The organism is Microbacterium sp. SD291 (genome assembly GCF_017355365.1).
Taxonomy (GTDB): domain Bacteria; phylum Actinomycetota; class Actinomycetes; order Actinomycetales; family Microbacteriaceae; genus Microbacterium.
The window spans coordinates 228,880-284,043 of record NZ_JADIJR010000001.1 but is presented as its reverse complement, the minus strand read 5'-3'; the positions used below and the strand labels follow the sequence as shown (position 1 = coordinate 284,043).

The following is a 55,164-nucleotide window of genomic DNA, read 5'->3' as shown; positions in this document are numbered from 1 at the left end:
CCAGAGACCGGGGATGAGGATGATGTCCATGCCACGAAGCTAGCCGCGGCCGCCGACATCCGCTACGGCAGCAGGGCGATGACCTCGGAGAGGTCCTGCGGGCCGACGACCAGGCTCGCCGCCGCGCGCACGGCGGGCTTCGCGTTGAACGCGAGGCCGAGGCCGGCGACGGCCATCATCTGCAGATCGTTGGCGCCGTCGCCGATCGCGATCGTCGCGTGCGGGGCGACGCCGAGGTCGGCGGCCCACTCCTGCAGCGACGCGGCCTTGGCCGCTGCGTCCACGATCTCGCCGTCGACCCGGCCGGTGAGGGCGCCGTCGGCGACCTCGAGTCGGTTGGCGCGCCAGCGGTCGACGCCGAGCCCCGGCGCCACATCGTCGAGGATCTCGTGGAACCCGCCGGACACGACGCCGACGACTCCGCCGCGGTCATGAACGGCCGCGGTGAGCTCGCGCACGCCGGCCGTCGGCTCGATGCGGGCGAGGACCCGCGCGAACGCGGTGACCGGCACGCCCTCGAGGGCCGCCACGCGGGTGCGCAGGCTGGCGGCGAAGTCGACCTCCCCGCGCATCGCCGCCTCTGTCGCGGCCTGCACCTCGTCGCGCCGCCCCGCCTCATCGGCGAGCAGCTCGATCACCTCATTGCGGATGAGGGTGGAATCGGCATCGAGGACGACGAGGAAGCGCGCAGAGGTCACGCGTTCGAGCCTAGCGATCGGCGCCGGGGACGCGACGCCGCGTGACGCGCTCAGCGCTCGACGTGCACGCCCTTGCCGACGACCGTGATGCCCGACTCCGTGACGGTGAAACCCCTGGCGAGGTCGCGCTCGCGGTCCACGCCCACCGTCGCGCCGTCGGCGAGGACGACGTTCTTGTCGAGGATGGCACGGTGCACGCGGGCGCCCGCGCCGACCCGGACGTGATCGAACAGCACCGAGTCGGTGATGGTCGAGCCGCCGCCGGCCAGCGTCCACGGACCCACGACGCTGCGCTCGACATGGGTGCCGGAGAGCACGCATCCGAGGGAGACGATCGAGTCGATCGCGTTGCCGATGCGGCCGACCGAGTCGCGCACGAACTTGGCGGGCGGCGAGTTCACGGCCTGCGAGTGGATCGGCCACTCCATGTTGTACAGGTTGAACACCGGCAGCGTGGAGATGAGATCCATGTGGGCGTCGAAGAAGGAGTCGATCGTACCGACGTCGCGCCAGTACGAGCGGTCACGCGGCGAGGAGCCGGGCACGTCGTTCTGCTTCATGTCGTAGTAGCCGGCCTCGCCTCGGTCCACGAAGTACGGCACGATGTCGCCGCCCATGTCGTGACCCGACGTCGGCGACTCGCCGTCCGACTCGACCGCCTCGATCAGGGCGTCGGCGTCGAAGATGTAATTGCCCATCGAGGCGAGCACCTCGTGAGGGGAGTCGTCGAGGCCTGCGGCATCCGTCGGCTTCTCCAGGAACTGCTTGATGCGACCAGACTCCGTGTCCGCGTCGATGACGCCGAACTGCGACGCGAGCGCGAGAGGCTGACGGATGCCGGCCACGGTCGCCTTCGCGCCGGACTCGATGTGGGCGTCGAGCATCTGCCGGAAGTCCATCCGGTACACGTGGTCGGCGCCGATCACGATGACGATGTCCGGCTTCTCGTCGTTGATCAGGTTCAGGCTCTGCAGGATGGCATCGGCGGATCCGGAGAACCAGCGCTTTCCGAGTCGCTGCTGAGCGGGCACCGAGGCGACGTACGAGTCGAGCAGGGCCGACATGCGCCAGGTCTGCGAGATGTGCCGGTCGAGGCTGTGGGACTTGTACTGGGTGAGCACCACGATCTGCCTCAGCCCCGAGTTGATGAGGTTGGAGATCGCGAAGTCGATCAATCGGTACTGCCCTCCGAAGGGCACGGCCGGTTTCGCCCGGTCCGCCGTCAGGGGCATGAGACGCTTGCCCTCGCCGCCGGCGAGGATGATGCCGAAGATCTTCTTTGGTGCGGACATGGCTCCACCCTAGAGGGCGAATCCCGGCGTGTACTAGCGTTTCGAGCATGCGAGTCGAAATGATCACGAAGGAGTACCCGCCGGAGGTCTACGGCGGTGCCGGTGTGCACGTCGCGGAGCTCGTCGCCGCGCTGCGGCAGAGCATCGAAGTGCGTGTCCGCGCCTTCGGCGCGCCCCGCGATGAGGCCGGAACCTTCGCCTACAGACCGCCGTCCGAGCTCGCGAACGCGAACGCCGCGCTGCAGACCCTCGGCACCGATCTCGAGATCGTCTCCGCGATCGCCGACGCCGACCTCGTGCACAGCCACACCTGGTACGCGAACTTCGCCGGGCACATCGCCTCGCAGCTGCACGGCATCCCGCACGTGCTCACCGCGCACAGCCTCGAGCCGCTGCGACCGTGGAAGGCCGAGCAGCTCGGCGGCGGCTATGCGGTCTCCAGCGGCATCGAGAAGCTCGCGTACGAGAACGCCGCCGCGGTCATCGCGGTGAGCGCCGGCATGCGCGCCGACATCCTGCGCAGCTACCCGAACGTCGACCCCTCGAGGGTCAGGGTGATCCACAACGGCATCGACGTCGAGCGCTGGCATCCCGTGCAGAACCCGGAGTTCCTGCAGTCGATCGGCATGGACCCGGAGCGTCCTTCGGTGGTCTTCGTCGGCCGCATCACGCGGCAGAAGGGGCTGCCGTACATGCTCCAGGCGGCGCGGCTGCTGCCGCCCGAGGTGCAGCTCGTGCTGTGCGCCGGCGCACCGGACACCCCGGAGATCATGGCGGAGGTGCAGGAGGGCGTGCGGCTGCTGCAGCAGACTCGCGAAGGCGTGATCTGGATCGAGAAGATGCTGCCTCGTGACGAGCTCTCCGCGATCCTCACGGCTGCCACGACGTTCGTCTGCCCCTCCGTCTACGAGCCGCTCGGCATCGTGAACCTCGAGGCGATGGCCTGCGGCGCCGCAGTGGTCGGCACGGCCACCGGGGGCATCCCCGAAGTCGTCGACGACGGCGTGACGGGGCGGCTGGTGCCGATCGAGCAGGTGCAGGACGGAACCGGCACTCCGGTCGACCCTGAGCGCTACGTCGCAGACCTCGCGGCAGTGCTGACGGAGGTGACCTCCGACCCGGCCCGCGCGAAGGCCTACGGCGAGGCAGGACGCGAGCGGGCGAGGGACGAGTTCAGCTGGGGCGCGATCGCCGACACCACCCGCGCGCTGTACGCGGAGCTGACCGCCTGAGCCGATAGGCTGGTTCGCATGTCGATCGCCCTGGAATTCACCGACGTCGTCGTGCGCCGCGAGGGGCGCAACATCATCGATCACGTGACCTGGCAGGTCGCGGATGATCAGCGCTGGGTGATCCTCGGCCCGAACGGCGCCGGCAAGACGACGCTGCTGCAGCTCGCTGACACGCTGATGCATCCGACGTCCGGCACGGTCACCGTGCTGGGGGAGACGCTCGGCCGGACCGACGTGTTCGAGGTGCGTCCCCGCATCGGATTCGCCTCATCGGCCATGGCCAAGCGCGTGCCGCGCGACGAGACCGTGCTGAACGCCGTGCTGACCGCCGCGTACTCGGTCCTCGGCCGCTGGAACGAGAGCTACGAGGACATCGACGAGCGCCGGGCGCTTCGCGTGCTCGGCGACTGGCGCCTCGACCACCTGGCCGACCGCACCTTCGGCACGCTGAGCGACGGCGAGCAGAAGCGCGTGCAGATCGCCCGCGCGGTGATGACCGACCCCGAGCTGCTGCTCCTGGACGAGCCGACGGCGTCGCTGGACCTCGGCTCGCGCGAGGAGCTGCTCGCGCTGCTCAGCGGATACGCCTCCTCGCCGACGACCCCGGCGATGCTGATGGTGACGCACCACGTCGAGGAGATCCCCGTCGGCTTCACCCACGTGATGCTGATCCGCGACGGCCGGATCGTGGCGGCCGGCCCCATCGCGGAGGCCCTGACGGCCGAAGCCCTCACCGAGGCGTTCGGCATGCCGATCTCGCTCAGCACCGAGGACGGACGCCACGCCGCGCGCGCGGCGTCCTGAACCGGGTCACTGATCCTTTCGAAGTCCTGTTAGAATCGATCCTTGGTGCTCTCAGCACCGCAGACTTCCCTCGCCCCTGGCACAATCCAGGGCACTGATTAAGGAATCCCATGAAGACTGACATTCACCCCGATTACCAGGCTGTCGTGTTCCGCGACCTCGGCTCGGGCGAGACGTTCCTCACCCGCTCCACCGTGACCAGCGACAAGACCGTCGAGCTGGACGGTGTGGAGTACCCCGTCATCGACGTCGAGATCTCCTCGGCCTCGCACCCGTTCTACACGGGCAAGCAGCGCATCATGGACTCGGCCGGTCGCGTCGAGAAGTTCAACCAGCGCTTCAAGGGCTTCGGCGGCTCGTCCAAGTAAGGACCCTCGCCGCGAAGGCCCCGCGCTCCTCGGAGCGCGGGGCCTTTCTCGTCCCCTTCAGAGGTCGAGGATGATGCGGTCGCCCTGAATCCTGCTCGAAGGATCGCCGGACGACGGCGCCGGCGCTGTCCGCTCGGACTGACGATCGCGCTCCATGCCGGCTTCGTGCGCCGACGGCATCCAGATCGCATCGAAGGCGCCTCCCAGCCCGCCGCCTGCGCCCCTGTACTTCACCTCGACCGGCTTCGTCGACATGCTCCGCACGATGGCGAAGACGATCAGGCAGGGACCGAGCGTGACCGCGAGCATCACCTGCAGCCAGCCGATCACGTCGTCCATGCGCTCAGCGTACGCGGACATCCTCCGCACGGCATCCGCCTGCAGGGGGATGCTCAGCGGATGCGGCGGCCCTGGGCGAGATCGATCAGGCGCGTCAGCACGGGGCCGGAGCGCAGGCCGTTGTGCTCATGCTCGCTGGTCACCCAGAGCTTCACGCCCGGCAGGAGCCGCGCCGTCTCCAGGGAGAACTCCATCGGCACGTACACGTCGTTGACGTAGACGGCTGCGGCGCCGGTCGCTCCGGATGCCGCGATCGCATCGGCGTCGTAGATGCGGGGCCACTCGAACTCGGCCAGCTCCAGTGCGACCTCCCGCCACGGGCGGAACGCCGGCACCGTCTCGGTCCATTCCCGTCTGATGTGCTCGCCGGTGAACAGCGTCACATCCTCGCGGAAGTCCGCGGGCTCCGTCCGCTCGGCCGACCACCGCGTGGCCTGGCCGCTCGCGTAGCTCGATTCGTGGAAGGCGAAGTACATCGGATTGCGGCCGTCGAACGGCATCGCGTGCATGAGGTCGTGACGGAACGCGTTGGAGGCGGGGTCGCGCTCCAGCAGTGACCACAGGGTCTGCCAGCCGTCGTCGGTGCCGAGCGCCGACCCGGCCGAGCGCAGCCGGGACGGCGTGACGACCTCGCCGTCCGGGAGGACGATCCCGCCGGCATCCGCGAGGTCGACGAGCCGCCGCATCGCGTCGCGGTGCTCCGGGAATCGCCGGTAGTACGCCTCGGATGCCGTGCGCATCTTGTCATAGCAGAGCGCGTACACGTCATCGGGGTGGCGTCCGACGGTGCTGAGACCGCCCGTGATGAACACGTCGTCCAGGGACGCGGCGTCGGTCGACAGGTACGCGAGCGTGGTGAAGCCGCCGAACGACTGGCCGAGCACGCTCCAGGTCTCCACCCCGAGGTGCGTGCGCACCGCCTCGCAGTCGCGAACGATCGAGTCGGCGCGCAGGTGCGTGAGGTGCTCGGCGACCGCGGAGGCGCCCCGCTGCAGATCGGCATCCCCGACAGGCGTGGACAGGCCGGTGCCGCGCTGGTCGAGCAGCACGAGGCGGTAACGGGCGAGGGCCTCGTCGAGCCATGCTGGCGCGGTCGTGGCGTGGAACGGCCGCGGAGCCTCATGCCCCGGTCCGCCCTGCAGGAAGACCAGGTAGGGGAGGGCCTCGCCGCCCTCGCGCGTCACGACCCTGGCGAAGATGTCGATCGTGCGGGTGTCGGACGGATCCGACCACACCAGCGGCACGGTCAGGGTGTGCTCTTCGACGGTCAGATCCAGCAGGCGACGGACTACGGTGCTCACCCCTCGAGCCTAGCCGCCGGCTGCGCCCGTTCCTCGTGGGCTCGACCTACATCACGTTGCCGATGTAGGAGTACTTGACGAAGACCTCGGACGCGAGGCCCGACTCCTCCAGCACCCCCTGAACGGCGCTCATCATGTAGTTCGAGTCCCAGCCCATGTAGAGGAAGTGGCTCTCGTCGAGCTCGTCCCACTGGCCCTTCCATGCCATCTCGTCATAGATGGGGCCGCCGTGCTCGGCGCAGTAGGTCAGCGCGGCCTCCCGCGTGTCGGTCCATGCCCGCCGCATCACGCGGTTGAACAGGTACCTGACGTCCGGCACCTCCCACCGCTCGCCGCGGTACTCGACGTATTCGAACTCGCGCTCCCAGCCGGCCGGCCAGCCACGGCGGCGCACGGCGTCGAGGATCGGGGTGAGACCGTCGTCGTCGATCTCCGGCATCGCGGGGCGCGCCCAGATGCGCAGCAGATCCGAGGTCAGCCGCACGGTCCGCTCGGTCATCGCGGCCGTGCCCCAGGTCGCAGTGTCCCCGAGCTCCCGCGTCGCCGGCACGCCGCTCCGCGAGTAGGCATCCGCTCGCTTCACGGGGTACGACGCTCCGAACACGCGCTCGGCGAGGTGCGGTTCGAGCAGCGTGAGGTTGCCCAACGTCGGCGCGAGAGCACGATGACTGTTCTGCTCGTCCTCGGAGTACTCGCTCCACAGCCGCACGCCGTCACCCGACCACACGTCGCTCGGCACGGGCGGCACGATGTGCTCGACATCGAGGCCGGAGGGATCCTCGACGCCTTCCAGCCGCCCGAGCACGTACGCGGCGTGGGGGAGCTCGCTGTACTTCAGCACGGCGCTGACCCGCTCGTCGGACGGCGTGATCCGCGCGAACGCCCGCGTCAGGGAGTCGCGGCCCTCGCCTCGTGCACGGCAGAGCCGCGCGATCAGACGCTCCGTCGGCAGGTTCACCAGCGTGCGGCGCAGGTACAGCGCCTGGATCCGCTCCAGGGTCTCGATGAGCTCCTCGCGCTCGATGAGCCCGCGGACGTGGTCGCTGTAGACGCTCAGCACGAGCGGATAGGCGGCGCGGCCGAACGTGTTCACGAACCTCAGCTGACTGGCGATCTCCGGATCGCCCTCCCGAGAGGGATCCAGCAGGATGCCGTAGATCTCGGCGTAGTGCCGCCAGATCTCGGCATCCGCCTGCAGATGCGCGACGTCGACCCGCGGGAACGAGCGACGGAACGCGCTGTACACCCCGTGCTCGCCGTTCGCGGCGACCTCTCGCCCCGTGGTCATCACCAGATAATGCCGCCAGAAGGCGCCGATCGTCTCGCCGGTGTGGCGCTCGATCGGAAGCCAGAACCGGGCCTCGACGTCGAGCTGCTCGGCGTGGGTGAGGCCCATCAGGATGTAGTTGTGGATCAGCTCGTGGTCGCGCAGCGGCTCACCCGTCGAGTTCAGGCTCTCGAAGATCTGCTGCGCGTTCGCCTCGGCGCCGAGAGTGATCGAGACGTGCTCGAGCCGCTGCAGTCCGCGCCAGATCCGGGGCGCCTCCTCGACGTGCACCTGGCTGCGGAAGAAGGCGTAGTTGTCGTCGAACCGCGACTCGCGGTCGGCGTCGTCCCGGCGATCCAGCACCACCGACTCGTAGAGTTCGGCCCAGGCTTCGTGCGGGCGCAGCTTCGTGCGGGAAGGCTCGTCGTGACGCACCAGCACGCGCTCGAGCTCGCCCGCCATCGCCGGGTCGCTCGCCCGCACCGAGTGGTGCAGCGCCGCGACGAGCAGCATGAGCGTGGTGATGCGCTGCTGACCGTCGATGAGCACGAGGTCGCTGTCGGCGGCGGCGTCGTGGGCCGACAGGATCGAGCCGATGAAGTGGCGGTGGCCGTCTGCTTCGTCCGCGACCGCGCGGATGTCGGCGAGCAGCCGCTCGCATCCGCCGATGTCCCACCGGTACTGGCGCTGGTACACGGGAACGACGATGGCGGTGGACCCGGCCGCGAGCCACTCGATCGTGTTGACTGCTGTCGCCTCGACGTTGGTGGCTGCGCTCATGCTGGTGTCTCGTCCTCCTCTGACGCCGGCGAGGAGGCCGCCCGCGCGCCCGGATCAGTCTATTCGCTTATTCACGGGGCCCCTCCGCGGCGCTCCGGGGTGGACTGTTAGGCTCGCCTTATCAGGGCCTGTTAAAACGTGCTGGCCCCCGATGAAGGGAACATGTCTCAGATCATGGGATACATCAAATCCGCTGCACTCGAGGAAAAGGGCTTCGTCGTCCTCGACAGCTACGACCAGGAGCTCGACCCCAAGGAATGGCTCGACATCGAGTACAACGACTGGAAGTCATCCGGTGACACGCGTTTCGCGCCGCTCGCGAGTGCCAAGGGCGAGATCGAATGCAACGGCTTCTGGAACCACAAGCCGCCGCGCACCGACAAGGACGGCGTCTGGATCGATTCGCAGACCGCCAAGGCGCCCAATCTCACGCGCCGCGCCCAGGAGCCGGGTGCGAACGTCGGTCGCTGCCGCGTCATCGAGCTGCAGCCGACCCCGTACGGCGAGTGCCTCTACAACCTGCACCAGGACGACAACAACCGCCTGAACCCCGACGGCACCGGCTGGGTCGTCCGCGGCTTCTTCAACCTCAGCGACGACAAGGACAGCTTCTTCGTCCTGCGCGAGAACCGCACCGATCCGAGCATCGAGTACCGCATCGCGCTTCCGGCGGGCGCCCAGCTCATCGTCGACACGCAGCGCCTGTGGCACGCCGCCACGCATGTCGGCACCGACCCGCGCTACTGCCTCATCACGTCGTGGACCTCGGGCCCCGAGCTCGACGCGTACATCGAGAAGTACAACGGCACCGATGACGTCCCGAACGTCGACGTCCCGCAGGACGTGCTCGAGGCCGGCTACGCCGAGCAGGCGCGCCGTGACGCGGCGCGGGCCGCGTACTATGCGGCCAAGGGCCAGCAGGTCAAGCAGGCCATGAGCGAGGCCTGACCCTCGATCCGCATGAGCGAAGGCCCCGGTCGCGAGACCGGGGCCTTCGTCGTGTCGAATGACATGCTTGTCATTTCCGCGGTTCTGGGTCATAATCACCTCATAACCGCATATTCTCGCCACTTCGTGGTTCAGGTCGTTGGGGAAGACGCACCTGATGAAACGGAGAGATCATGGCGACGGCTTACGCACGCGGAGTGGTGTTCATCCACTCTGCGCCTCGCGCGCTCTGCCCGCACCTGGAATGGGCGGTGGGACGCGCCATCGGGCGTGCGGTGAACTTCGACTGGACCGAGCAGCCGGTGCTCGACGGCGCGCGTCGCGCCGAGTTCTACTGGGACGGCCCTGTCGGTACCGGCGCCGCTCTCGCGACCGCCATCCGCGGCTGGGAGCACCTCCGCTTCGAGGTCACCGAGGATCCGACTCCGCGCAGCGACGGCGGCCGCTGGCTGCACACACCGGATCTCGGCATCCATTTCGCCCAGACGGACGCCGCCGGCAACATCGTCATCGGCGAGGATCGCATCCGCTACGCGATGGAGATCGCGGCGGGCAGCGCGGCCGAGCTGCAGCGCGAGCTCGACATCGCGCTCGGCTCGGCCTGGGACGAGGAACTGGAGCCGTTCAGGCACGCGAGCGATGATGCCCGCGTCGTCTGGCTCCACAAGGTCGGATAGCCGAGTGATCCGGTCAGACCTGGAGCCGGGAGGCGTGAGTATCGGATGCCGGTGAATCATCCCGGACGCTGAGAATACGTATCCCGCTCCGCACCACGAGGACCCCGCCCCCGCTCGACGGAGGCGGGGTCCTCGTCGTCGCGGGTCTGGTCGCGGATCAGATCACGGCGGCGTGCGGCAGCTCGCCCGGTCGTCGCGCTCCGCTCCTGACATCGACCCAGGCCAGGCGGAGCCGCTCCATGGCGTCGGCAGTGCGCTCGGGCGGGAGTGTGATGGGGATCCGCACATGACGCTCGAGCACCCCGCCGGTGGAGAAGCGGGGTCCCGGCGGCAGGATCAGTCCGTGCTCGCGTGCCGCCAGGGACAGCATCGTCGACACCGGCATCCCGAGGTCGATCCAGGCGGACAGGCCGCCGCTCGTCGACGGCATCCGGATGCCGTCCATCCCATGCAGCCCCGCCTCGACGGCTGAGCGCCCTGCGCGGAGCCGGTCGCGCACGTGGGCGGTGAGAGCCGGCATCTCGGCGAGCAGCTCGACGGCGATGCACTGCTCGAGCAGCGCCGTGCCGAGTTCGAACGACGGCCGGGTCGCCAGCAGTCGCGACACGATCGAGCGATCGGCGCGGATCCAGCCGATCCTCATCCCGCCCCACGCGATCTTCGACATCGAGCCGACCGTGATCACGTGAGGTCCGAAGGCCGCCATCGGGACCGGAGCCCAGCCGCGGTCGATGTCGAGCTCGGCCGTGGTCTCGTCGACGATGAGGTGGGTTCCGGTGCTGCGGGCCGTGGCCGCGATCCGCGACCGGTCGTGATCGGAGAGCGTCGCGCCCGTGGGGTTATGGAAGTCGGGGATCAGGTAGGCGAGGTGCGGCCGGCTTCCGAGCAGCAGCTCGGCGAGGTGACCCGTGTCCCAGCCGTCTGCATCCACCGGCGTCGGGAGCATCCGGTAGCCGTGCCGGTGCAGGGCCTCGAGCGCATGCGGGAACGTGGGCTGCTCGACCACGGCCTGCGACCCGCGTCTGCCCATGGTCGCCAGGATGAGGTTGACGGCGTTGAGCGCCCCCGACGTGATGATGATCTCGTCGAGAGAGGTGGGGGCGCCGCGCTGCGTGAATCGCCGTGCGACGGCTTCCCGGAGCTCGGGCAGCCCCCGCAGGGAGTACCCGCTGGTGCCGCGCATCGCGGCGAGGCGGGGCAGGGAGCGCACCGTGGCGTCGTACAGGCCGGGGGTCGAGTCCATCGACGCGATGGAGAGGTCGATCGCGTCCTCGTCCTCGGTGGCCGCCGGTGCGATGTAGTCCTGAGGCAGGGCGACGCGGGTGCTCCCGCCGTGCAGGCGCGTCACGTAGCCCTCGCCCTCCAGCAGGCCGTACGCGCGCGTCATCGTGGAACGCGAGCGATGCAGCTCGAGCGCCAGGGCTCGCTCGCTCGGCAGTCGCTCGCCCACCGTCAGCCGCCCGTCGAGGATCAGAGCCCTGATGCGCTCCGCGAGCGCCGCAGCGGTCGCGCCGGCGACGTTCGCGGCACCGAGCTGTTCAACCAGTCGTGAGGCCATACCCCCAGCATGCCCGAAAGTGGTCTGGTATGTGCAGGCCACTATTCGCAGAGTGGTCTGCCCGGTGCCACGTGCGGCCAGGCCACCATGGAGGGATGCACCTGCGTTCCCTCTTCCTCCCCATCGTCGCCGCCGGCCGGCGGGATATCACCGAGCGCGTCATCCAGCTCCTCGTCGGCCTGTTCCTCTACGGCGTCGCGCTCGGCCTGATGGTCCGCGGCGGGATCGGGGTCGCGCCGTGGGACGTGCTCTCCCTCGGGGTCTCCGGCACCACCGGGATCGGATACGGGATGGTGACGAATCTCGTCGCGGTCGTGGTGCTGCTGCTGTGGATCCCGCTGCGTCAGCGACTCGGCCTCGGCACCGTCCTCAACGCGATGCTGATCGGGCCGAGCGCGGATCTGACGCTGTGGCTGCTGCCGCCGGCGCCTTCCGTCTGGCTCGGCGCGCCGCTGTTCCTGCTCGGCCTGGTGCTGCTCGCGTTCGCCACCGGGCTGTACATCGCGGCCGACTTCGGCCCAGGGCCGCGTGACGGGCTGATGACCGGTCTTGTGGCGCGGACGGGATGGCCGGTGTGGATCGTCCGCACCCTCATCGAGGGAAGCGTGCTCGTGATCGGCTTCCTTCTCGGCGGGCCGGTCGGCGTCGGCACCGTGCTCTTCGCCTTCGGCGTCGGACCGCTCATCGGCTGGTTCCTGCCCGCCGTGACGCGGATCCGCACCCGGCGCAGCGCGCAGCTCGCGGCGCGGCGCTGACTTCCCGCCCGACGCAGAGAGCGGGCCCCCGCCTGACGGCGAGGGCCCGCTCTCTGCGTGCGAGTGTCAGTCGTCGACGCTCGCGATGGCGACGACGGCGTTGTGACCGCCGAAGCCGAACGAGTTGCTGATCGCGAGCTGCGGCTCGTCGCCCAGCGGCTGCGGGTCGCCGGAGACGCGCAGCGGGATCTCAGGGTCCTGCGTCGTCAGGTTGATGGTCGGCGGTGCGACGCGGTTCTGCACGGCGAGGACCGTGAAGATCGCCTCGAGCGCCCCGGTGCCGCCGAGCAGGTGCCCGGTCGATGCCTTGGTGGCGGAGACGGGGATGTCGTGCACGCGGTCGCCGATGACGCTCCGCAGTGCGGTGTACTCGTTGGGATCGCCCACCGGCGTCGAGGTGGCGTGTGCGTTGACGTGCGTGATCTCGTCCGGCGTGCGGCCGGCGGCCTCGAGCGCGAGCTTCACCGCACGGGCGGCGCCCTCCGGCGCGTTCGCCGTGATGTGGTACGCGTCGGCGGTGACGCCGCCGCCGACCACCTCGGCGTAGATCTTGGCGCCGCGGGCCTTCGCATGCTCCTCGGTCTCGAGGATGAGCACGGCGGCGCCCTCGCCCATCACGAAGCCGTCTCGGTCGGCGGAGTACGGACGGGAGGCGTGAGCCGGGTCGTCGTTGCGACGCGACAGCGCCTGCATGGAGGCGAAGGACGCGATCGTGATCGGGTGGATCGCGGATTCGGTGCCGCCGGCGATCACGACGTCGGCGAGCCCCGACTGCAGGTGCTCGTAGGCGTTGACCAGCGACTCGGTGCTGGAGGCGCACGCGGAGGCAACGGTGCGCGCGAACGCGCGGGCGCCGAAGTGGAGCGACAGATTGCCTGCCGCCGAGTTCGGCATCAGCATCGGCACGGTCATCGGCATGACGCGTCGGGGGCCCTTCTCGCGCAGCGTGTCCCACGCGTCGAGCAGGGTCCACACGCCGCCGATGCCGGTCGCGAAGTCCACGCCCAGACGGTCGGGGTCGACATCGGGGGTGCCGGCATCCGCCCACGCCTCCATCGCCGCGATCAGCGCGAACTGGGAGGACGGGTCGAGGCGCTTGGCCACCGGGCGGGCGAGAACCTCCTCCGGACGGACGATCGCCTCTGCGGCGAACGTGACCGGAAGCTCGAGCTCGGCGACCCATTCGTGCTCGAGGCTGCGTCCTCCGGACATTCCTGCGAGCAGGTTGGTCCAGTTCTCCGGTGCCGTGCCGCCGATGGCGGAGGTGGCGCCGATGCCGGTGACGACGATGCGCTTGGTCATGGTTGGTTCCTTGTCGAACGGTTCTCGCGCGAGGTACGGGCAGGCGGAGGATGCCACGCCCCGCGGTCGCGGGGGTGGCATCCCGGCGCGGATTACTCCTGGCCTGCGACGATGAAGCTGACGGCGTCGCCGACGGTCTTCAGGTTCTTGACCTCGTCGTCGGGGATCGTGACGCCGAACTTCTCCTCGGCGTTGACGACGATCGTCATCATCGAGATCGAGTCGATGTCGAGGTCGTCGGTGAACGACTTCTCGAGTGCGACCTCGTCTGCCGAGATGCCGGTCTCGTCGGTGATCAGCTCTGCGAGGCCGGCGAGGACCTCATCGTTGGTGAAAGCCATGTGGTCTTCCTCTTTCTTGCGGGTTTGTTATCGGAACCGTGGAACAGTCTAGAGAAGGTCAGGTCGTTCTCAGGGGAGGACGACGACCTGGGCTGCGAACACGAGGCCCGCGCCGAAGCCGATCTGCAGTGCCAGACCGCCGGACAGCTCCGGGTGCTCCGCCATCAGCCGGTGGCTGGCGAGCGGGATCGAGGCCGCGGAGGTGTTCCCCGTCGTCTCGATGTCACGGGCGATCACGGTGGTCTCCGGCAGCTTCAACTGCTTGGCGAACTCGTCGATGATGCGCATGTTCGCCTGGTGGGGGATGAACGCGGCGAGATCGGATGCCTCGACGCCTGCCTTCTCGAGCGCCTCGCGGGCGACCTTGGCCATCTCCCACACCGCCCAGCGGAACACCGTCTGGCCCTCCTGGCGGAGCGTCGGCCAGGCGGCCTCGCCGTCACGGAACTCGGTCAGCGTGCTGTTCATGCCGACGGCGTCCGCCTTCGACCCGTCCGAACCCCACACCGCCGGAGCGATGCCGGGGGTGTCGCTCGGGCCGATGAGCGCGGCTCCGGCGCCGTCGCCGAGGAGGAACGAGATGCTGCGGTCCGTCGGGTCGACGATGTCGGACAGCTTCTCGGTGCCGATGACGAGCGCGTAGCGCGCCGCACCCGCCTTGATCAGGGCGTCCGCCTGGGTGATCGCGTACGCGTAGCCGGCGCAGGCGGCGTTGACGTCGTACGCCGCGGCCGGGTTCGCACCGACGCGGTCGGCGACGATCGCCGAGACCGACGGCGACTGCTTCGGGTTGCTGATGGTGGCGACGATCACCAGGTCCACCTGGTCGGCGGGGACGCCGGCCTTCTCGATCGCCTCGGCCGCAGCCGTGGTCGCGAGATCGATGGCGTCGGTGCCCTTGTCGGCACGGACTCGGGTGATGATGCCGGTGCGCTGGCGGATCCACTCGTCGCTGGAGTCGATCGGGCCGATGAGATCGTCGTTGGGCACCGCGTTCTCGCCGCGGGCGGCTCCGTAGGAGTAGATGCGCGTGTACGCGGGCCCGGTGACCTGGTTCAGGGTGGCGCTCATGCGGCTTCTCCGTTCAGCAGCGCTGCCGCTGCATCGAGATCTTCGGGTGTCTTCACGGCGACGGCGGGAACGCCGCGCAGTCCGCGCTTCGCGAGGCCGGTGAGTGCGCCGGCGGGTGCGAGCTCGATGAGTCCGGTGATGCCCTGATCGGCGAACGACGCCATGCAGAGGTCCCAGCGCACCGGCGAGGAGACCTGGTCGACGAGGTACGACAGCGCGGTGGCGCCGTCCGGCACGACGGACCCGTCGCGGTTCGTCCAGAGGCTGAGATCGGGATCCGACGGCGTGACCGTGGAGACGGCATCGCGGAGGGCGGCGACGGCCGACTCCATGTATGCCGTGTGGAACGCGCCGGCCACCTGCAGCGGGATGACGCGGGTGCCCTTCAGGGGCTCCTCCGCGAGTGCGGCCAGCGCGGGAAGCGCTCCGGCGACCACGAGCTGTCCGCCGCCGTTGTAGTTGGCAGGGGAGAGGCCCAGCTCGGCGAGACGCGCGAGAACCGCGTCCTCATCGCCGCCGAGGACGGCGCTCATCCCGGTCGGCGTCTGCGCTGCGGCATCCGCCATCGCGCGTCCTCGGATGCCGACCAGACGCATGCCCGTCTCGGCATCGATCACGCGGCTCTCCACGAGGGCCGCGATCTCACCGACCGAGTGGCCGGCGACGCCGTCGGCACGCCGTCCCGCGCGGGCCGTCAGCGCATCGGCGGCGATCAGCGAGGCCGCGACGATCAGAGGCTGGGCGATGCGCGTGTCGCGGATCGTGTCGGCATCCGACACCGTCCCGTGCTCCTGCAGGTCGACCTGCGCCGCCTCGGAGAAACCGGCGAGGCGTTCGGACACGCCATCCAGCTCGAGCCAGGGGGAGAGGAAACCGGGGGTCTGCGAGCCCTGTCCAGGGCATACGACGACAATCACATCACTCAGTCTGCCAACGATCCGCCGCGAGCGGTGGATGAACCATCACAAGATTGCGAGAAACCCTTGTGTGTGGCGCACAGCAGGTCGGCGTCAGCGCTGCTGCGGACGGCGCAGGGGAGGGCGGCGGCGCACCTGGTCGGCGGCGCCGATGGAGCCGAGGATCAGCGCCGTCTGCAGGATGAGCGCCTCGCGCGGGCCAGTGGCGTCCCAGCCGATCACCTCGCTGACGCGCTTGAGGCGGTAGCGCACCGTGTTGGGATGCACGAAGAGCTCGCGGGCCGTCGCCTCTAGCGACCGGCCGTTGTCGAGGTAGCTCCAGAGCGTCGTCACGAGGTCGGTCGAATGCGACTGCAGCGGCCGGAAGATGCGCTCGATGAGGGTCTGCTTGGCGAGCGGATCGCCGGCGAGGGCGCGCTCGGGGAGCAGGTCGTCGGCCTCCACCGGCCGGGGCGCGCCGCGCCAGGCGCGTGCGACGGCGAAACCGGCCAGCGCGGCGCGAGCGCTCTGGCTCGCGTCGACGAGCGCCGCGACGGGGGGACCGAGCACGACGTAGCCGGGGCCGAACGAGGGCTCAAGGCGCGTGGCGATCTCGTGGAAGCCGAGCTCCTCGTCCTCGCCCTCCTGCCCGGAGATGCGCGCACGGCCGAGTACGAGCACGAGCCTCGAGCCCTGGACTCCGATGAGGACGTCGACCGCGAGCTTGCGCGCGGTCCTGCGCACCAGGTCGACGTCGAACTGCGGCGGCGTCGTGCCGACGAGCACGGCGACCTCGCCGTGGCCGTGCCAGCCCAGCGCCGCGATGCGGCTCGGGAGCTCCTCGTCGGCCTCGCCCGTGAGGATCGAGTCGACGACGAGCGCTTCGAGGCGCGCATCCCAGAGACCACGCGCCTCGGCGGCTCTGGCGTAGACGTCGGCCGCGGCGAAGGCGACATCGCGCGAGTACAGGAGGATCGCCTCCCGCAGCCCGCCGTCCTTGCCCGCGACGCGCTCCTCGGTGACCTCAACGGTCACGCGGATCAGCTGCAGGGTCTGCTGCAGGCTGACGCTCCGCAGCAGCTCACGCGGAGCGGCCGCGAAGATGTCGGCCGCGATCCACGGAGTGGAGGTCGGGTCGTCGTACCACTGGATGAACGAGGTGATGCCGGCCTGCGCCACCAGCCCGACCGCTGAGCGGCGGGCCGGTGGCATGTCGGCATACCACGGGAGGGTGTCCTCCAGGCGCTTGATCGTCACCGAGGCGATGTCGCCGGAGATCCGGCGCAGCCAGGTGAGGGTCGCGGCCTTGTCCATGCCGCGCGGAGACGAACCGGTCACAGAGGACTCAGCTTTCGCCGCCCGCGTTGCCGCTGGTGCCCGCGTTCACATCGTGCAGCCGGTACTTCTCGATCGCCTGTGCGGCGAGCGAGCGGTCGACGACGCCATCTTCGGCGAGCGACTGCAGCGTGCGGACGACGATCGACGGTCCGTCGATCTTGAAGAAGCGACGGGCGGCGGCGCGCGTGTCGGAGAAGCCGAAGTCGTCTGCACCGAGCGTGGCGAAGCGGTTCGGCACCCACGGGCGGATCTGGTCCTGCACGGCGTGCATGAAGTCGCTCACCGCGACCACGGGGCCCTCGGCTCCCTGGAGCTTCTGCGTGAGGTACGCCGTGCGCGGCTCCTGCTCGGGGTGCAGGAAGTTGTGCTGGTCGGCGGCGAGGCCGTCGCGGCGCAGCTCGGTCCACGAGGTGACCGACCACACGTCGGCGACGACGCCCCAGTCGCTCTTGAGGAGCTGCTGCGCCTCCAGAGCCCACGGCAGGCCGACGCCCGACGCGAACAGCTGGGCGCGGGGCCCCTCGCCTTCGCCCGCGGAGACGCGGTGGATGCCGCGGACGATGCCGTCGACGTCGACGCCCTCCGGCTCGGCCGGCTGCACGTAGGGCTCGTTGTACAGGGTGATGTAGTACATCACGTTGGGGTCGGGGTGGTTGCCGCCGTACATCCGCTCCAGACCGCTGCGCATGATGTGCGCGATCTCGTAGCCGTAGGCGGGGTCGTACGACACCGTCGCGGGGTTCGTCGATGCGAGCAGGTGCGAGTGACCGTCGGCGTGCTGCAGGCCCTCACCGGTGAGCGTGGTGCGACCGGCGGTGGCTCCCATGATGAATCCGCGGGCCATCTGGTCACCGGCGGCCCACTGGGCGTCGCCCGTGCGCTGGAAGCCGAACATCGAGTAGAAGATGTAGATCGGGATGAGCGGTTCGCCGTGCGTCGCATATGCGGTGCCGATGCCGGTGAACGCCGCGAGGGCGCCCGCCTCGTTGATGCCGACGTGCACGATCTGGCCCTGCGGGCTCTCCTTGTACGCGAGGAGCAGCTCCCGGTCGACCGAGGTGTAGTGCTGGCCGTTCGGGTTGTAGATCTTCGCGGTCGGGAAGTACGCGTCCATGCCGAACGTGCGCGCCTCGTCGGGGATGATCGGCACGATGCGGTGGCCGAAGTCCTTCGAGCGGAGCAGGTCCTTCAGCAGGCGGACGAAGGCCATCGTCGTCGCGATCTCCTGCGTGCCGGAGCCCTTCTTGGGCAGGGCGTACGCCGTGTCGTCCGGCAGCGAGAGGCCGACGTGCGTCGACCGGCGCTCCGGCAGGAATCCGCCGAGGTCGCGCCGGCGCTCCAGCATGTACTGGATCGTCTCGTCCTGCGGCCCTGGGTTGTAGTACGGCGGCAGGTACGGGTTCTCCTCGAGCTGCGCGTCGGCGATCGGGATGTGCATGGTGTCGCGGAACGTCTTGAGGTTGTCCAGCGTCATCTTCTTCATCTGGTGGGTGGCGTTGCGGCCCTCGAAGTGCGGGCCGAGGCCGTAGCCCTTGACCGTCTTCGCGAGGATGACGGTCGGCTGGCCCTTGTGCTCGGCCGCCGCCTTGAACGCCGCGTACACCTTGCGGTAGTCGTGGCCGCCGCGCTTGAGGCCCCAGATCTGGTCGTCGGTGTAGTCCTTGACCAGGGCTGCCGCCCGCTCGTCGCGACCGAAGAAGTGCTCGCGGATGTACGAGCCGGATTCGGCCTTGTACGTCTGGTAGTCGCCATCGGGAGTGGCGTTCATGATGTTGAGCAGGGCGCCGTCGGTGTCGCGGGCGAGCAGGTCGTCCCACTCACGCCCCCAGATCACCTTGATGACGTTCCAGCCGGCGCCGCGGAAGTACGACTCCAGCTCCTGGATGATCTTGCCGTTGCCGCGCACGGGGCCGTCGAGGCGCTGCAGGTTGCAGTTGATCACGAAGTTGAGGTTGTCCAGGCCCTCGTTGGCCGCGACCTGGAGCTGACCACGGCTCTCGATCTCGTCCATCTCGCCGTCGCCGAGGAACGCCCAGACCTGCGAGGCCGAGGTGTCCTTGATGCCGCGGTTCTCGATGTAGCGGTTGGACATGGCCTGATAGATCGCGTTGATCGGGCCGAGACCCATCGACACGGTCGGGAACTGCCAGTAGTCCTGCATCTGCCGCGGGTGCGGGTACGACGGGATGCCGACCGGCGCCTGCGACTGCTCCTGGCGGAAGCCGTCGAGGTTCTGCTCGGTCAGGCGCCCCTCGAGGAACGAGCGGGCGTAGATGCCGGGGGAGGCGTGGCCCTGGATGAAGATCTGGTCGCCGCCGCCGGGGTTGTCGGCGCCGCGGAAGAAGTGGTTGAAGCCGACTTCGTAGAGCGCCGCGGAGGAGGCGTAGGTGGAGATGTGTCCGCCGACGCCGATGCCGGGGCGCTGCGCGCGGTGCACCATGACAGCGGCGTTCCAGCGCATCCAGGCGCGGTAGCGGCGCTCGACGTCTTCGTCGCCGGGGAAGTCCGGCTCGTTCTCCGAGGCGATCGTGTTGATGTAGTCGGTGGTCGGGACCATCGGCACGCCCAGGTGCAGCTCCTTGGAGCGCTTGAGCAGGCTGAGCATGATCTCGCGGCCACGGCCGTGGCCCTTGGCATCCACCAGCTCATCGAGCGACTGCTGCCACTCACCGGTCTCTTCCGGATCGCTGTCGAGGGGGCCCTGGGAGTACGGATCCTGGTCGTGCACGGTCACGGGGGAGCCTTTCGTCAAGCTGGCAGGTCATGCCAATGAAACGGGATGCGGCACGGGCAGCCTTGTCGGCTGTGCACAACGCGCGCTGATGATTACCTTATCCCCGATCACGGATGGCGGATGCCGGGTGACGTCTCGTGTGCGACGAGCACGCCCGGCGTCCGCGTGGCTAGGATGATCTGGAGGGGCCTTTAGCTCAGCTGGTAGAGCGCCACGTTTACACCGTGGATGTCGTCGGTTCGATCCCGGCAGGGCCCACCATCAGTCATGTTCTCCGCGCCGCGGTCGGGAGTTCTTCCCGACCGATCGGGGAGCTTCACCGTCGCGGTCGATGGCAGCATCCGCGGATCGTGGTGTCAGGGGCCCGTCCGGGTCCTGGATCGCACTTGAGGAGACGCGTCATGACTCATCCATCCCTGGACCGCACCGACCGAGGCCTGCGACGATCAGCCGGAGCAGGAGCCCTGATCTACGTGGCCTCCTTCGTGGCAGCCACGTTCCTGACCGGCCAGCCGACCGTCCATGACGGTCAAGAGTCGATCGAACACACTCTCGTCGAGACCGAGCTGGGGTTCGCGTACGCCGGTATGTACGTGCTGACGCTCGGCTTCCTGGTTCTCCTGCCGGTCATGATCTTCCTCTCGGCAGCGCTCGGACGCCGATCCGCGCTCAGCTCGTGGGCGGCGCGGACGGCCGCGGCGGTCGGCATCGCGTACATCGTGATCATCGTCGGCGTCGGCTTCTCCGCCGGTGCCGCGGCGTTGTGGGGGCTCGAGCACGGTCTCGACCTTCCTTCGGTGCTGTCGCTCAACAACGTGCGCAATTTCGCGTACTTCGTGGCCACGCCGTTCATGGGCATGTACGCGATCGCAATCGGTGTCGCCGCGCTCGGCGACCGCGTGCTGGTCCGGTGGATGGGATGGGGAGGTGTCGTCGTCGGTGCGGCATTCCTCCTGGCGATCCCCGCAGCGGCGATCGGAGTGCAGTACGCGATGCCGATCTGGCTTCTGTGGTGGATCGGGAACGGCATCGTGCTGCTCCGCCGTCGGCCCGTCGCGGCAGAAGCTTCCACCGAAAGGTCCCCGATCGAGCCGTCGGTGCGCCACCATTGATTCGAGGTGACGAGATGAGCGCACTGAGGCTGCTTTCGGTCGTGGCGACAGCCGCGTGCGGCATCCTCGGTGCGCTCGTCGCCGTCGGAGTCGCCCGCACGGCTCGCCCGGATCAGGTCCCCGTCGACGAACTCGCCATCGCGCTCACGGTCTGCGCATACGCCGGTGTGGGACTTCTGATCGCCGCGGCGCAGCCCCGTCATCGGGTCGGTCGGCTGATGCTGATCGGCGTCGCCGTCTGGGGCATCGGCGAGGGGTTGCTTGCGGTCGGGCTGCTCGGGTATCTGCACGTGCCGGGGAGCGTCACCGGGGCGGAGTGGCACGCGGTCGCGGGTACGGCGATGAGGGCGGCGGGCTGGTTGGTCCTGGTGCTCGCGGTGCCGCTCTTCTTCCCTGATGGACGACTCCCTTGGCAGGGCCGCCGTGCTCCTGTCGTGGTCGTCGTCGCGACTGTGGTGCTCTTCACGGTCTCGACTCTTCTCGCTCCGACCCCCCCTGGATTCCCGGCTCACCGGAATGGACAGCCCGACAGGACTGCCCTTGTCGATGAAGCTCTCCGCCGATCTGCTCGCCCTCAGCGCCCTCGCGGGCTGCGCCCTCGCCCTGGTCGTGTCGATCGCGAGCCTGGTCCACCGTTGGCGTTCGGGTGACCGGTTGCGACATCAGCAGCTGCTTTGGCTGGGCCTGGCGTTCGCGATGCCGGTGCTCTTCATTCCGGTCGTCGCGACTCCGTGGGCGAGGCCGTGGATGTTCGCACTCGTCGTCGTGCCGGTTCCGATCGCGATCGCGGTGGCGATCTTCCAGCGTCGGCTGTACGACGTGCAGCTGGTCGCGTCGCGGACGCTGACCTACGTCGCGCTCTCGGCGGCCGTCGCCGCGCTCTACGCGCTGACCGTCGCCGGTGTCGGCGCTGTCCTCGACCAGCCCGGCGCCGATTGGCTGCCGTGGCTCGCCACCGGCGTCGTCGCGGTGAGCTTCACTCCGCTTCGCAACGTCCTGCAGGAGGGCGTGAATCGCCTCGCCAACGGCCAGTGGTCACAGCCCGCCGAGGTGCTGGGCGCGACGGCGCGTCGCCTCGCGGATGCCGTGGACGTCACCGCCCTCCTGGAGGTGCTCGTCGTGCAGATCGGCGAGAGCCTCAAGCTCGGACGCGTCGAGATCGGCGACGAGAAGGACCGTGTCCTCGCTGAATACGGGCACTCGGCATCGCCACTCGACGAGCGGCCGTTGAGCGCCTTCGGCATGCCGGTCGGGATGCTGCGTTGGAGCAGCGACCGGCCATTGCGCGATGCCGACCGCCGGCTGCTCGACGATGTGGCGCATCAACTGGGAGGCGCCGTGCACGCTGCCGGTCTGGTGAGCACGCTGCAAGACGCCCGACACCGGCTGGTCGTCTCTCGCGAGGAGGAACGCAGACGGCTCCGACGCGATCTCCACGACAGCCTCGGCCCGGCGCTCGCCAGTCTCACCCTCCGTGTCGACGTGCTCCGCAATACCTGGCCCGGTCTCGTCGATCCGGATCCGCAGCTCATCGAGCTTCGCTCGGCGATCCAGGCGACGATCTTCGACGTCCGCCGGATCGTCGAGGGACTGCGGCCGCCCCCGCTCGACGAGCTGGGCCTCGCGGGGGCGCTCGAACAACTCGCTGCGCGCTCGGAGCACGCGGACGACGCCATGGTCGAGGTCAGGGTGGATCCGCTCCCGCGGCTGGATGCCGCTGTCGAGGTCGCGGTGTTCCGCGTCGTCCAGGAGGCACAGGGAAACGCTCGCCGGCATTCCGGCGCCGCGCGGGTGACGATCGAGGTGGGCTCGATCGGCGACCGGCTCTGTGTGCGGGTCCGTGATGACGGCGTCGGCACCGTGCGCCCGCGTCGAGGAGGCGTCGGATTGACCAGCATGCGCGAACGCGCGATCGAGCTCGGCGGCAGCCTGGACATCGACAGCAGCCAGGGGTACGGCACTGTCGTCGAGTTGCAGCTTCCGCTCGGCAGACAGCCGTCGGCGACGGAGATGCACCGATGATCAGAGTGGTGGTGGTCGATGATCACCCGCTGTTCAGGGACGGGCTGAACGCATTGCTCGCGACGCTTCCCGATGTCGAGGTCGTCGGCTCGGTCGCTGACGGAGGGAGCGCTGTTCGGCTGTGCGCGGATCAGCGGCCGGACGTGGTGCTGATGGACCTGAACCTGCCCGGAATCTCGGGGTTCGAGGCCACTCGCCTTCTCACCGCCATCGCACCGGAGGTCGCGGTGCTGGTGCTCACCATGGTCGATGACGACGACAGCGTGCTGGCAGCTCTCCGCGTCGGCGCCCGCGGGTACGTGCTCAAAGGCGCAGCGCAGGAGGAGGTGCTCGCCGCGGTGCGGACGGTGGCGGCCGGCGGCGCGGTCTTCGGCGTCGGAGTGGCGGAGCAGGTGCTCGGCAGGGGCCGCTCGCGCGGAAGATATCCGGGTCACGACCTCACCGAACGGGAGGCGGATGTCCTGGCGGGGATCGCGGCGGGAAAGAGCAATGCGGAGATCGCCGGCGATCTCCACCTCAGCATCAAGACCGTCCAGAACCATGTCTCGCACGTGCTCACCAAGCTGCAGGTCCGTGACCGCACCCAGGCAGCGCTGCGTACTCGCGGCCTCTGAATCCGGCTGAGGAACCGTGGCGATCGCCGCGGCACGGACCTAGGCTCGCCTCATGGGACTCCTGACCTTCAGCCTCAACGTCACCCTCGACGGATGCGTCGATCATCAGGAGGGGATCGCGGACGACGAGACGCACGCTTATTACACCCGCCTCCTGGACGAGGCAGGTGCCATGCTCTGGGGCCGCACCACCTATGAGTTGATGGAGGCGTACTGGCCGGCCGTCGCCCGCGGCGACGAGGATGCACCACCCGCACTGCGCGAGTGGGCCGTCAAGCTCGACGCCAAGCCGAAGCACGTGGTGTCGTCCACGCGCAGCGACTTCCCGTGGAGCAACAGTCATCGCATCGACGGCGACCTCGGCACGGCCGTGCAGGAGCTCAAGGATGCGACCCCTGCCGGCGTGCTCCTCGGCAGCGGGAGGCTCGCGACCGAGCTGGATCGGCTGGACCTGATCGACGAGTACCGGTTCCTCGTCCACCCGCGGATCGCCGGCCACGGCCCGACCCTCTACCAGGGCGGGCTGCCCAGCACCAGACGGCTCGAGCTGGTCTCGGTCGAGCCGCTCCGCTGCGGCGCGGTGGCGATGCACCACCGGCGGGGGCGCTGATAATGGGACGCCGGATCGTCATCAGCGGTGCCTCCGGCCTGATCGGCTCCGCGCTCACGGCGTCGCTGCGCTCCGACGGCGTCGGGGTCACGACGCTCGTGCGTCGCCCGCCGAGGAGCTCAGACGAGGTCGAGTGGATGCCGGGGGAGCGCGAGCTCGACCCGGATGTGCTCGCGGGCGCCGATGCCGTCGTCGCCCTCGGCGGTGCGAGCGTCGGCCGGATGCCGTGGACGCCCCGATATCGCGCCGAGCTCGTGGCGTCGCGGATGCGGACCACTCGAACGATCGCGACGGCCGTGCGAGAGCTCCGGGACGACGCGCCGGCACTCGTGTCCGCGTCGGCCGTCGGCTACTACGGATCAGCCCCGGGCCGCGTGCTCACGGAGGCCTCGCCGGCGGGGACGACGTTCCTCGCCCGGCTCTGCGCCGACTGGGAGGAGGAAGCCCGGCGCGCGGGTGACCACGCGCCGGTGGCGCTGCTCCGCACCGCGCCGGTCATCCACCCGCGTGGCGTCCTCAAGCCGCTCATGCTGCTCACCCGGTTCGGGGTCGCCGGCCCCATCGGGTCAGGTACGCAGATCTGGCCGTGGATCTCCCTGGACGACGAGGTGCGGGCGATCCGGCACATCGTCGACTCACGGATGCACGGAGCGGCGAACCTCAGTGGTCCGACGCCCGCGTCGGCGAACACCATCGGGCGGGCTCTCGCCCGGCGCATGCGCCGGGCGTTCTGGCTTCCGGCGCCGACCTGGGCGCTGCGACTGGCGCTGAGCCGGGACGCGACCGACTCGCTGCTGGTCGCAGACGCGGATGTGCGTCCTTCCGCCCTCGAGGCGTCCGGATTCGCCTTCACCCACCGGACCGCCGAGGAAGCCGTCGCCGCGGCGCTCTGAGCGTACGACCGTCGCACCGCGTTCAGCAGCGCGGGTTGCGAGTCACACGATGCGTTCGAAGACCATTGTCGCCTGGATCCGATCGCCACCGCCGAAGCCGGTGCTCCCGGAAGAAGCCGTCGTGATGGTGTGCAGGCGGTAGCCGAGGGCAGCCTGCGTGTTGATGGCGCGTTCGAGCTCGGTCAGATTGCCCGAGCCGGAGCCCCACATCTTCTCCTTGAGGACTACCTGGAGAACGACGTAGCTCATGCCCTGAGCTGCCGGACGTGGCTGAGCACCCGAAACGGCGTCGGCCTGGATCCGGTTGATCACTCCGTTCAGGCCCGGCTCCTGAGGAGGCGCTTGCTGAACCGTGTCGGTCCAGTTCTGGCCGTCCCACCACCGCATGGTCCCGGTGCCATCGTCGTACCAACCCGCCTGAGTCGAAGTCACTTGCCGCTCTTCCCGCATTGATGGCTCTTCCCGAGCGTGCTCGCTCAGAATCGATCGATTGTACGGCTCGGAAGGCCGGCGGGGGTCACGACTCCTCGTGGCTCGCCGGATCGCCTCCGAACAGGCGTCCGTCGGACCGGCCCAGCGCGCTGATCGCGGCGACCTCGTCGGCTTCGAGTACGACCTCGACAGCGGCGAGGTTCGAGAGCTGGTGCTCCGGCGACGACGCCTTCGGGATCGCGATCGTGCCGCGCGCGACGTGCCAGGCGAGCACCGCCTGCGCGGGGCTGATGCCGTGCGCGGCGGCGACCTCCACGACGACGGGCTCCTGCAGCAGTCCGGATCCCTTGCCCAGCGGGCTCCACGCCTCGGTCAGGATCCCCAGCTCGCGATGCCGCGCCAGCTGCTCCTCCTGCGGGAAATACGGGTGGACCTCGATCTGGTTCACGACAGGTCGCACGCCCGTCTCATGCTCGATGCGCTCCAGGTGCTCCGGGAGGAAGTTCGACACGCCGATCTGCCGCACGACGCCGTGCTGCTGCGCCTGGACGAGGGCCTCCCATGCCTGCACGTACTCGTCCTGGCTCGGATTCGGCCAGTGGATCAGGTGGAGGTCGGTCACCTCGACGCCGAGGCGCGAGCGGCTCTCCTCGATGCTCGTACGCGCCTTCGCGGTGCCGTGGTGGCGACCTGGGAGCTTCGTCGTCACGATGATCTCGTCACGATCGACGCCCGACGCGGCGAGGCCGCGGCCGACGGCGCCCTCGTTCTCGTAGTTGAACGCCGAGTCGACGAGCCGGTACCCCGACCGGATGGCGGAGGCGATGGCATCCGCCCCGGCGTCGCCCCACAGCCCGTAGGTGCCGAGCCCGATAGCCGGAAGCGAGAAGCCGTTGTGCGCGGTGACGGTGGGAACGGTGGGCATCTGATCTCCTCCAGTGGCCGGTCCTCTCCAGCGTAGGACGATGCGACCCTGAGATGGGCGATCTTGCCTCTTATATATCTAAGGGGTATATATAGGAGTGTGCAGTTTCTCATCCTCGGCATCCTCCTCGGCGGGCCGCTCTCGCTCTACGACGTGCACAAGCACTTCACCGGCGGGATATCGCTGTTCTACTCGGCGAGCTTCGGCAGCATCCAGCGGGCTCTGCGCCAGCTCGAGACAGAGGGATGGGCTGACTCGGCCGACGCCGACGACACCCGTCGACGCAAGAAGCTCTACCTGATCACGGATGCCGGCCGAGCGGCGTGGCGGGCCTGGATGCTCGCGCCCGTCACCGGGTCGGATGCCGAGCCCACGATCCTGGCCAGGGTCTATCTCCTCGGGCATCTGCCGAGAGGAGAGCGAGCAGCATGCCTCGACGCGGTGCGCCTGCGGCTGGCGGGCGACCTCGCCGCACTGCGAACACTCGCAGAGGACGTCGATTCGGCGCAGATCCCAGAGGCTGCCGCGCAAGGGCACAGATACCGGCGCGCGACCCTCGACTACGGCATCCGCTCGCATTCGCTGGCGCTGGACTGGCTGGAAGATCTGAGGAAGAGCGCATGACACCGCCGCTGATCATCCTCCTGTCGCTCCTCGGCGCCCTCGCGGTCTTCCAGGTGGCACTCGCCTGCGGTGCGCCCTGGGGGCGACTCGCGTGGGGCGGCACCCATCGGGTGCTGCCTCGTCACCTGCGGATCGGGAGCCTCGTCTCGGTCATCCTGTACGGCGGCTTCGCCGCGCTGCTGCTCAGCCGCGCCGGCGCGCTGCCCGGCGGCGACACCCACGTGATCGTCGTGCTCACGTGGATCCTGTTCGGCTACTTCATGCTGGGCATCGCTCTCAACGCGGTCTCCCGCAGCCGGCCCGAGCGCTGGACGATGACGCCGGTGTGCGCGATCATGGCCGTCATGACCCTCCTCGTCGCACTGACATGACCGCGGACGAACGCACGATCGTGAACGAGGACTCAAGGTGCCCCTGCTTCTCGGGCGACGCATTCTCCTCGTGCTGCGGACCTCTGCTGCAGGGTGCGCCCGCGCCCACGGCCGAGCGGCTCATGCGCTCCCGCTACACGGCCTTCGGGCTTCACGACGCCGAGTACCTCCGCGCGAGCTGGCACCCCACCACGAGACCGGCCGCGATCGACTTCGAGCAGGACCTGCGCTGGCGCAGGCTGCTGATCCTCGATCGCGTCGCCGGCGGTCCGTTCGACACCGAGGGGGTTGTCGAGTTCGAGGCCTTCTGGCAGCAGGGCGCGGAGCGGGGATCCCTGTGCGAGCGCAGCCGCTTCGTGCGGGAGGACCGGCGCTGGCTGTACCTCGACGGCGAGGTGCGCTGACGGATGAGGCGCAGTGATGAGCCGGACCGCGCAGCGACTAGATTTGATAGCGTGAACGCCAGCCCTGAACACCAGCGCATCCTGCTCGACGTCGCCGACCTGGACCGGCGCATCGCGCAGGCAGAGCGTGCCCGGACCAAGCCGGCGCAGGCCGCCCGGATCACCGAGCTCGTCGCGATCCGTCAGGAGCAGCTCCGTGAGCTGACGAACCTGACCGGCGCCCGCGACGACGTCCGCACCGAGCTGACGCGTCTCGAGTCCGATGTGAAGCTCGTCGAGCAGCGCCGCGCCCGTGATGCCGAGCGTCTCGCCGCCGCCACGAACTCCAAGGAGGCGCAGGCGCTCGAGCACGAGCTCGCCAGCCTCGCCAAGCGTCAGAGCGACCTCGAGGACATCGAGCTCGACGTGATGGGCCGTCTCGAAGACGCTGAGGCCGCGGTCGCCGCGCAGCAGGCGCTACTCGGCACCACAACCGCCGAGGGGTCGGCCCTCACCGCGCAGGGCAAGGCCGATGTCGCCGCGGCGACCGATCTCGGCGCGCAGCTCGCGCGAGACCGTGCGGCCATCACCGCGAACCTGCCGGCAGGACTGCTCGCCGACTACGACCGGCGCGCGACCAACAGCGCAGGTGCCGCACTCCTCATCCGCGGCACCTGCGAGGGCTGCCGGATCGTGCTTCCCAGCACCGACCTGAACGACATCCGCCGCGCTGCCGAGGATGCCGTCGTCTCCTGCCCCGAGTGCGGGTGCATCCTCGTGCGCACCGAGGAATCGGGGCTGTGACGGGTACGCCGCCCCCGCGACGGAGGTGAGCTCGCGGCAGGCCGCTGAGCGCCGGGTGCTGCTCGTCGCGACCGAGCCGGGCGTGTTCGCTGCCGTCGAACTCGACGAGACCGGGGCCGAGGTCCGGCGAAAGGACCTGACGGCGTCCGAGATGCACGGGTGGGTGGCCGTGCAGGAGCGCGAAGACGCGCCGCGCTGGGTCATCCGCAGCGCCAGAGAGCTGTATCCCGCGCTGCTCGACGCCGGCATCCGCCTCGGACGGACCCACGACCTGCTGCTGTGCCACGCGATCCTCCGCGACACCGACACGGTCGCGCGCCCCCTGCCGCCCTCGGCCGCGTGGGTGCGGCGGGAACCCGCAGCCGAGGCCCCGGCGCTCTTCGACGTCGTCGAGCAGGACGCTCCCGATGATCCGGTGGCCGACGCGCTCGAGCAGTTCCGCGCTCAGCGGCGTGTGATCGGCGACGGCAAGGACGGGCGGCTCTCGCTGCTGTGCGCCGCCGAGTCCGCGGGCGGACTCATCGCGGAGGAGATGCGCGCCGCGGGACTCCCGTGGAACGAGGTCGTGCACGATGAGATCCTCACTGAGATCCTCGGTACCCGCCCCGTTGCAGGGGGTCTGCCCGGTCGCATGGTGTCGCAGGGGGAGCGGGTGCGGTCGATCCTCGGCGACCCGACTCTGAACCTCGAGAGCCAGCCGAAACTGCTGCGAGCCCTGCACCGGGTCGGCGTGCAGGTCGAATCCACCGGCAGGTGGGAGCTCGCGCAGCACAGTCATGCCGTCGTCGAGCCGCTCCTGGCCTACAAGAAGCTCTCGCGGCTGCTGAGCGCCAACGGCTGGGCGTGGCTCGCGGAGTGGGTGCACGACGGGCGGTTCCGCCCGATCTACATCCCCGGCGGGGTCGTCACGGGCCGGTGGGCGTCGGCGGGCGGGGGAGCGCTGCAGCTGCCGCGGAACCTGCGGATGGCCGTCCGCGCGGACGACGGCTGGACCCTCGTGGTCGCTGACGTGGCACAGCTGGAGCCCCGGATGCTCGCCGCGATGGCGGGCGACAGGGCGATGGCGCGCGCCGCACAGGGGAGCGACCTTTACGCCGGCGTCGTCGACTCCGGAGCAGTCGCCACCCGCGAGGAGGCCAAGTACGCGGTGCTCGGCGCGATGTACGGTGCGACCACCGGCGACAGCGGGAGGCTCGTGCCGCGCCTGCGCAAGGTCTACCCCCGCGCGATGGCGCACGTCGACAAGGCCGCACGCATCGGGGAGGACGGCGGCGTCGTCTCGACGTGGCTGGGGCGCTCCTCGCCGCGGCCCTCGGAGGAGTGGTCGCGCATGCAGTCGCACGCGACCGACGCGGATGCCGACCCTGCCGAGGTCGCCGTCGCCCGGCGCCGCGCGCGGGACTGGGGCCGATTCACCCGCAACTTCGTCGTCCAGGGGACGGCGGCTGAATGGTCGCTGATCTGGCTCGCCGAGATCAGGCACCGCCTGCAGCAGCTCCCGGATGCGGCGGTGCCGGCACCGGCATCCGCGCTGTTCCGCACGAGGGCGCACCTGGCGTTCTTCCTGCACGACGAGGTGATCCTGCACGTCCCGCAGGAGCAGGCGGATGCCGCGGCCGACGCCGTGCGCGAGGCCGCCGCGGTCGCGACTCGGCGCCTGTTCGGCGGTTTCCCCATCGACGTGCCCCTGGATCTGCGGATCGCGGAGTCTGCCGAGAAGTAGTCGCGAGTAGAATGGAAGGGCGAATGGGTCGACTGGACGGTCGCGTGGCGGGCAACCGCACCGAGGAACGTCCGGGCTCCTCAGGGCAGGACGGTGGGTAACGCCCACCCGGAGCAATCCGCGAGAAAGTGCCACAGAGAGCAGACCGCCCCGCAAGGGGTAAGGGTGAAAGGGTGGTGTAAGAGACCACCGGGGGCCATGGTGACATGGCCCGCCAGGTAAACCTCGTCCGGAGCAAGGTCAGACAGAGGATGATGACGCGGCTCGCCGAGTCCTCGGGTAGACCGCTGGAGCGCCACGGCAACGTGTCGCCGAGAGAGATGGCCGTCGAAGGGGCGAAGAACCCCGGAACAGAACCCGGCGTACAGGTCGGCCCATTCGCCTCGACGTGACGAAGGCCCCCGCTGGATCAGCGGGGGCCTTCGTGCGTGCGGTGACGGGAGCGGGGATCAGTCGCCGGCGAGGGAGGCCGCGCCGATGATGCCCGAGTTGTTGCGGTGGATCGCGGGGACGATCGGGGTCTTCAGCTCCAGCAGCGGGAGGAAGTCGCCGGCGTTCTTCGAGACGCCGCCGCCGACCACGAACAGGTCGGGGCTGAACAGGAACTCGATGTGCGAGTAGAAGGCCTGCAGCCGCTCGGCCCACTCAGTCCAGCTGAGGCCCTCGCGTTCGCGCGCCGACGTCGCCGCCCATTTCTCGACGGACTCGTGCTCGCCGAAGTGCAGGTGCCCGAGCTCGGTGTTCGGAACCAGCACGCCTTCGTAGAGGAAGGCCGAGCCGATGCCGGTGCCGAGGGTCGTCATGAGGGTGAGGCCGCGGACGTCCCTGGCCGCGCCGTGGCGGGCTTCGGCCACACCGGCGGCGTCGGCGTCGTTCACGAAGACGATGTTGCGCTCGAGCCCGTCACGGAAGAACCGCTCCGCATCGAAGTCGACCCACTCCTTCGAGACGTTCGCCGCGGACAGGGTCTTCCCGCGCTTGACGATGGCCGGGAAGGCGACGCCGAGCGGCAGGGTCGAATCGTGCACGTCCAGAGCCTTCAGGACGGTCTGAACCGCCACGAGGACGTCCTGCGGCGATGCGCCCTCAGGTGTGGGGACGCGCACCCTGTCAGAGGCCATGGTGCCGTGCTCGAGGTCGACGATGCCTGCCTTGATACCCGTACCGCCGATGTCGACGCCGATCGCTTTTGCCATGGGCGATAGCTTAGCGACAGCCGTCACCGCCAGTAGGATCGATGACACCACGTGAAGAAGGGGATCGACGATGTCCAACGGCGATGACAAGTACTGGTACAACCTCGAGACCGGTCAGGTCGAATTCGGCATGATCTCCCCGTCCGTCGACCGTGTGGGACCGTTCGACACCGAGGCCGACGCCGCGCGTGCACCGGAGACCCTCAAGGAGCGCGCACGTGCGTGGGCCGAGGAGGAAGCAGCCGACGAGAGCTGGGACTCCGGCACGAGCAAGGGCGCCGAGTGACCATGGACAAGCAGAGGGATTTCGTGCTCCGCACGATCGAGGAGCGCGGCGTCAAGTTCGTGCGGCTCTGGTTCACCGACGTGATCGGCACGCTCAAGTCCGTCGCGATCGCGCCGGCCGAGGTCGAGGGAGCCTTCGCCGAGGGCATCGGCTTCGACGGCTCCGCCATCGAGGGCCTCACCCGCAGCTACGAGTCCGACCTGCTCGCGCAGCCGGACCCCACCACCTTCCAGACCCTGCCGTGGCGCGGCGAGATCGACCCCACCGCGCGCATGTTCTGCGACATCACGACGCCCGACGGGCGTCCGGCCGTCTCCGATCCGCGGCACGTGCTCAAGCGCACGCTCGCGAGGGCGGCGGACGCCGGCTTCACGTTCTACACCCACCCCGAGATCGAGTTCTACCTGCTGAAGTCGTCGTCGTTCGGGCCGGACGGCCCGATCCCCGTCGACTCCGCCGGCTACTTCGACAACGTCCCCGGCGGGACGGCGCACGACTTCCGCCGCCGCTCGGTGCGGATGCTCGAGGACCTCGGCATCTCCGTGGAGTTCAGCCACCACGAGGGCGGACCGGGGCAGAACGAGATCGATCTGCGATACGCCGACGCGCTCACCATGGCCGACAACGTGATGACCTTCCGCACCGTCATCAAAGAGGTGGCGATCGAGCAGGGCGTCTACGCGACGTTCATGCCGAAGCCGCTCAGCGGACAGCCCGGAAGCGGCATGCACACGCACATGTCGCTGTTCGAGGGGGAGCGCAACGCCTTCTACGAGGAGGGCGCGAAGTACCAGCTCTCCAAGACCGGCCGGCACTTCATCGCGGGTCTGCTCAAGCACGCGAACGAGATCGCCGCGGTGACCAACCAGTTCGTGAACTCCTACAAGCGGCTGTGGGGCGGGGATGAGGCGCCCAGCTTCATCACCTGGGGGCACAACAACCGCTCTGCGCTCGTGCGGGTGCCGATGTACAAGCCGAACAAGGGCGGCTCGACGCGCGTCGAGTACCGTGCCCTCGATTCGGCCGCCAACCCGTACCTCGCCTACGCGCTGATGCTCTCTGCCGGCCTCAAGGGCATCGAGGAGGAGTACGAGCTCCCGCCGGAGGCCGAGGACAACGTGTGGTCGCTGAGCGACGCTGAGCGCCGCGCTCTCGGCTACTCCGCGATGCCGGCGAGCCTCGACCACGCCCTGGAGTTCATGGAGAACTCCGAGCTCGTCGCCGAGACGCTGGGGGAGTCGGTCTTCAACTACGTGCTGCTCAACAAGCGCAAGGAGTGGGAGTCGTACCGCGGCCAGGTCACTCCGCTGGAGCTGAAGAACAACCTCGAACTCCTCTGAGTCGCCCATGGCACGCTCGGACGATTCGGTCTCGCTCTCCGCGCTGGCCAGGCTCGGCTTCGCAGAGCTCACCGAGGCGGCGGCGGGCCTCGCCGAACTCGCGACCCTGCTCGGGATCGAGCGGGCGACGCTGCTCGACGGCGCGGACGCGGCCGATCCGGATGCCGCGGTCGCCGGCATGCTGCGCGTGGCGCGTCGCGAGGTGGAGCCGCTCCGGGGGCTGCTCGACGATGCGGCGACCCGCGACCGTGCCTGGCGGGTCTTCGGCGCGTCACAGGGACTCGCCGACTTCTTCCTCCGTCATCCCGCCCAGCTCACCGTGCTCGCGGAGCCGGCAGCGGGGCTCCCGTCAGCGGACGCGCTCCGCACGCGGCTCCTCGCCGCGGTCGGCGAGCGCGACGGCTTCGCGGCGTCCGGCGACGATGCCGCGCTGAACCTGCTGCGCGTGGCGTACCGCCGGAACCTCGCGGCGATCGCCGTCCACGACCTCGCGCATCCGCATCCCGTCGAGATCGTCGGCGAGGTGGCGGCGGCACTCGCCGACATCGCCGGCGCCGCGCTCGAGGCCTCCCTGGCGATCGCGCGAACCCGGCTGCGCGGCACCATTCCGGAGGACGAGGTCGCGGCCACGCGGCTCGCGATCATCGGCATGGGCAAGGCCGGTGCCCGCGAACTGAACTACGTCAGCGACGTCGACGTGATCTTCGTCGGCGGCACGACCGACGAGGAGCGGGTGCCTGAGGCCAGGGCGATCGACATCGCCACGCGGCTGGCGCGCGAGACCATGCGCGGGCTGGGCGGGATCGAGGTCGAGCCGCCGCTGTGGGAGGTCGACGCGGCGCTCCGCCCCGAGGGCAAGCAGGGCGCGCTGGTGCGGTCGCTCGCCTCGCACCTGGCCTATTACGACCGCTGGGCGAAGAGCTGGGAGTTCCAGGCGCTGCTCAAGGCCAGGCCGATCGCCGGTGACGCGGAGCTGGGTGCGGCCTACATCGCCGCGGTGCAGCCGAAGATCTGGTCGAGCGCCGCCAGGGAGAACTTCGTCGACAGCGTGCAGCGGATGCGCGAGCGCGTGATGGAGCACATCGACGCCGAGGACGTGCCGTACCAGATCAAGCTCGGTTCCGGCGGCCTGCGCGACATCGAGTTCACGGTGCAGCTGCTGCAGCTCGTGCACGGTCTCACCGACCCGACGCTGCGCACCAAGGGCACGTTGGAGAGCCTCGACGCCCTGGTCGACGGCGGCTACATCGGGCGGGCCGAGGCGGCGACCTTCGCCGACGACTACCGCGTCCTCCGGCTCATGGAGCACCGGCTGCAGCTGCGAGAGCTCAGCCGCACGCACCTGATGCCCCGCACCCCGGCAGGGCTGCGGGTGCTCGCACGCGGCACCGGCCTCGCCGAATCGGGCGAAGGCGTCTGGCAGCGCTGGGAGCACGTGCGCCGTGAGGTGCGCGAGATCCACACACGGCTGTTCTACCGTCCGCTGCTCAGTGCTGTCGCCGCTCTGCCGGAGGACGAGCGCACGCTCTCGGCCGCGCAGGCGCACGACCGTCTCATGGCCATCGGCTTCCGGGACCCGGCCGGGGCTCTGCGCCACATCGGAGCGCTCACGACCGGCCTCAGCCGCAAGGCCACGATCCAGCGGCACCTGATGCCGGTGATGGTCCGCTGGTTCGCCGACGGCAGCGATCCCGACTACGCCCTCGTCGCCTTCCGGCGCATCAGCGAGCGGCTCGGCGACACTCCGTGGTTCCTGCGGATGCTCCGCGACTCCTCCGGCGCTGCCGAGAGCCTCACCCGGCTGCTCTCCTCCTCACGCTACGTCGGCGAGCTCATGGAGTGGATCCCGGAGTCCGTCGCCTGGCTCGACAGCACCGAGCTGCTGCGGCCCCGCAGCGGCTCGGCGCTCGACGAGGAGGCCCGGGCGATCCAGACGAGGCATGAGGACGTCGCCGACGCGCTGCGGGCCGTGCGCTCCCTGCGGCGGCGCGAGCTGCTGCGCACCGCCATGGGCGCTGTGCTCGACGTGCTCTCGATCGAGGAGATCGCGCGCTCGCTGACCGAGATCACGGATGCCACCATCCAGGCGGCGCTCCGCGCGGTGCGCCGGGAGGTCGTCCCCGCCGAGGATGACGCGTTCGACTTCGCCGTGATCGGCATGGGCCGCTTCGGCGGCGCGGAGCTCGGCTTCGGCTCGGATGCCGACATCCTGTACGTCTACGACGCGAACGGCGTCGATCCGCAGCGCGCCCAGACTCACGCGACCCGCATCGTCGCGGGGCTCCGCGAGCATCTCACCGATCACCGGGTGCCGCTGGATCTCGATGCGGACCTGAGGCCGGAGGGGCGCAACGGACCGGTGGTCCGGTCGATCGAGGCGTACGCGGAGTATTACCGGCGCTGGTCGCTGTCGTGGGAGGCGCAGGCGCTGCTGCGTGCGCGCGGAGTCGCCGGCAGCGTCAAGCTGATCGCGAGGTTCACCGAGCTCGCCGACAGCATCCGCTACCCGGCGACGATCGACCTGCAGGGCTCAAGGGAGATCAAACGCATCAAGGCGCGGGTCGAGGGGGAGCGGCTGCCGCAGGGCGCCGATCCGCGGCGTCATCTCAAGCTCGGTCCCGGCACGCTCAGCGACGTCGAGTGGCTCGTGCAGCTGCTGCAGCTGCAGCACGCGCACGCCGTTCCCGAACTCCGCACCACCTCGACGATCGCGGCGCTCGACGCCGCCGTCGCCGCGGACCTGGTGCCTGCCCCGGCGGCCGAGCTGCTCAGGGAGGCGTGGCGTCTCTCCAGTCGCCTCCGCTCCGCGATCACGCTCTTCACCGGGCAGACCAGCGACGTCCTCCCCGTCGATCCGCGCCAGCTCGACGCCATCGGCGGCCTGCTCGGATATCCGGACCGGTCTGCGAGCGCCCTCGAGGAGGACTATCTCGGCGTCACCCGGCGTGCGCGCAAGGCGTTCGAGCAGCTTTTCTACGGATAGCGCCGTTTGCGATATCGCCGTTCATGACCCAGGCTGACGTGATGGCGATCTCGAAGCTCGGTGTGATCTGGAACCCCTCGAAAGTCGACGAGGCGCTGCTGCGCTCCGCCGTCGCAGACGTCTTCGACGGCGAAGTCAGCTGGTGGGAGACCAGCGCAGACGATCCGGGCCTCGGCATGGCCGCCGAGGCGGTCGCCGCAGGATGCGACGTCGTGATCGCGGTCGGCGGCGACGGCACGGTGCGCGCCGTGGCAGAGGCGCTCGCAGGCACGGACGCCCAGCTCGGGATCGTGCCGCAGGGGACGGGCAACCTGCTCGCGCGCAATCTCGAGATCCCGCTCGACGACATCCCGGCGGCGCTCGCACGCGTGCGCGACGGCGACCCGCGGCGCATCGACATCGGCTGGGTGGAGTTCGGCGGGGAGAAGCGCGCGTTCACCGTGATGGTCGGGTTCGGGATCGACGCGCAGATGCTCGTCGAGACGGACGACGACCTCAAGGACCGCGCCGGCTGGCTCGCGTATGTGGAGGCGATGGGCCGTGCCCTCGCCGGCGCCGAGATGACCGACATCACGCTGACGCTCGACGACGACGAGGCGCAGGAGGTCCGGGGCCACACGATGCTCATCGGCAACTGCGGCATGGTGCAGGGCGGCATCCGCCTGCTCCCTGACGCCGTGCTCGACGACGGCCTGCTGGATCTGCTCCTCGTGAGCTCGGACGGCGCCCTGCAGTGGCTGGACACCGTGCGTTCGGTCGTGTGGGACAACGGCATCCGCCGCGTATTCGGAGGACAGGCCGAAGCGGTGAGCACCGAGTCCACGCGGCATGTGGCCGCGAAGACGATCGCGGTCGAACTCGCCTCGCCTCAGCCGTTCGAGGTCGACGGCGAGGAGCTCGGCGAGGTCTCCGCGTTCACGGTGAGCGTGCAGGCTGGTGCGCTCACCGTGAGATGACGACCCCGGGAGGCACGACCTTCCGGTCCTGTGCGGGGAAGAGCACCTTCTGCACGATGATGATGATGCTCGCCGCGATCGGGATCGCGACGAGGGCGCCGAGGATCCCGCCCAGCGCGCCACCTGCGACGGCCGCGATCACGACCAGGGCTCCCGGCACGGCGACGGCCCTGCTCATGATGCGCGGGCTCAGCACGTAGGCCTCGATCTGCATGTACACGAGGTAGTAGCTGAACGCGATCACGGCGGTCACTGGCGAGATGAAGAGGCAGATCAGGGAGTTGATGACGGATGCCGTCAGCGTGCCGACCAGGGGGATCATGGAGCCGATGAACGCGATGAGGGCCAGCAGCGCCGGAACCGGCGCGCCGATGATGCTCAGTACGATCAGGCTGAGGACGCCGTTGATGAGCGCCAGGCTCGCCTGCCCGATCACGTAGCGGCCGACGGCCCCGGAGACGTCCTCCACGACCTCGCGGAAGGTGTCGCGCTGGTATGCGGGGACGAAGCGCGTGGCGACGCCCTTCATGCTCCGCAGCGACGCCATGAAGTACAGGGTGAGGATCAGCACGATCGTCACGCCGGTGAAGCCGCCGGCGATGCCCGCACCCACCTGCCACAGGCCGCCGCTGATGTTGAAGAAGTTGTTCGGGTCGCCGAGGAAGCTGAGGACGCCCTGTGCCGCGTCCTCGAACGTCGTCCCGAACTGGTTGCTGAGATCCTGGAACCACGGGCTGGCCATGATGTCGGCGACCATCCCCGGTCCGTCCTCGATCAGGTTGCCGATCTGCTTCACGAGGATCGGCACGATCGCCACGATGATCCCCGCGAACGCCAGCACCACGACGATCGCGACGATCGCGACAGCCGCGGGACGGTTGAGCCTGCGCTCGATCGCGGAGACGATCGGGTCCAGGCCCAGGGCGAGGAAGAGCGCGACGCCGACGTACACGAGGACCGTGCCGAGCTGCTCGACGATGCCGCCGATCAGCAGGGCCACCAGCACCCCGATGCCGCCGAGCAGGCCCATCATGAACGGGTTGATACGGGCGATCGCCGCGGCGGCCGTCGTGGGCTGCGGCGCGGGCTCCTGCGCGGTCTCGATCCTTGCGATGGGTCGGCGACGACGCATATGTTCCCCCTGAGTTCGCGGTGCTGAACTGTCAGTTGATCAGCAGCGCTCCACCTGAGTCAAGCTGGGCGGGCTCCTGCGGCCTTGATGCGCTCCCGATCGGGCGCGTCAGCGGCCGGATAGTCTGGTCTGAGCAGGGGGCCAGACTGCGAGGAACGGGAGCGATCGGATGCCGGTATTCGATGATCAGCCGACCGAGGCGCTGCTGGACTCCCGGTACCGGCTGATCGAACGGGTTGGTAAGGGCGGCAGTGCCGACGTCTACCGCGCCGAGGACGTGCGCCTGAGTCGCATCGTCGCGATCAAGCTGCTGCGCGCCGACCACGAGTCCGTCTTCGGCGCGGAACGGGTGCACAGCGAGACGGCCGTGCTCGCGTCGCTGCATCATCCGTCCGTCGTGACGCTGTTCGATGCGCAACTGGACCCCGGACGCCCGCAGTACCTCGTCATGGAGTACGTCGAGGGCCGGACACTCGCAAGCGCGCTCGACGCCGGTCCGCTGGGCGCGCGCGAGGTGTCGACCCTCGCATGCGACCTCGCAGCGGCACTCGGCGCCCTGCATGCGCGCGGCGTGGTGCATCGGGACATCAAGCCGTCGAACGTGCTCCTCGGAGCGCCGGTTCGCAGAGGAGAGCCGTGGACCGCGAAGCTCGCCGACTTCGGGATCGCGCACGTGCTCGACGACCCGCGCGTCACCTCGCCGGGGATGGTCGTCGGGACGGCCGCCTACATGGCGCCGGAGCAGATCACCCGGGGTGATCCGGGCCCCGCGTCCGACATCTACTCGCTCGGGCTCGTCCTGCTCGAGGCCCTCACCGGTGCGCCGGCATTCCCCAGGACAGGCGGCGTCCAGTCCGCGCTCGCCCGGCTCTCATCGCCGCCCGAGATCCCGCCGTCGCTCGGACCGCGGTGGACGCTGCTGCTCACGCGGATGACGCGGACGGATCCAGTCGAGAGGCCGACGGCCGAGGGCGTGCTGTCCGCGGCATCCGCGCTCGCGGGCGGCGGACGGAATGCGTGGCCTTTCGTCGCGGGAGGAGCGGCTGCGGTCGGGGCGGCCGCCGGCGCAGTCGGCGCGGCCGCCGAAGCTGAGACCGCGACGTTCCCAGACGAGACCGGCGAGACGAAGGTCCTGCCGTCGGAGCGCCAGGCTGCGGGCCGTCGGTCGGCTCGCTGGTTCCGTATCGGCGCGGTGGCGCTCGTGGGCGCGATCCTTCTGATTGTCGCCGTCATCGCGGGAGTGTGGGCGCTCGGAGCGGCCGGCGATCCTCCCGAGCGGCATTTCAGCGGCGTCCCGTTCGTGAAGACGCCGGTGTCGACTCCGTCGGAGACGCCTGCGCCGCCCTCAGACGAAGGGGAGGACGACGATCAGAACAGAGGCAAGGATCCGAAGGGCGGGGACGACGGCGAGGACGATCCGGGGAACTCCGGCAAGGACGATGAGGAGAAGGACGGGTAGACCCTCCGCCGAGTCCTCCGGACGTGGAAGAGCCCGTCTCAGCGTGGTGCTGAGACGGGCTCTCTCACGATTGGGTCAGACCCCGAAGTACAGCTCGTACTCGAACGGGTGCGGACGCTGCGCCATCGGCAGGATCTCGTTCTCGTACTTGTAGGAGATCCAGGTCTCGATGAGCTCCTTGGTGAACACGCCGCCCTCGAGGAGGAAGTCGTGGTCCTCCTCGAGCGCCGTCAGCGAGTCGAGCAGCGAGTTCGGCACCTGCGGGATGTTCTTCGCCTCCTCGGGGGGAAGCTCGTACAGGTCCTTGTCGATCGGCTCGAGCGGCTCGATGCGGTTCTTGATGCCGTCGAGGCCCGCCATCAGCTGAGCGGCGAATGCGAGGTACGGGTTGCCAGAGGCGTCAGGCACACGGAACTCGATGCGCTTGGCCTTGGGGTTGGAGCCCGTGAGCGGGATGCGGATGGCCGCGGAGCGGTTGCCGGCGGAGTAGGCGAGGTTGACCGGCGCCTCGAAGTGCTTCACCAGGCGGTGGTAGCTGTTCAGCGAGGGGTTGGTGAACGCGAGCACTGCGTGCGCGTGCTTGAGCAGGCCGCCGATGTACCAGCGCGCGACGTCGCTCAGCTGGCCATAGCCGGTCTCGTCGTAGAACAGCGGCTTGCCCTCGCTCCAGAGCGACTGGTGCGTGTGCATGCCCGAGCCGTTGTCGCCGTAGAGCGGCTTCGGCATGAACGTGACGGTCTTGCCCCATTCCTCGGCCGTGTTCTTGACGATGTACTTGAACTTCAGGATGTCGTCCGCCGCGTGCACCATGGTGTCGAAGCGGTAGTTGATCTCCTGCTGACCGGCGGTGCCCACCTCGTGGTGCGAGCGCTCGAGGATGAAGCCGGCATCGATGAGCTTCAGCGTGATGTCGTCGCGCAGGTCGGCGGTCTTGTCGACCGGCGACACGGGGAAGTAGCCGCCCTTGTACGGGGTCTTGTTGGCGAGGTTTCCGCCCTCCTCCTCGCGACCGGTGTTCCACGCGGCCTCCTCGGAGTCGACCTTGTAGAAGCTCTCGCCGGACGTGACCGAGTAGCGGACGTCGTCGAAGATGTAGAACTCGGCCTCGGGGGCGAAGTAGGCGGTGTCGGCGATGCCGGTGGAGGCGAGGTACTTCTCGGCCTTCTTGGCGACCTGACGCGGGTCCTTCGAGTAGATCTCGCCGGTGCGCGGGTTGTAGATGTCGAAGAGCATCACGATCGTGCTCGCCTCGCGGAACGGGTCGACGTATGCCGTCGAGACGTCCGGGATCAGCTGCATGTCGGACTCGTGGATGCTGGCGAAGCCACGGATCGAGGAGCCGTCGAACAGCTGGCCGTTGACGAAGAAATCCTCGTCGACCGTCGCTGCGGGGATGTTGAAGTGCTGCTGCACACCAGGGAGATCGGTGAATCGGATGTCAAGGAACTTGACGTCGTTCTCCTTGATGTAGGTGAGCACCTCGGACGAATCTTTGAACATGGACGACTCCTGTAATGCGGATCGAAAGGCTTCACGGCCATTGTGCACAGTACGTGCGGAGGATTTCCCCGGGGTGTCCGCTTTGTTTCAGGCATGTTACGCGCCGGTAGGCTGGAGCGGTGACGGATGCTGTGAACACGTACCCCGGTGAACGACTCGGAATGCCGCAGACGGGGTCAGGCAGCATCGCCCGCCCCGGGCGCCGGATCGGCGCGCTGCTCATCGACTACACGGCCGCCACGATCATCGCGACCGGGTTCCTCGGCTTCGACCAGTTCGCGCTGCCGAGCGAGGCCGGCCTCTCGCAGTTCGCGCCGCTCGTCGTGTTCGCGGTGCTCCAGATCGTGTTCATTCCCACCGCCGGCGGCAGCCCCGGCCATCGCATCCTGGGCATGCGGCTGATCCGTCTCGGTGGCGGATGGGTGGGCCTGTGGCGCCCGATCGTGCGCACGCTGCTGCTCGTGGTGGTGATCCCCGCCGTGATCTGGGACGCCGATCAGCGGGGCATGCACGACAGGGCGGCAGGGCTCGCGCTGATCCGCGCCTAGCGGTTCTGGTCCCTGAGCCTTTCGAAGGGCCTCAGCTCGTCAGAGGGTCCTTGCCGCGGTTGCGGCGCCGCGTCTCCCGCGGAGCGCGCCCGCCGAGGAACGAGCGCGCCGGGTCGACGATGTAGCCCCGGCGCAGGGCCTCGCGGCCGATGAGCATCCGGAACCCCATCTCGTCGCGGTTGCTCAGCGTGACCTCCGCGAGCACCTCGCGATCGACGAGGCGGATGAGCAGCTTCACGACCAGCCGCGTCTGCGTGTGGCCGGAGGAGCTGCGCACCTCGCGCCGGTCGTGGACGGGCGTCTCGACGACGACGGCATCCTCCTGGCTGTGCTGCCAGGGCTTGACGCGGAATCGCACCCATTCCTCGCCCTCGCGGTCGAACTCGACCACGTCGAATGCGTGCAGCGAGGAGGTGCGCGCGCCGGTGTCGATCTTGGCCTTGATCCAGTCCACACCGAGATCGGGCAGCGTCACCCATTCTCGCCACCCTGTAAGAGTGTTTGAATGGGATGTCTTACTCACCCGACCATCCTGGCAGGTATTCTCCGTGAAGATCGCAGTGCTCTCCCGTGCGCCGCAGGCGTACTCCACCCAACGACTGCGAGCGGCCGCGCTGCAGCGGGGCCACACCGTCAAGGTGCTGAACACGCTGCGCTTCGCGATCGACCTCACCGCGGATGAACCGGACCTGCACTACCGGGGGCGCCAGCTCAGCGACTACGACGCGATCCTGCCGCGCATCGGCAACTCGATCACGTACTTCGGCACGGCCGTCGTCCGGCAGTTCGAGCAGATGGACGTGTACACGCCGAACACCGCGAACGGCATCTCCAGCGCGCGTGACAAGCTCAGGGCGAACCAGATCCTCTCGCGTCACAACATCGCGATGCCGCCCACCGCGTTCGTCCGCAATCGAGCGGACGTGCGCCCCGCGATCGAGCGCGTCGGCGGCGCCCCTGTCGTGATCAAGCTGCTGGAGGGCACCCAGGGCATCGGCGTGATCCTCGCGCCGCAGGTGAAGGTCGCCGAGGCGATCATCGAGACCCTGCACTCGACCAAGCAGAACGTGCTCATCCAGAAGTTCATCTCGGAGAGCCGGGGCCGCGACATCCGTGCCCTGGTCGTCGGCGACCGCGTCGTCGCGGCCATGCGCCGGTCGGCGGCCGGAGACGAGTTCCGCTCGAACGTGCACCGCGGCGGTTCTGTGGCCGCGATCGAGCTCGATCCGGTGTATGAGCGGGCGGCCGTCCGTTCGGCGCAGATCATGGGGCTCCGGGTCGCCGGAGTCGACATGCTCGAGGGCGAAGACGGACCGCTCGTCATGGAGGTGAACTCCTCGCCGGGGCTGCAGGGCATCGAGACGGCGACGAAGCTCGACGTCGCGGGCGCGATCATCGACTACATCGCCGGTCAGGTCGCCTTCCCCGAGATCGACGTCCGTCAGCGGCTCACGGTGTCGACCGGCTACGGGGTCGCCGAGCTCATGGTGCACGGCGCCGCCGACCTGGTCGGCAAGACGCTCGGCGAGGCCGGGCTCTGGGAGCGCGACATCACCGTGCTCACGCTGCACCGCGGCGTGAGCGTCATCCCGAACCCGCGCAAGCATGTCGTGCTGGAGCCGGAGGACCGGCTGTTCTGCTTCGGCAAGCTCGACGAGATGCGATCCATGATCCCCGAGCGCCGCCGGCGGCGGGCGAAGGTCCGCCGTCTTCCGCGGCAGCCGCTCTCGGAGTGACCGGATGACGCAAGAAGCGGCCGCCCTTGATGAGGGCGGCCGCTTCTACCGCGTCGTGGCGCTGCTCAGCGCGGGCGCTGCGAGCGGACCTTGGTCGGGTCGATCCCCTTCGGTATCGGCAGCGAGGACAGCGACTGCGAGACCGAGTCGAGGCGGCGGATGACAGCAGCCATCGTCGTCTTGTCGATCGCCTTCGGAAGCTTTTTGATGGTCTTGGCGAGGTCGGCGATCGTGACATCGCCCTCTTCGTGTCCGACGTACAGCACCGTCACCGGCACGCCGTTGGCGACTCGCGCCGCCTTGCTGCGCTCGTCGTTGACCAGGCGGGTGAGGCGCCCGCGGGAGCCCTCTCCGACGACGACCACGCCGCCGCGGCCGACCGTGCGGTACACCGCATCCTGCGTCTTCGGGTTGATCCCGACCGGCGTCTCCGACGCCTGCCAGCTGCGTCCGAGGCTGTTGCTGAGGACGTGCCCGGTGGCACCCGGCATCCCGTCGATCTTCTGGTACATGGCTGAGGTCGACAGGCGCGTCATCAGGAACATCGCGCCGAGGACTCCGAGCATGAGCCCCGAGATGCCCCAGAGGATGAGCGTCCAGATCTGGAACGGCGGGATGAGGTAGCCGGCGATCAGGCCGAGGAGCACACCGAGGATCAGGATGGCGATCTGCGCCCAGGGGAGCCACGAATAGGCCTCGCGGGTGAACCTGAAGAGGGACTTGATCTGGGAGAAGAACCCAGGACGCTTCTCGGGTTCGGACGCACGGTTTGACATGGATACAAGACTACCGATTCCGCGGTGGCCGCGATGCCGTCGTTCGCGGCCGGCTGATTCGCTGCGACTTCTCCTGCACCAGGGCCTGATTGCGACAGAAGCCTCCACATCGTGCCCTTCGGCGCCCACGCCGCCGGCGGATGCGGTGTCATGGGTCCATGACGGTCAAGGACGCGAGTGCAGGCGGTGTCGCCCTGGTGCCGGGGGTGCATCGCGTGGTCAGGACGATCGATGTGGACGAGGGCCCCTTCGCCGGCGCATTGGTGTCGGTCGGCGAATCCGTCGCCGTGCTGGTGGATGCCGTCGTGCTCGGCGGCTGGGCGGGATGGGCGCACGCCGGATCCGCGCACGTCGCCGGTCCCGTCGACGTGGCCAGGCGCGCCGGCGGCCAGGACGTGCTGCTGCCGTGGTGCACCGAGCGGATCACTGCGTTCCTCGGGCGGCGGATCACCGCGCAGGCGCCCCTCGGCGCCGGCGAGGTGAGCACGCTCGTCGCGAGCATGCTGCGCGGGCTGGACGAGCTCGGCGAGGCGCAGACGGAGGCGGTGACCGGCAGCTGGTGGCTGACCGAGGACGGCCGCCCCGTGTTCGCGATGGGCGCGGGCGAGGACGCACGTGCGGGTGCCGCACATCTCATCGCGCGCGTGCAGAAGGAGCAGTCGGACCGCGCTCTCACGCGCGTGCTCGCCGCGGTGCACGAGGGACTCGTGCAGGGCGCGGCTCGTCCGCGGATGCCGCGGCTCCAGCTCGAGCGCTGGGAGGACGAGCTGTTCGCGATCGCCGCTCCGCGGCCGCTCAGGCAGGACGTGCATCCTCCGGAGCGGGTCCGCGACATCGATGCGGTCAGGGCGGGAGCGGCATCCGCGCCGGTGACGAGCCGGCGAGGTGCGCGTGCCGTCGCCCTGGGCGAGGCCTCAGACCGGTCGCTTCGCCGGTCGCTCCCCGGCGTCCGCCGGCTCGGCGCGCGCGTGGCCGCGCTCGTCACCGCGGTGTCGGCTGCGGTGTCGGCGGGAGTCGTGCAGCGGATCGTTCGCGTGCGCGAAGCCGCCGGATCCGGATCCGGCGAGAGCGAGGTCCGCAGAGATGCGCGTGCCCGGGAAGACGCACCACGGAAGGCGTCGGACACCGCGCCGAGGCGGGGCGGGAAGCTCGCGATCGCCGGCGCGGCTGCCGCCGTCGTGATCGCCGGAGGAATGCTCTGGCCGGGAGGCGCGACCGGCGACCCGGAGGAGACGGAGAAGCCTCCCGTCGCGAGTGAAGAGCCTCGAGCCGGGCAGGAGGGGGCCACCGCAGTCCCGAAGGCGCCGAGGGCGTCGACCGGCGACGACGATCCGGTCGACGCGACGACCGCGCTGCTCGCCCTGATCGGCGTCTGCGCGCAGGAGGCTGACGCGGTGTGCGCCGGCGCGGTCGCGAACGGATCGGCGGGCATCGTGGACGAGCTGGCGGGCGTGCATCCGTCCGGCGAGGACGCTCCCGTTCTGGCGCTGGTCGACGAGTACGGCGACGTCGCGGTGGTGCGGCTGTCGCCTGGGCCGCGCGGGACGGATGATGCCGGCGCTGCCGAACCCGACGAGCAGATGATCGTGATCGTGCGCCAGAACGAGCAATGGCTGGTCCGCGACGTCTATGGCGTCGCGGACCAGCCAGGGTGATGCTGCGGGTCAGGCTCCGAGCTGGGCGGCGAACTGCGCCGACTCGAGGCGGGCCTTGACCGCACCGAGGAAGCGCGCGGCGTCGGCGCCGTCGATGATGCGGTGGTCGTACGACAGCGCGAGGTACACGTACGAGCGCACCGCGATGGCGTCCGCGCCGCCGACCTTGACCAGGCCCGGCCGCTTGACGACCGTGCCGGTGCCGAGGATCGCCGACTGCGGCAGGAACACGACCGGGGTGTCGAACAGCGCGCCGCGCGAACCGGTGTTGGTCAGCGTGAACGTGCCGCCGCTGAGCTCGTCGGGCTTCAGCTTGTTGTCGCGAGTGCGTGCGGCGAGATCGGCGATCTCGTGCGCGATCTCGGCGATGTTCTTCGAAGCGGCATCGCGCAGGACCGGCGTGAGCAGGCCGCGCTCGGTGTCGACCGCGATCGAGAGGTTCTCGGTGGCGGGGTACACGATGTCCGTGCCGTCGACGGTCGCATTCACGATCGGGAAGGCGCGCAGCGCCTCCGCGGCTGCGAGGGCGAAGAACGGCAGGAAGGAGAGCTTGTCGCCCGTCTTCTCGAGGAACGAGCCCTTGACGCTGTCACGGTAATCGGCAAGCGCCGTGACATCGACCTCGACCACAGTGGTGAGCTGAGCCGTCTGCTGCATCGAGGCCACCGCGCGCTCGGCGAGGACCTTGCGCAGGCGGGACATCGGCTGCGTGGTGCCGCGCAGAGGCGAGACCTCGAGCGGCGCCGGTGCTGCGGCCGCGGGTGCGGCGGCAGCAGGAGCCGCGGCCGTCTCTGCGGCCTTCAGGACGTCTTCCTTGCGGATGCGTCCGCCGACACCTGTGCCGGTCACGGACGCGAGGTCCACTCCCTGCTGGGTGGCCAGACGGCGCACCAGCGGGGTCACGTAGAGGTTGTCGCTCTCGGTGGGCAGGGACAGCTTCGACGCTTCGGCAGGAGCGGGAGCTGCTGCGGGTGCGGGAGCTGCTGCGGGTGCGGGAGCTGCTGCAGGTGCGGGAGCTGCTGCGGGCACCGGAGCTGCTGCGGGAGCCGGTGCTGCTGCCGGCGCCTGTGCCTCCGCGGGTGCGGGGGCGGCGGTGGGGGAAGCCGCAGGTGCTGCGCCGGAGCCGACACGGGCGAGCACGGCGCCTACGGCGACGGTCTCATCCTCGGCGGCGACGATCTCCTGCAGCACGCCGGCCACAGGTGAGGGGATCTCGGTGTCGACCTTGTCGGTCGAGATCTCGAGAAGAGCCTCGTCGACGGCCACGGTGTCACCGACCTGCTTCAGCCAGCGGGTCACGGTTCCCTCGGTCACGCTCTCGCCGAGCTCGGGAAGCACGATGTCGGTCGCATCGCCCGCAGGCGCTGCGACCGGTGCTGCCTCTGCCGGTGCTGCTTCGGCGGCCGGAGCCGTCTGCGCTGCGGGGGCGGCCTCTGCTGCCGGTGCCGCCTCTGCGGCCGGAGCGGCCTCGGCCGCCGCGGCTGCCGGAGCATCCGCAGCCGGGGCTGACGCAGTGCCGTCGCCGATGCGCGCGAGAAGCGCGCCGACCTCGACGGTCTCGTCCTCGGCGACGAGGATCTCCTCGATCACGCCGGTGACGGGGGAGGGGATCTCGGTGTCGACCTTGTCGGTCGAGATCTCGAGCAGGCCCTCATCCGCCTGCACCGTGTCACCGACCTGCTTCAGCCAGCGGGTGACCGTACCCTCTGTGACGCTCTCACCGAGAGCGGGGAGGACCACGGATGTGCTCATGACGGAGTCTCCTTCAGGAAGTTGTATGACGCTTGTCTAGCTTAGTGAACTGCGCACCGATTGGTGATCAGAGAGCGTGGAGCGGCTTGCCCGCGAGTGCGAGGAACGCCTCGCCGAGCGCCTCGCTCTGTGTCGGATGCGCGTGGATCAGCGGCGCGATATCCTCCGGGTGGGCCTCCCACGCGACGGCGAGCTGGCCTTCGGTGATGAGCTCGCCGACCCGGTCGCCGAGCAGATGCACGCCGATCACGGGGCCGTCCTTCAGTCGGACGACCTTGACGAGGCCGCCGGTCCCGATGATCTCGCTCTTGCCGTTGCCTGCGAGGTTGTACTCGTACGCGACCACGGCATCCGCACCGTGCTCGGCGATCGCGGACTCCTCCGACACTCCGACGGACGCGACCTCCGGGCTCGAGTAGGTGACCTTGGGGATCTGCGAGTCGGGGATGTTCGCCGGCGTGAGCCCGGCGATGCGCTCCGCGACGACGATGCCCTGCTGGAAGCCGCGGTGCGCGAGCTGCAGACCAGGCACGATGTCGCCGACTGCCCAGACACCGGGGACTCCGGTCCGGAGGTCGTCGTCGACGGTCACGAAGCCGCGATCCAGGACGACGCCGGCCTCCTCGAAACCGAGGTCTGCGGTGACGGGACCGCGACCGACGGCGACGAGCAGGTAGTCCGCGCTGAACTCCTTGCCGTCCTCGAGCGTCACGGTGACCGAGGCGTCGTCCTGCACGGCGGTCTGGAATCGGATGCCGAGGGAGTACTGGATGCCGCGGCGGCGGAACGCGCGCTCGAGACCCTTGCTCATCGCGATGTCCTCGTTGGGCACGAGGTGCGGCAGCGCTTCGATGATCGTCACCTCGGCGCCGAACGAGCGCCAGACGCTGGCGAACTCGACGCCGATCACGCCGCCGCCGAGGATCAGCACGCGCTCGGGGATCACATCGAGGGCGAGCGCCTGCTCGCTGGTGAGGATGCGCCCGCCGATCTCGAGTCCGGGGAGCGTGCGGCTGTACGAGCCCGTCGCGAGGATCACGTCGGTGCCGGAGTACACGTCGTCGCCGACGCTCACGGTGCGGTCGGCGTTCAGCCTGCCGAGCCCGGGGACGGTGGTGATGCCGCGCGCCTTGACCAGGCCCTCGAGCCCCTTGTACTTCTTCGCGACGATGCCCTCGCGGTAGGCGCGGACGCCGGCGGGGTCGATCCCCTCGAGCGTGGCGGTGATGCCGACGTGCGCGGCATCGCGCACGTGCTCAGCGACCTCCGCGGCGTGCAGCAGCGCCTTGGTCGGGATGCAGCCGCGATGCAGGCAGGTGCCGCCGACCTTGTCCTTCTCGATCAGCGCGACGCTCTTGCCGAGCTCGCTGGCGCGCAGGGCCGCGGCGTAGCCGCCGCTGCCGCCACCGAGGACGACGATGTCGAAGGTGTGCGTGGTCATGGGTCATGCCTCCTTGTGGGATGCTGCTGCGGTGCCGGCGGCTGATGCCTCGGCGAAAGCGATGATCGAGCGGACCATGGCCCCGGTCGGGCCCTTCTCCGTGAACCCGTAGGGCGAACCGCCGTGCTCGCTGGAACCCGCGATGTCGAGGTGCACCCAGGGGATCCGGGGCGCATCGTCCTGGTCGGAGACACGGCCGACGAACCGGCGGAGGAAGAGGCCCGCGTAGGAGGCTCCGCCGAGCCGGTCGCTCATGTTGACGTTCTGCAGATCCGCGATCGGCGAATCCATCGAGTCCTCCATGTACCCGGGCAGCGGCATGTGCCACGCGAGCTCGTCGGCGGCGTCGGCCGCGGCGAGGAACTCGGCGACGGTGCCGTCGTCTCCGAAGACGCCGGTGTGACGGTGGCCGAGCGCCGCGATGATCGCACCGGTGAGGGTCGCGACGTCGATGATGACGTCGGGATTCTCGCGGCTGGCGGCGACCAGGCCGTCGGCGAGGACCAGACGGCCCTCGGCATCCGTGTTCAGCACCTCGACCGTCGTGCCGTCCAGGATCCGCACGACGTCCCCGGGACGGATGGCCCGCCCGGACGGCATGTTGTCGGTGATCGCGAGCCAGGCGGTGACCCGCACCGGCAGGCGGAGAGCTGCGATGGCACGCAGCGCGGCGAGGCTGGTCGCGGCCCCTGCCATGTCGAACTTCATGCCGACCATCGAGGCCGCCGGCTTCAGGGAGAGGCCGCCGGTGTCGAACGTGATGCCCTTGCCGACGAGGGCGATGTGCCGAACGGCGTCGGCGGGGGAGTACTCGAGCCGCACCAGGCGCGGCGGCCGGTCGGAGCCCTGCGCCACGCCGAGGATGCCGCCGAACCCCTGCTCGGCGAGGGCGGTCTCATCCAGGATCTCGACCGAGACGTCGAGGTCCCTGACGCTGTCGACGGCGCTCTGCGCGAGCTGGGCCGGACTCTGCCATTCGGCCGGAACGAGGACGAGATCCTTGATGAGAGCCACGGCCTCGCCGACCGCGGTCGCGCGGGCGACGGAGGCTTCGTCGATGTCGGCGTGCAGGACGACGGCCGACGCGCGCGGCTTGCCCTTGTCCGCCTTGTAGCTGTCGAAGCGGTATCCGCCGAGCGCTGCGCCCTCGGCAGCGGCGTCCGCGAAGGCCTCGAGGCCGGGGGCGAGGGCCACCGCGACCGTGTCGAAGCCGGTGAGGGTGCGCAGAGCCGCGCCGACCGCGTTCCGAACCGACAGGCCGGTCGGCGCCGGACCGGCGCCGATGACCGCGAACGGGAGCGCGGAGATGTCAGGGGCGTGCACGCGTGCGAACGCCGAGGCGGCCCCTGTGAAGCCGATGCCCTTCAGCGAATCGGCAAGGCCGGGATAGGCGGCGAGCGACTCGACGGAGTCGCTGATGTCGGGCACGACGAGCACTGCGGCATCTGCAGCGCTTCCGGGGAACTGTTCTGAGGTGCGCGAGAGCGCGGGAAGCGTCATGCCTCCATCCTAGGGATCGGCCAGGGGGCATCGGGCGAGGCGCTGTGGCCGCGTGTTCGCTCTCAGCATGACCCCGCCCGCCCGTCCGACACGGCTCGTAGCATGGACATATGCCCTTCTCCGGAGAGATCCACGAACGAGTCGCGAATGCGCCAGCAGTGCCGAGCGGACTGCCCCTTGTGATGCTCCTCACCGGATTCACCGACGCCGGCAGTGCCGTCGCGGGACTGATCGAGCACCTGCGGGAGACGACGTCGCCGCAGCCGATAGTCGTTTTCGACAACGACGTGCTGCTCGATTACCGGGCGCGTCGCCCCGTGATCTCCTTCGATCAGGACCACCTGACCGAGTTCCGGCCGGCGCGGCTCGAGCTCTCGCTCGCGACGGACGCGCTGGGCCAGAAGTTCCTGCTGCTCTCCGGCTACGAGCCGGACTTCGCGTGGAACGCGTTCGCCGCGACCGTTCTCGAGCTCGCGGCGGAGTTCGAGGTGTCGGGCCTCAACTGGGTGCACTCGATCGCCATGCCGGTGCCGCACACCCGTCCGATCGGCACCACGGTCAGCGGCAATCGCCGTGAGCTCACCGTCGCGCATTCCGTGTGGCGGCCGCGCACGCAGGTGCCCGCCACCGCGGGGCATCTGCTCGAGTTCCGCTTCGCCGAGCGGGGTGACAGGGCGGTCGGGTTCGTGCTGCTGGTGCCGCACTACCTGGCGGAGACCGAGAACCCTGACGCGGTGATCACCGCAGCCGAGCGGCTGATGGCCGCGACCGGTCTCGTGCTGATGCTCGACGAGGTGCAGGAGCGCCGCCAGGACTACATCACGCGCGTCGACGAGCAGGTCGCGGGCAACGATGAGCTGCAGCAGATGGTGCACAACCTCGAGCGCCGGTACGACGCGTACATGGCGGGCCGCGACCCCGAGGACGGCTCCTACGACGAAGGCGGCTTCAGCGAGCGCGACATTCCCAGCGCCGACGAGCTCGCCGCCGAGCTGGAGCGCTACCTCGCCTCCCGGCCGACCGGCGACGATGACAAGCCGGGGCGCGGCTGAGCTTCTGCGGACATCTTCGCCGGAATGCACCCGCATGCCCACACGTATGCGATACTAGGAGTCTGACCCGTTGTCAATCGATCTTCCCGAAGATCGGACTTGACAAGGGTCTTACTAGTGTCCGAAAGTCCCGGGGCGGCCCGGCCGCTCCGTGAAAGGCGAAACGTGACTCCTGCCACGACAAACAAAACCCGGACGAAGAAGACCGCTGACGCGCCTGAGGTCGACGCGAAGGTCGAAGAGGCGGCGCCGGAGAAGCCCGCGCCCAAGACCGCCGCGCAGCGCGCGGCGGCGAAGCGGGCTCCCGCGAAGAAGAAGAAGGCGGAAGACATCGTCGAGGATGACGAGGCTCCTGCCGTCCCGGAGGCCGACGAGGACGACGAGGACGCGAAGCCGAAGTTCACCGAGCCGCTTCCCACCGGCGCGATCGTCATCTCGACCAGCGATGAGGACGACGTTCCGGTCTACTCGACGCAGATCACCGGCGCGACGGCCGACCCGGTCAAGGATTACCTGAAGCAGATCGGAAAGGTCGCGCTCCTGAACGCGGCCGAAGAGGTCGAGCTCGCGATGCGCATCGAGGCCGGCCTGTTCGCCGAGGAGAAGCTGTCGGCCATGTCGGCCGCCGAGAGGACTGGCCAGCTGGGCCTGGACCTGCAGTGGGTCGCCCGCGACGGCCAGCGCGCGAAGAGCCACCTGCTCGGTGCCAACCTGCGCCTCGTGGTCTCGCTCGCCAAGCGCTACACGGGCCGCGGCATGCAGTTCCTGGATCTGATCCAGGAGGGCAACCTCGGTCTGATCCGCGCCGTCGAGAAGTTCGACTACACCAAGGGCTTCAAGTTCTCCACGTACGCGACCTGGTGGATCCGCCAGGCGATCACGCGCGCCATGGCGGACCAGGCCCGCACCATCCGCATCCCGGTGCACATGGTCGAGGTCATCAACAAGCTCGCACGCGTCCAGCGGCAGATGCTGCAGGACCTCGGCCGCGAGCCCACCCCCGAGGAGCTCAGCCGCGAGCTGGACATGACGCCCGAGAAGGTCGTCGAGGTCCAGAAGTACGGCCGTGAGCCGATCTCGCTGCACACCCCGCTCGGCGAGGACGGCGACAGCGAGTTCGGCGACCTCATCGAGGACACCGAGGCAGTGGTCCCCGCCGACGCCGTCGGCTTCACGATGCTGCAGCGTCAGCTCGAGCAACTGCTCGACTCGCTCTCCGAGCGCGAGGCCGGTGTCATCCGGATGCGCTTCGGACTCGGCGACGGCCAGCCGAAGACGCTCGACCAGATCGGAGACACGTTCGGCGTGACGCGTGAGCGCATCCGCCAGATCGAGTCGAAGACCATGGCGAAGCTGCGCCACCCGAGCCGCTCCCAGTCGCTGCGGGACTACCTCGAGTGATGCAGGCGAACGAGGGCAAGGCGCTCGAGGCGAGCGTCGACGGCACGAGCTATGCGCGCATCCCGCTGAAGACTCGCGTGATCATGCCCGGCGACGACCTTGACGCCGTGATCACGGAGTACGCGAAGGATGCCGTGCAGCCGGGCGACCTGCTGTTCGTCACCGAGAAGATCGTCGCGATCACGCAGGGGCGGTCCTACCGCCTCGACGAGATCGAGCCGCGACCGCTCGCGCGCTTCCTGTCCCGGTACGTCGTGCGCACGTCGTACGGCATCGGCCTCGGCATGCCGGAGACCATGGAGATGGCGCTGCGCGAGTGCGGCACGCTGCGGATCCTCTTCGCCGCGGGCGTCTCGGTCATCACGAAGGCGTTCGGGCGCAGCGGCGACTTCTACCGCATCGCCGGCGACAAGGCCCGTGCGATCGACGGCCCGACCAAGAACACGATCCCGCCGTACAACGAGGCGGTCGTGCTGGGCCCGAAGAACCCGCGCGAGGTCGCTGCGCGCCTGCAGAGGCTGCTCGGCGGAGCCCTCGATGTGGCTGTCGTCGACATCAACGACATCGGCGGGAACATCCTCGGATCGACCCTCGACAAGGCGGGTGAGCGCCGCCTCGTGCAGATCCTCGGCGACAACCCGCTCGGCCAGGCCACGCAGTCCACGCCCATGGGCATCGTCCGCGCAGTCTGAGCCGCTCACGCGCGGCGCACACAGCACGAAGGCCCGGATGCTCAGCATCCGGGCCTTTCGCGTGCTCCGGGCTCAGAACCCGATCGCCGCCTGGTACCGGGGCTTGTGACCGGTGCGGATGCCGGTGACGCTGGGCTTGTTCTCGTAGACCCCGGCACCCCAGTTGCCCTCGACGAGCACGGGACCCTCGGGGGTCACCACGATGTCCCAGCCGACGTACTGGACCTGCGGGACCACTCGTGCGACCTGATCGACGAACTCGCGCACCTCGTCCATCATGGGCAGCTGGAACTCGGCGATCGGGAAGCCGGAGTCAGGGTGCGTGACGTGCACGTGACCGTGCGAGTCGTAGCCGGGGCCGATCGCCCGGCCGTTCTCGTCGAGCATCGTGTAGAAGCCGCCGAAGCTCATCTGGTCGCTCACCGCGCCGCGCCCGAACTTCTGCGCCATCGCGAGGATATGCGTCTTCTCGCCGTCGAAGAACGCGGTCACTCGCGTCGTGTTGACGGTGCCGGGGCAGACCGCCGCGAGGTCGGCGTGCTGGCGGATGACCTCCTCCACCAGGACCTGTTCCTTCGACAGGAGCTCGGCGTGGAACGCATCCCAGTCGGTCACGTCGGCGGCGTGGTACCTGTGCACGCCGGTGCCGGCCTGACCGTGGGTCTCCTTGACGACGATCGTGCCCTGGCGCTCGGTGAACGCGCGCAGCTCGTCGGCGTTGCCCTCCGTGATCAGCATCCACTCGCGCTTGAGGAACGCGTCGAAGCGGGCGTCGAACTCCGCCTTGTCGTGGAAGAGGTGCCGGTAGTCCGGGTGATCGTACTTCTGGGAGATCTCGTTGGACACCGGGTGCGTCATGTACGTGTCGCGCTCGGCCTTCGTGAGGATCGCGAAGTCGTAGTCGATGTAGTCCTGGAACCCGACGTTGTGCCGCCCAGCCGACCACAGCATGTCGGCGACGACCAGGGGCACGGCCTTGCCGTGCTGCGCTGACGCCTCCTTGGCCCGCTCGATCACCGAGGCGACGTCGATGCGACGGGCGCGCGCGAGCAGATAGCGGACGCGGGGCACGAGGGAAAAGCGTGACATGGATCTCCAAGGTCGGGTTCCCCTCCAGTCTACGGTGGGGCCGCAGGGCATCCTGAGAAGCCGGAGCTAGGCTGGAGCACGTGTGTGAGACGACTTCCAGCGCCCGCCCGCGCGCGATGATCTCCCGCTCCGCGCTGTCGGCCGCGTCGGCCGCGGCGGTCGCATCGGGGTTCCGCGTCGCCGATCTCCGTCGTGACGCCTGGGGGCACGGAGTGCTGGGCGTTGCGCAGACGGTGACCGCCTCGGGCGTCGGAGCCGTACTGGTCGACAGCGACAGCGAGGCCGGGATGCTGCGGCTGGAGGGCATAGACGCGGTCGTCGAGGGTGAGCCCGACATCGATCCGGTGCTTCTCTACGGACTCCCCGACGAGCAGGGCGTCCTGGTCGGCCGACCGGCGATGCGCCTCACCGGTCGGGTGCTGTCGACGAAGAGGCTCAAGGCCGGCGACGCGGTCT

The 55,164-nt window shown here is 69.4% G+C and carries 53 protein-coding genes, 1 tRNA gene and 1 other RNA gene (2 of these 55 cut by a window edge); 31 read left to right on the top strand and 24 right to left on the bottom strand.

Annotated features, from left to right (window positions below; genetic code table 11):
• The 3 genes in view from IPV10_RS01265 to glgC are tightly spaced (at most 50 nt apart) and all read right to left on the bottom strand, a layout consistent with a single transcriptional unit that may run on beyond the window.
• Positions 1-30 carry the start of an alpha/beta fold hydrolase gene (locus IPV10_RS01265; protein ID WP_207479555.1) on the bottom strand. It extends 666 nt beyond the left edge of the window, so only the first 30 of its 696 coding nucleotides appear in the window; its start codon is at positions 28-30; its stop codon lies beyond the left edge, outside the window.
• Between the two features lie 32 nt (positions 31-62).
• On the bottom strand, positions 63-698 hold the full coding sequence (gene serB / locus IPV10_RS01260) for a phosphoserine phosphatase SerB (protein WP_207479553.1): 636 nt from the start codon (positions 696-698) through the stop codon (positions 63-65).
• A 50-nt stretch (positions 699-748) separates the two neighbouring features.
• A complete protein-coding gene (gene glgC, locus IPV10_RS01255) occupies positions 749-1,990 on the bottom strand; it encodes a glucose-1-phosphate adenylyltransferase (protein ID WP_207479551.1) in 1,242 nt (413 codons plus the stop codon).
• Between the two features lie 47 nt (positions 1,991-2,037).
• Here glgC and glgA point away from each other — a divergent pair, with 47 nt between their 5' ends.
• From glgA to IPV10_RS01240, 3 genes are all read left to right on the top strand, one after another.
• On the top strand, positions 2,038-3,222 hold the full coding sequence (gene glgA / locus IPV10_RS01250; protein ID WP_207479549.1) for a glycogen synthase: 1,185 nt from the start codon (positions 2,038-2,040) through the stop codon (positions 3,220-3,222).
• An 18-nt stretch (positions 3,223-3,240) separates the two neighbouring features.
• Positions 3,241-4,026, top strand: coding sequence for an ABC transporter ATP-binding protein (locus tag IPV10_RS01245; protein WP_207479547.1), 786 nt, complete (start codon positions 3,241-3,243; stop codon positions 4,024-4,026).
• A gap of 110 nt (positions 4,027-4,136) precedes the next feature.
• Complete coding sequence (locus IPV10_RS01240; RefSeq protein WP_207479545.1) at positions 4,137-4,394, top strand: type B 50S ribosomal protein L31; 258 nt, start codon at positions 4,137-4,139, stop codon at positions 4,392-4,394.
• 57 nt (positions 4,395-4,451) lie between these two features.
• On the opposite strand, the gene IPV10_RS01235 is transcribed toward IPV10_RS01240, so the two are convergent.
• Genes IPV10_RS01235 through IPV10_RS01225 form a run of 3 tightly spaced genes read right to left on the bottom strand, consistent with a single transcriptional unit; the run spans position 4,452 to position 8,081 of the window.
• Entirely contained in the window at positions 4,452-4,733 is a 282-nt protein-coding gene (locus tag IPV10_RS01235) for a hypothetical protein (protein ID WP_207479542.1), read from the bottom strand.
• 53 nt (positions 4,734-4,786) lie between these two features.
• Positions 4,787-6,034 carry an alpha/beta fold hydrolase gene (locus tag IPV10_RS01230; RefSeq protein ID WP_207479540.1) on the bottom strand — a complete coding sequence of 416 codons (1,248 nt, stop codon included), beginning with the start codon at positions 6,032-6,034 and terminating at the stop codon, positions 4,787-4,789.
• 46 nt (positions 6,035-6,080) lie between these two features.
• Positions 6,081-8,081: a DUF262 domain-containing protein gene (locus tag IPV10_RS01225; protein WP_207479538.1), complete on the bottom strand. Its 2,001-nt coding sequence runs from the start codon at positions 8,079-8,081 to the stop codon at positions 6,081-6,083.
• 174 nt (positions 8,082-8,255) lie between these two features.
• Between IPV10_RS01225 and IPV10_RS01220 the strand changes: the two genes are divergently transcribed.
• Positions 8,256-9,029 carry a hypothetical protein gene (locus IPV10_RS01220; protein ID WP_207479646.1) on the top strand — a complete coding sequence of 258 codons (774 nt, stop codon included), beginning with the start codon at positions 8,256-8,258 and terminating at the stop codon, positions 9,027-9,029.
• A gap of 173 nt (positions 9,030-9,202) precedes the next feature.
• Positions 9,203-9,706: a DUF3145 domain-containing protein gene (locus tag IPV10_RS01215; protein WP_207479536.1), complete on the top strand. Its 504-nt coding sequence runs from the start codon at positions 9,203-9,205 to the stop codon at positions 9,704-9,706.
• Positions 9,707-9,863: 157 nt separating this feature from the next.
• On the opposite strand, the gene IPV10_RS01210 is transcribed toward IPV10_RS01215, so the two are convergent.
• Positions 9,864-11,264, bottom strand: coding sequence for a PLP-dependent aminotransferase family protein (locus tag IPV10_RS01210; RefSeq protein WP_207479534.1), 1,401 nt, complete (start codon positions 11,262-11,264; stop codon positions 9,864-9,866).
• 95 nt (positions 11,265-11,359) lie between these two features.
• Here IPV10_RS01210 and IPV10_RS01205 point away from each other — a divergent pair, with 95 nt between their 5' ends.
• Entirely contained in the window at positions 11,360-12,019 is a 660-nt protein-coding gene (locus IPV10_RS01205) for a YitT family protein (protein WP_207479532.1), read from the top strand.
• A 66-nt stretch (positions 12,020-12,085) separates the two neighbouring features.
• Here IPV10_RS01205 and IPV10_RS01200 read toward each other — a convergent pair whose 3' ends face one another.
• The 6 genes from IPV10_RS01200 to aceE all read right to left on the bottom strand — a co-directional run bounded on the left by IPV10_RS01200 (position 12,086) and on the right by aceE (position 19,701).
• Positions 12,086-13,321, bottom strand: coding sequence for a beta-ketoacyl synthase (locus IPV10_RS01200; RefSeq protein ID WP_207479530.1), 1,236 nt, complete (start codon positions 13,319-13,321; stop codon positions 12,086-12,088).
• A 92-nt stretch (positions 13,322-13,413) separates the two neighbouring features.
• Complete coding sequence (locus tag IPV10_RS01195; protein WP_067352341.1) at positions 13,414-13,662, bottom strand: acyl carrier protein; 249 nt, start codon at positions 13,660-13,662, stop codon at positions 13,414-13,416.
• 69 nt (positions 13,663-13,731) lie between these two features.
• On the bottom strand, positions 13,732-14,733 hold the full coding sequence (locus IPV10_RS01190) for a beta-ketoacyl-ACP synthase III (RefSeq protein ID WP_207479528.1): 1,002 nt from the start codon (positions 14,731-14,733) through the stop codon (positions 13,732-13,734).
• Positions 14,730-15,650: an ACP S-malonyltransferase gene (locus IPV10_RS01185; RefSeq protein WP_207479526.1), complete on the bottom strand. Its 921-nt coding sequence runs from the start codon at positions 15,648-15,650 to the stop codon at positions 14,730-14,732. Before IPV10_RS01185 ends, IPV10_RS01190 begins: the two co-directional genes overlap by 4 nt.
• 93 nt (positions 15,651-15,743) lie before the next feature.
• Positions 15,744-16,943: a CdaR family transcriptional regulator gene (locus IPV10_RS01180; RefSeq protein ID WP_207479644.1), complete on the bottom strand. Its 1,200-nt coding sequence runs from the start codon at positions 16,941-16,943 to the stop codon at positions 15,744-15,746.
• A gap of 31 nt (positions 16,944-16,974) precedes the next feature.
• Positions 16,975-19,701 carry a pyruvate dehydrogenase (acetyl-transferring), homodimeric type gene (aceE, locus tag IPV10_RS01175; RefSeq protein ID WP_207479524.1) on the bottom strand — a complete coding sequence of 909 codons (2,727 nt, stop codon included), beginning with the start codon at positions 19,699-19,701 and terminating at the stop codon, positions 16,975-16,977.
• A gap of 185 nt (positions 19,702-19,886) precedes the next feature.
• On the opposite strand from aceE, the gene IPV10_RS01170 reads away from it, so the two are divergent.
• From IPV10_RS01170 to IPV10_RS01140, 7 genes are all read left to right on the top strand, one after another.
• A tRNA-Val gene (locus IPV10_RS01170) sits at positions 19,887-19,962 on the top strand.
• A 140-nt stretch (positions 19,963-20,102) separates the two neighbouring features.
• Positions 20,103-20,813 (top strand): hypothetical protein, encoded by a 711-nt coding sequence (locus IPV10_RS01165; protein ID WP_207479521.1) that lies wholly within the window; start codon positions 20,103-20,105, stop codon positions 20,811-20,813.
• Between the two features lie 14 nt (positions 20,814-20,827).
• Positions 20,828-21,463: a hypothetical protein gene (locus tag IPV10_RS01160; RefSeq protein ID WP_207479519.1), complete on the top strand. Its 636-nt coding sequence runs from the start codon at positions 20,828-20,830 to the stop codon at positions 21,461-21,463.
• The gene (locus IPV10_RS01155) at positions 21,360-22,835 is read left to right on the top strand and encodes a sensor histidine kinase (RefSeq protein WP_207479517.1); all 1,476 of its coding nucleotides are present in this window, start codon (positions 21,360-21,362) and stop codon (positions 22,833-22,835) included. The genes IPV10_RS01160 and IPV10_RS01155 overlap by 104 nt, the downstream gene beginning before the upstream one ends.
• Positions 22,832-23,449, top strand: coding sequence for a response regulator transcription factor (locus IPV10_RS01150; protein WP_207479515.1), 618 nt, complete (start codon positions 22,832-22,834; stop codon positions 23,447-23,449). The genes IPV10_RS01155 and IPV10_RS01150 overlap by 4 nt, the downstream gene beginning before the upstream one ends.
• 52 nt (positions 23,450-23,501) lie before the next feature.
• Complete coding sequence (locus tag IPV10_RS01145; protein WP_207479513.1) at positions 23,502-24,059, top strand: dihydrofolate reductase family protein; 558 nt, start codon at positions 23,502-23,504, stop codon at positions 24,057-24,059.
• A gap of 2 nt (positions 24,060-24,061) precedes the next feature.
• Positions 24,062-24,952, top strand: coding sequence for a TIGR01777 family oxidoreductase (locus IPV10_RS01140; RefSeq protein ID WP_207479511.1), 891 nt, complete (start codon positions 24,062-24,064; stop codon positions 24,950-24,952).
• A gap of 42 nt (positions 24,953-24,994) precedes the next feature.
• Here the strand turns inward: IPV10_RS01140 and IPV10_RS01135 are convergent, their stop codons facing one another.
• Both IPV10_RS01135 and IPV10_RS01130 read right to left on the bottom strand, forming a co-directional pair.
• Complete coding sequence (locus IPV10_RS01135) at positions 24,995-25,402, bottom strand: DUF2510 domain-containing protein (protein WP_207479509.1); 408 nt, start codon at positions 25,400-25,402, stop codon at positions 24,995-24,997.
• 67 nt (positions 25,403-25,469) lie between these two features.
• Positions 25,470-26,309 carry an aldo/keto reductase gene (locus tag IPV10_RS01130; RefSeq protein ID WP_207479506.1) on the bottom strand — a complete coding sequence of 280 codons (840 nt, stop codon included), beginning with the start codon at positions 26,307-26,309 and terminating at the stop codon, positions 25,470-25,472.
• A 99-nt stretch (positions 26,310-26,408) separates the two neighbouring features.
• On the opposite strand from IPV10_RS01130, the gene IPV10_RS01125 reads away from it, so the two are divergent.
• The 6 genes from IPV10_RS01125 (at position 26,409) to rnpB (ending at position 30,595) form a co-directional block, all read left to right on the top strand.
• On the top strand, positions 26,409-26,933 hold the full coding sequence (locus IPV10_RS01125; protein ID WP_207479505.1) for a PadR family transcriptional regulator: 525 nt from the start codon (positions 26,409-26,411) through the stop codon (positions 26,931-26,933).
• Complete coding sequence (locus IPV10_RS01120; RefSeq protein ID WP_207479503.1) at positions 26,930-27,304, top strand: hypothetical protein; 375 nt, start codon at positions 26,930-26,932, stop codon at positions 27,302-27,304. Before IPV10_RS01125 ends, IPV10_RS01120 begins: the two co-directional genes overlap by 4 nt.
• Entirely contained in the window at positions 27,301-27,708 is a 408-nt protein-coding gene (locus tag IPV10_RS01115; RefSeq protein WP_207479501.1) for a YchJ family protein, read from the top strand. The genes IPV10_RS01120 and IPV10_RS01115 overlap by 4 nt, the downstream gene beginning before the upstream one ends.
• A gap of 51 nt (positions 27,709-27,759) precedes the next feature.
• A complete protein-coding gene (locus IPV10_RS01110) occupies positions 27,760-28,491 on the top strand; it encodes a zinc ribbon domain-containing protein (protein ID WP_207479499.1) in 732 nt (243 codons plus the stop codon).
• A gap of 25 nt (positions 28,492-28,516) precedes the next feature.
• Entirely contained in the window at positions 28,517-30,214 is a 1,698-nt protein-coding gene (locus IPV10_RS01105) for a bifunctional 3'-5' exonuclease/DNA polymerase (protein ID WP_307861023.1), read from the top strand.
• Positions 30,215-30,238: 24 nt separating this feature from the next.
• Positions 30,239-30,595, top strand: an RNA gene (rnpB, locus tag IPV10_RS01100) — RNase P RNA component class A.
• 68 nt (positions 30,596-30,663) lie between these two features.
• Here the strand turns inward: rnpB and ppgK are convergent.
• Entirely contained in the window at positions 30,664-31,410 is a 747-nt protein-coding gene (gene ppgK / locus IPV10_RS01095; protein WP_207479495.1) for a polyphosphate--glucose phosphotransferase, read from the bottom strand.
• A gap of 70 nt (positions 31,411-31,480) precedes the next feature.
• On the opposite strand from ppgK, the gene IPV10_RS01090 reads away from it, so the two are divergent.
• From IPV10_RS01090 to IPV10_RS01075, 4 genes are read left to right on the top strand one after another with little or no spacing between them, the layout of a single operon-like run.
• Positions 31,481-31,696 (top strand): SPOR domain-containing protein, encoded by a 216-nt coding sequence (locus tag IPV10_RS01090; RefSeq protein WP_207479493.1) that lies wholly within the window; start codon positions 31,481-31,483, stop codon positions 31,694-31,696.
• Positions 31,697-31,698: 2 nt separating this feature from the next.
• Positions 31,699-33,036, top strand: a complete 1,338-nt coding sequence (gene glnA, locus IPV10_RS01085; protein ID WP_207479490.1) for a type I glutamate--ammonia ligase — start codon at positions 31,699-31,701, stop codon at positions 33,034-33,036.
• A gap of 7 nt (positions 33,037-33,043) precedes the next feature.
• The gene (locus tag IPV10_RS01080) at positions 33,044-36,019 is read left to right on the top strand and encodes a bifunctional [glutamine synthetase] adenylyltransferase/[glutamine synthetase]-adenylyl-L-tyrosine phosphorylase (protein ID WP_207479487.1); all 2,976 of its coding nucleotides are present in this window, start codon (positions 33,044-33,046) and stop codon (positions 36,017-36,019) included.
• Positions 36,020-36,060: 41 nt separating this feature from the next.
• Complete coding sequence (locus IPV10_RS01075) at positions 36,061-36,975, top strand: diacylglycerol kinase family protein (RefSeq protein ID WP_207479485.1); 915 nt, start codon at positions 36,061-36,063, stop codon at positions 36,973-36,975.
• Here IPV10_RS01075 and IPV10_RS01070 read toward each other — a convergent pair.
• Positions 36,962-38,107 carry an AI-2E family transporter gene (locus IPV10_RS01070; RefSeq protein WP_207479483.1) on the bottom strand — a complete coding sequence of 382 codons (1,146 nt, stop codon included), beginning with the start codon at positions 38,105-38,107 and terminating at the stop codon, positions 36,962-36,964. The genes IPV10_RS01075 and IPV10_RS01070 overlap by 14 nt on opposite strands.
• 169 nt (positions 38,108-38,276) lie before the next feature.
• On the opposite strand from IPV10_RS01070, the gene IPV10_RS01065 reads away from it, so the two are divergent.
• Positions 38,277-39,566 (top strand): serine/threonine-protein kinase, encoded by a 1,290-nt coding sequence (locus IPV10_RS01065; RefSeq protein WP_207479481.1) that lies wholly within the window; start codon positions 38,277-38,279, stop codon positions 39,564-39,566.
• A 75-nt stretch (positions 39,567-39,641) separates the two neighbouring features.
• On the opposite strand, the gene glnA (IPV10_RS01060) is transcribed toward IPV10_RS01065, so the two are convergent.
• On the bottom strand, positions 39,642-41,066 hold the full coding sequence (gene glnA, locus IPV10_RS01060; RefSeq protein WP_207479479.1) for a type I glutamate--ammonia ligase: 1,425 nt from the start codon (positions 41,064-41,066) through the stop codon (positions 39,642-39,644).
• A 161-nt stretch (positions 41,067-41,227) separates the two neighbouring features.
• Between glnA (IPV10_RS01060) and IPV10_RS01055 the strand changes: the two genes are divergently transcribed.
• A complete protein-coding gene (locus IPV10_RS01055) occupies positions 41,228-41,614 on the top strand; it encodes an RDD family protein (RefSeq protein ID WP_207479642.1) in 387 nt (128 codons plus the stop codon).
• A 31-nt stretch (positions 41,615-41,645) separates the two neighbouring features.
• Here the strand turns inward: IPV10_RS01055 and IPV10_RS01050 are convergent, their stop codons facing one another.
• A complete protein-coding gene (locus tag IPV10_RS01050; protein ID WP_207479477.1) occupies positions 41,646-42,137 on the bottom strand; it encodes an ATP-dependent zinc protease in 492 nt (163 codons plus the stop codon).
• 25 nt (positions 42,138-42,162) lie between these two features.
• Here IPV10_RS01050 and IPV10_RS01045 point away from each other — a divergent pair, with 25 nt between their 5' ends.
• Positions 42,163-43,350, top strand: a complete 1,188-nt coding sequence (locus tag IPV10_RS01045) for a RimK family alpha-L-glutamate ligase (protein ID WP_207479475.1) — start codon at positions 42,163-42,165, stop codon at positions 43,348-43,350.
• A gap of 65 nt (positions 43,351-43,415) precedes the next feature.
• Here the strand turns inward: IPV10_RS01045 and IPV10_RS01040 are convergent, their stop codons facing one another.
• Positions 43,416-44,126: a DUF4191 family protein gene (locus IPV10_RS01040; RefSeq protein WP_207479473.1), complete on the bottom strand. Its 711-nt coding sequence runs from the start codon at positions 44,124-44,126 to the stop codon at positions 43,416-43,418.
• Positions 44,127-44,284: 158 nt separating this feature from the next.
• Here IPV10_RS01040 and IPV10_RS01035 point away from each other — a divergent pair, with 158 nt between their 5' ends.
• Positions 44,285-45,781: a hypothetical protein gene (locus tag IPV10_RS01035; RefSeq protein ID WP_207479652.1), complete on the top strand. Its 1,497-nt coding sequence runs from the start codon at positions 44,285-44,287 to the stop codon at positions 45,779-45,781.
• 9 nt (positions 45,782-45,790) lie between these two features.
• On the opposite strand, the gene sucB is transcribed toward IPV10_RS01035, so the two are convergent.
• The 3 genes from sucB to IPV10_RS01020 form a co-directional block, all read right to left on the bottom strand.
• A complete protein-coding gene (sucB, locus tag IPV10_RS01030) occupies positions 45,791-47,533 on the bottom strand; it encodes a 2-oxoglutarate dehydrogenase, E2 component, dihydrolipoamide succinyltransferase (protein WP_207479470.1) in 1,743 nt (580 codons plus the stop codon).
• A 67-nt stretch (positions 47,534-47,600) separates the two neighbouring features.
• Positions 47,601-48,974 carry a dihydrolipoyl dehydrogenase gene (lpdA, locus tag IPV10_RS01025; protein ID WP_207479467.1) on the bottom strand — a complete coding sequence of 458 codons (1,374 nt, stop codon included), beginning with the start codon at positions 48,972-48,974 and terminating at the stop codon, positions 47,601-47,603.
• 3 nt (positions 48,975-48,977) lie between these two features.
• A complete protein-coding gene (locus IPV10_RS01020) occupies positions 48,978-50,474 on the bottom strand; it encodes a leucyl aminopeptidase (protein ID WP_207479464.1) in 1,497 nt (498 codons plus the stop codon).
• 110 nt (positions 50,475-50,584) lie between these two features.
• Here IPV10_RS01020 and IPV10_RS01015 point away from each other — a divergent pair, with 110 nt between their 5' ends.
• The 3 genes from IPV10_RS01015 to IPV10_RS01005 all read left to right on the top strand — a co-directional run bounded on the left by IPV10_RS01015 (position 50,585) and on the right by IPV10_RS01005 (position 53,619).
• Positions 50,585-51,526 (top strand): proteasome assembly chaperone family protein, encoded by a 942-nt coding sequence (locus IPV10_RS01015; RefSeq protein ID WP_207479461.1) that lies wholly within the window; start codon positions 50,585-50,587, stop codon positions 51,524-51,526.
• A 165-nt stretch (positions 51,527-51,691) separates the two neighbouring features.
• The gene (locus tag IPV10_RS01010) at positions 51,692-52,927 is read left to right on the top strand and encodes an RNA polymerase sigma factor (protein WP_207479458.1); all 1,236 of its coding nucleotides are present in this window, start codon (positions 51,692-51,694) and stop codon (positions 52,925-52,927) included.
• Positions 52,927-53,619, top strand: coding sequence for a coenzyme F420-0:L-glutamate ligase (locus IPV10_RS01005; RefSeq protein ID WP_207479455.1), 693 nt, complete (start codon positions 52,927-52,929; stop codon positions 53,617-53,619). The genes IPV10_RS01010 and IPV10_RS01005 overlap by 1 nt, the downstream gene beginning before the upstream one ends.
• A gap of 72 nt (positions 53,620-53,691) precedes the next feature.
• Here the strand turns inward: IPV10_RS01005 and IPV10_RS01000 are convergent, their stop codons facing one another.
• On the bottom strand, positions 53,692-54,708 hold the full coding sequence (locus IPV10_RS01000) for a sugar-transfer associated ATP-grasp domain-containing protein (protein ID WP_207479452.1): 1,017 nt from the start codon (positions 54,706-54,708) through the stop codon (positions 53,692-53,694).
• 80 nt (positions 54,709-54,788) lie between these two features.
• Here IPV10_RS01000 and IPV10_RS00995 point away from each other — a divergent pair, with 80 nt between their 5' ends.
• Positions 54,789-55,164, top strand: partial view of an alanine racemase C-terminal domain-containing protein gene (locus IPV10_RS00995; RefSeq protein WP_307861022.1) — the 5' portion only. It continues 329 nt past the right edge of the window; 376 of the gene's 705 nt are visible here — the first part of the coding sequence; it begins with the start codon at positions 54,789-54,791; its stop codon lies beyond the right edge, outside the window.

Excerpts from the sequence above, each read along its gene's own strand:
- glgC (WP_207479551.1), bottom strand. The coding sequence starts at position 1,990 with ATGTCCGCACCAAAGAAGATCTTCGGCATCATCCTCGCCGGCGGCGAG.
- glgA (WP_207479549.1), top strand. The coding sequence starts at position 2,038 with ATGCGAGTCGAAATGATCACGAAGGAGTACCCGCCGGAGGTCTACGGC.
- IPV10_RS01245 (WP_207479547.1), top strand. The coding sequence starts at position 3,241 with ATGTCGATCGCCCTGGAATTCACCGACGTCGTCGTGCGCCGCGAGGGG.
- IPV10_RS01240 (WP_207479545.1), top strand. The coding sequence starts at position 4,137 with ATGAAGACTGACATTCACCCCGATTACCAGGCTGTCGTGTTCCGCGAC.
- IPV10_RS01235 (WP_207479542.1), bottom strand. The coding sequence starts at position 4,733 with ATGGACGACGTGATCGGCTGGCTGCAGGTGATGCTCGCGGTCACGCTC.
- IPV10_RS01225 (WP_207479538.1), bottom strand. The coding sequence starts at position 8,081 with ATGAGCGCAGCCACCAACGTCGAGGCGACAGCAGTCAACACGATCGAG.
- IPV10_RS01220 (WP_207479646.1), top strand. The coding sequence starts at position 8,256 with ATGGGATACATCAAATCCGCTGCACTCGAGGAAAAGGGCTTCGTCGTC.
- IPV10_RS01215 (WP_207479536.1), top strand. The coding sequence starts at position 9,203 with ATGGCGACGGCTTACGCACGCGGAGTGGTGTTCATCCACTCTGCGCCT.
- IPV10_RS01210 (WP_207479534.1), bottom strand. The coding sequence starts at position 11,264 with ATGGCCTCACGACTGGTTGAACAGCTCGGTGCCGCGAACGTCGCCGGC.
- IPV10_RS01205 (WP_207479532.1), top strand. The coding sequence starts at position 11,360 with ATGCACCTGCGTTCCCTCTTCCTCCCCATCGTCGCCGCCGGCCGGCGG.
- IPV10_RS01200 (WP_207479530.1), bottom strand. The coding sequence starts at position 13,321 with ATGACCAAGCGCATCGTCGTCACCGGCATCGGCGCCACCTCCGCCATC.
- IPV10_RS01195 (WP_067352341.1), bottom strand. The coding sequence starts at position 13,662 with ATGGCTTTCACCAACGATGAGGTCCTCGCCGGCCTCGCAGAGCTGATC.
- IPV10_RS01190 (WP_207479528.1), bottom strand. The coding sequence starts at position 14,733 with ATGAGCGCCACCCTGAACCAGGTCACCGGGCCCGCGTACACGCGCATC.
- IPV10_RS01180 (WP_207479644.1), bottom strand. The coding sequence starts at position 16,943 with ATGGACAAGGCCGCGACCCTCACCTGGCTGCGCCGGATCTCCGGCGAC.
- IPV10_RS01165 (WP_207479521.1), top strand. The coding sequence starts at position 20,103 with ATGACTCATCCATCCCTGGACCGCACCGACCGAGGCCTGCGACGATCA.
- IPV10_RS01160 (WP_207479519.1), top strand. The coding sequence starts at position 20,828 with ATGAGCGCACTGAGGCTGCTTTCGGTCGTGGCGACAGCCGCGTGCGGC.
- IPV10_RS01155 (WP_207479517.1), top strand. The coding sequence starts at position 21,360 with ATGAAGCTCTCCGCCGATCTGCTCGCCCTCAGCGCCCTCGCGGGCTGC.
- IPV10_RS01150 (WP_207479515.1), top strand. The coding sequence starts at position 22,832 with ATGATCAGAGTGGTGGTGGTCGATGATCACCCGCTGTTCAGGGACGGG.
- IPV10_RS01145 (WP_207479513.1), top strand. The coding sequence starts at position 23,502 with ATGGGACTCCTGACCTTCAGCCTCAACGTCACCCTCGACGGATGCGTC.
- IPV10_RS01140 (WP_207479511.1), top strand. The coding sequence starts at position 24,062 with ATGGGACGCCGGATCGTCATCAGCGGTGCCTCCGGCCTGATCGGCTCC.
- IPV10_RS01135 (WP_207479509.1), bottom strand. The coding sequence starts at position 25,402 with ATGCGGGAAGAGCGGCAAGTGACTTCGACTCAGGCGGGTTGGTACGAC.
- IPV10_RS01130 (WP_207479506.1), bottom strand. The coding sequence starts at position 26,309 with ATGCCCACCGTTCCCACCGTCACCGCGCACAACGGCTTCTCGCTTCCG.
- IPV10_RS01120 (WP_207479503.1), top strand. The coding sequence starts at position 26,930 with ATGACACCGCCGCTGATCATCCTCCTGTCGCTCCTCGGCGCCCTCGCG.
- IPV10_RS01115 (WP_207479501.1), top strand. The coding sequence starts at position 27,301 with ATGACCGCGGACGAACGCACGATCGTGAACGAGGACTCAAGGTGCCCC.
- ppgK (WP_207479495.1), bottom strand. The coding sequence starts at position 31,410 with ATGGCAAAAGCGATCGGCGTCGACATCGGCGGTACGGGTATCAAGGCA.
- IPV10_RS01090 (WP_207479493.1), top strand. The coding sequence starts at position 31,481 with ATGTCCAACGGCGATGACAAGTACTGGTACAACCTCGAGACCGGTCAG.
- glnA (WP_207479490.1), top strand. The coding sequence starts at position 31,699 with ATGGACAAGCAGAGGGATTTCGTGCTCCGCACGATCGAGGAGCGCGGC.
- IPV10_RS01080 (WP_207479487.1), top strand. The coding sequence starts at position 33,044 with ATGGCACGCTCGGACGATTCGGTCTCGCTCTCCGCGCTGGCCAGGCTC.
- IPV10_RS01075 (WP_207479485.1), top strand. The coding sequence starts at position 36,061 with ATGGCGATCTCGAAGCTCGGTGTGATCTGGAACCCCTCGAAAGTCGAC.
- IPV10_RS01070 (WP_207479483.1), bottom strand. The coding sequence starts at position 38,107 with ATGCGTCGTCGCCGACCCATCGCAAGGATCGAGACCGCGCAGGAGCCC.
- IPV10_RS01065 (WP_207479481.1), top strand. The coding sequence starts at position 38,277 with ATGCCGGTATTCGATGATCAGCCGACCGAGGCGCTGCTGGACTCCCGG.
- glnA (WP_207479479.1), bottom strand. The coding sequence starts at position 41,066 with ATGTTCAAAGATTCGTCCGAGGTGCTCACCTACATCAAGGAGAACGAC.
- IPV10_RS01055 (WP_207479642.1), top strand. The coding sequence starts at position 41,228 with ATGCCGCAGACGGGGTCAGGCAGCATCGCCCGCCCCGGGCGCCGGATC.
- IPV10_RS01040 (WP_207479473.1), bottom strand. The coding sequence starts at position 44,126 with ATGTCAAACCGTGCGTCCGAACCCGAGAAGCGTCCTGGGTTCTTCTCC.
- IPV10_RS01035 (WP_207479652.1), top strand. The coding sequence starts at position 44,285 with ATGACGGTCAAGGACGCGAGTGCAGGCGGTGTCGCCCTGGTGCCGGGG.
- sucB (WP_207479470.1), bottom strand. The coding sequence starts at position 47,533 with ATGAGCACATCCGTGGTCCTCCCCGCTCTCGGTGAGAGCGTCACAGAG.
- lpdA (WP_207479467.1), bottom strand. The coding sequence starts at position 48,974 with ATGACCACGCACACCTTCGACATCGTCGTCCTCGGTGGCGGCAGCGGC.
- IPV10_RS01020 (WP_207479464.1), bottom strand. The coding sequence starts at position 50,474 with ATGACGCTTCCCGCGCTCTCGCGCACCTCAGAACAGTTCCCCGGAAGC.
- IPV10_RS01015 (WP_207479461.1), top strand. The coding sequence starts at position 50,585 with ATGCCCTTCTCCGGAGAGATCCACGAACGAGTCGCGAATGCGCCAGCA.
- IPV10_RS01005 (WP_207479455.1), top strand. The coding sequence starts at position 52,927 with ATGCAGGCGAACGAGGGCAAGGCGCTCGAGGCGAGCGTCGACGGCACG.
- IPV10_RS01000 (WP_207479452.1), bottom strand. The coding sequence starts at position 54,708 with ATGTCACGCTTTTCCCTCGTGCCCCGCGTCCGCTATCTGCTCGCGCGC.